Raw genomic sequence first — 40,841 nt, 5'->3', positions numbered from 1 at the left:
AAAAACAGCAGGGGTGGCAAGCTTTTTTTGTCGAAAACCGCATAAAATCAATAAAAACTTAGGGTATGTCTTTAAAACTTTTGACAATACCAATGAAAAAGGGGGGATGGGCGCATGTTTCCAATGCGTCAAGGCATTATCGTTTGGCTTTATTCGTTAAAACATAGCAAACAATTACGAAAATACGGAAACGTTCATTACGTATCGAAACGATTAAAATATGCTGTTTTATATTGCAATATGGACGAAGCGGAAGGCGTGATGAAAAAGCTCGCTTCTTTACCGTTTGTGAAACGAGTGGAGCCGTCTTACCGCCCGTATGTTAAAGTCGAATTCGAATCGAAAGCAGATAAAGAAAAAGAATATGAGTACGGAATATAAAAGGATGTCCACGCGTGACATCCTTTCGCTTTTCTTTATTGTAGAGGCGGAATGAACCGATTCATGCGCATAATGCCGATTAAATGTTGATAGTACAATTGTAAGTCAGCAAAAAAAGTTGACGGTTTGACATCTAAATGAATAATTTCTTGATTCAATTCTTTCGCTAAATCGAGGAACAACTCATATCGTTTTGTCACTTTCACAGACGGATGTGGAATGCCTTCGCGGCAAATGTATAACGGTTGAAAATCGCCCGGATCCGTCGGATGAAGTACAACGACGAACGATGTGAGCGCTTTCCCGTCTTTCATCGTATGAAAGGCAAACAAACCAGATAAGCGGTGCCGGTTTGATTTTGCGATTTCGATGAGCTCATAAATATCAGAGTATCCTTCTCCTAGTTCAATAAAACGTTGAATCATCTGTTCATTCCCTCACTTTATATGTATTCCATCATTACTTTATCACGTTCAACTTTTTTCGACAATTAGTGAAAACGGTGTATGACAACGGAATGAAATTTTGCTATTGTTATAATATAAACTGCTAATGAAGGAGCCATTGTATGTGGAGAATAGCTTTCATTTCAACGCTCCTTTTCCTTGGAGTTAGCGCAGGAGCTTTATATTACCAATGGGATGAATATCATACGGAAGCGACAAAGCAATCGGTGCTCCAGCATGACATTGAAGCAAAATTTACCGGAAACACGATTGAAGTCGTTCATCATATACGTGGGGCTGTCACGAACACATACGAAGTAACGGTCCCAAAAGAAGTGAAAGATGTTTCGTGTGTAAAACAAAAACAATGCGTGAAACAAAAAAACGGAAAGACGATTGTCCATGTGCCAAATACACATACGATTTCCCTCACTTATCGCGTGACGGTTGCGCAAAAAGAGCCGCTTTTCATAAAAGAATGGCTCATTCGTTTTCATACGACACAACCGCAACAAATGAATGTATCGCTCACCGATGTCGTTCATCCGAAAGGGATATGGGCGGCGGACGGAAAGCTCGTTGGCTACGTATATAAACCGTCTTTTTCGTTTTTTATGTGGGAGAAAAAAGGGGGACAAACCGTTCCCCTCTATTTTCAAACGAAGCCGTTGCGCACATCGTTTGATGAAGATTTTAGCATCTACACAACAAAGCCATTAAACGATGCTGAGCGATTATTTTGGAGGCAAAACGGCGTGCAGACGCTTGTCGTCACCCCATTTCGCCTTCAGTACATGACGCCGACGTTCGTCATTATACCGGATACGTCTTCGTTTTCTGACGTGCAGCGCGCTTACGTTCGCGTGCAGTTAGAACAACGCTTTCCAAATAGCGTTGTCCCCGATTGGATATGGGATTTCTTCGTTTCGTATATGACGAAAACCGAACCGGTCACAACAAAAGCAAAACGTGCGTTGCAACAATTGAAACAAACGTTAACGAAAGAAGAACAACAAACGTTTTGGACGCTCGTTCAAACAAATGACGGTCAATCGTTGACGATGAAAAAGCTAGATGAATGGTTAGGCAAGGCATATGGGGGAAATACGACATTTTTTCAATGCGAACAATCGTACATGACATTTACGGAACGAAAAATGCTCGTCGTCAATGACGTGAAATTGCCGACAGCTCATGTATTATTAAAAGATGGTCAGCAACTGTTTCCATTCGTTCCGATTATGCGCACGCTTGGCTATACGGTTCAACGTTCAGGAGAAGCTGTATTTATTGAAAAAGATGGGGCACGTTGGCGCTTTTTTATCAACGGCACGAAGACGGTCGTTCAACAGTGGGATGGAACGTTATACATGGAGCGAACCGAATTTCCAAAATGGTTTTCCGTCTACATTAGTGAAACGAGCGAAGAAATACACGTCGTTGGGCAATAATATAAAAAATACCCTGTGGCATATGCCGCAGGGACCCTTCCATTCTTTTTCGGACAAGCCGAAAAAGAGAAGGAAAAAAGGGAGAGGAGAAACCGGAGGAAGAACTTATGGGGAACGTAAGTCTTCTCCGTGGTTGGCAACAACATCATCAACGATGTTGTTACTATGAGTATAACCATTGTTTTGCATTGTATACATGATTATCATTTTTTTCTCACTTCTTTCTTTGTTTCGTCATGTTCTGACTATAAAAGCGAGGTGAAAGATGATGCGGGTTATATCAGGGAAATGCAAAGGCAAACCGCTTCAAGCTGTTCCGGGGATGACGACGCGTCCGACGACAGATAAAGTAAAAGAAGCGATCTTTAATATGATTGGTCCGTATTTTTCAGGAGGGCTTGGGCTCGATTTATTTGGTGGAAGCGGTGGACTCGGTATTGAAGCGCTCAGCCGCGGTTTAGATCGCGTCATTTTCGTTGACCATGACGCGAAAGCCGTTCAAACGATAAAAAAGAACGTCACCGCTTGTCGCCTAACAGATCAGGCGGAAATTTACCGCAACGATGCGGAACGAGCATTAAAAGCAATCATCAAACGCGGCTTGACGTTTCGCCTCATTTTTCTTGATCCCCCTTATAAAAATAAGCAGCTTGAAGCGCTTATTGGGATCATCGATAGTCATCAACTGTTACAAAAAGACGGCTTTGTTGTCGCTGAGCACGGAGCGGAAGGACAACTCGCCAAACAAATTGGCCGCTTAACGCAAGTAAAACATGAAACGTATGGCATCACCGCTGTATCGATTTACGCCTATGTCGATGAGGAAGGGGAATAAATATGGCAAGCATCGCAGTATGCCCTGGGAGTTTTGACCCTGTTACGTACGGGCATTTAGATATTATTCGCCGCGGGGCAAAAGTGTTTGACAAAGTATATGTTGTCGTATTAAACAATTCATCGAAAAAGCCATTATTTTCAACAGAAGAGCGAGTGCAATTGCTAGAAGAAGTGACGAAAGATTTACATAACGTCGTTGTCGACTCTTATCAAGGACTGCTTGTCGACTATGCGAAAAGTAAACAGGCGAGCGCGATTTTGCGCGGATTGCGCGCCGTCTCCGATTTTGAATACGAAATGCAAATTACATCGATGAACCGCATATTAAACGAACAAATTGAAACGTTTTTTATGATGACGAACAACCAATACTCTTTTTTAAGTTCAAGCATCGTAAAAGAAGTGGCGAAATATAACGGCAACATTTCCGAACTCGTGCCAAAAGTTGTGGAAGAAGCGCTTCGGAAAAAGTTTTCTGATGCCAAAAACCACCTTTAAGCAGGTGGTTTTTCACGTCGAAAAGCGATGGCGACATATAACAAACAGGCTGTTGCAGTGATCATAAAGCCGTATTGTTCGATCCAATGTATGTATAATACAGGCCAATCGATCGTCGCTTTCGGAAGCCATACCGGTAACGTTTCTACCGATTCAAGCGGCTGAACGTATAGCGGTTTCCAAAGAATTGAAGCAAAACAAGCGGCAAATAGTCCGTGAAATATGCGAGCGATGAAAAACGGTTGAAAGCGAATATTTGCTTCCGCTAAAATGCTCGCCACTTGTGCTTGTACCGAAAAACCGCCAAAAGCGAGAATAAAGCTTGTGACGATCACTTTTTGCAACAATGTCGCATTTGTTGCTTCGCTCGCCATTTGGCTGCCGAGCGTAATTTCAAACACCCCTGCGATGAGCGGAACACTTAATTCGCGCGGCAAATGAAAAATGGCTAGCACGTATTGTACAACATGTGCAAGCATGTCGGTTATATTTGTCACATAAAGCAATCGATTGAGAACAGAAAATAAAATAATAAACCCGCCGATCATAAAAAGCGTTTGAATGGAGGAGCGGACGGCATCTCCGAGAAGCTTTCCGATCGCTTGGTTATTTTTTAAGCGCGTTTTATGCATCGCGCGAAACGCTTGACGGAGAATGCCTTTTTTTTGTTTTTGAACAACATATTCTTCCTCTTTTCCGTGAAAGCGCATGATGAATCCGACACAAATGTTGCCAAGATAATGAGATAAGGCAAGAACGATACCGATGTTCGGATTATGAAAAAAACCGACTGAAATCGCGCCAAAAATAAAAAGTGGATTAGACGAGTTTGTAAACGAAACGAGCCGTTCTGCTTCAATGGCGGAAAGTTGTTGTTGCTGTCTTAAGCGCGCGGTCAGCTTCGCGCCAGCAGGGTAGCCGGAAGCCATCCCCATCGCCCAAACGAACCCGCCGATGCCTGGCACTTTAAAAAGCGGACGCATGAATGGCTCAAGCAATACACCGAGAAAATGAACGACACCAAATCCAATTAAAATTTCTGATACAATAAAAAAAGGGAGAAGGGAAGGAAAGACGACATCCCACCACATATGCAATCCGCGCACTGCTGCTTCAAACGACTGTTGTGGATAGCGGAGCAATGCGATACATAAACAAACAATTATAGATGATAGCATCAACGTTTTCCATTTTTCTTTCATCGTTCGTTGGCCTCCTCATTCGCCGATCGTGCTCGTTTTAATATACGAGTATATGTGGACATTTTAGACCATAGTATTGAACAGGGAAGGGGGAACATGAATGAAAATCGGGTTAGCCTTAGGCTCCGGCGGGGCGCGCGGCTTTGCGCATGCGGGTGTCATTAAAGTGTTAGAAGAAGAAAATATCCCGATTCATATGATCGCAGGAAGCAGCATGGGCGCCCTCGTTGGAGCGTTATATGCATCGGGGATGTCAACGGAACGATTATATCGGCTAGCGACAGCGTTTCGACGCAACGATTATATTGATTGGACAGTGCCGAAAATGGGGTTAATTTCGGGGGCACATATTAAGCAGTTCATCGCTGTCATGACAAAACAAATGCGAATCGAACATACTCGCATTCCGTTAGCGATTGTCGCAACCGATTTACAAAAAGGAGAAAAAGTTGTGTTCCGCGAAGGAAAAATAGCCGATGCGGTGCGGGCGAGCATTTCGATTCCCGGCATTTTTGTACCAGAGCGACGGAATGGACGGTTGCTTGTCGATGGCGGGGTGATCGATCGCGTGCCAGCTGCTGTCGTTCGGGAGATGGGCGCGGACGTTGTCATCGCTGTCGATGTCGCTTCCGTCAAAAAGAACGATACGATTTCATCTATTTTCGATGTCATTTTACAAAGTTTAGATATTATTCAAGCTGAGCTTGCTTCTCATCGCATCGCCCAAGCGGATGTCGTCATTCGTCCGCAGCTAGAACGTTATAGTTCGTATGCATTTACCCATGCGAAAGAAATGATTCAAATCGGTGAAGAAGCGGCGCAGCAACAGCTTCCAGCCATTCGCCAACTGCTTGCAGAGAAGGGGTTTGAACAATGAAGAAAAAACGTTATATTGCAACGACAATCATGATCGCACTACTATTCGTTTTTGCTACGTTTTTCCACTTGCCGTATTACGTCACGATGCCCGGAACGGCTGAACCGTTGCGTCCGCTCGTTGAAGTCGAAGGCGGCTATAAAGAAAAAGGAAAATTTATGTTAACGACCGTTCGAATGGGGCAGGCGAATCTTTTTTCATTTGCGCTTGCGCACATGAGTAAATATAACGAACTATATCGGATGGATGAAGTGCGTCAAGAAGGAGAAAACGATGAAGAATATACGCACCGTCAATTGAAAATGATGGAAAATTCAAAAGAAACGGCGATTGCTGTCGCGTATAAAAAAGCAAATCGGCCGTTTTCGTATCGAAATAAAGGGGTGTATGTGCTTTACGTCGTTGACGGCATGCCTGCGGCAAACGTCTTGAAAAGCGGCGATCAATTAGTTGCCATTGACGGACAAAGAATTGAAGAAGCAGATGCGTTTATTCAATACGTAAGTGGAAAGAAAAAAGGAGATCGCGTTCGTGTCACATATAAGCGAGCGGGAAAAGAAAAAACGGCGACATTTGCGCTGGCGCCGTTTCCGAAAGAAAAAAATCGCGTCGGTCTCGGTCTTTCCGTCATGACTGATCGCGATATTGTCACAGATCCACCTGTTCGCATTGAATCGGATCAAATTGGTGGACCGTCAGCTGGGCTTATGTTTGCACTCGAAGTGTACAACCAACTCATTCCAGAAGATTTGACAAAAGGATATCGCATTGCTGGGACCGGAACGATTAACATCGACGGAGAAGTCGGACCGATCGGCGGCATTTCTCAAAAGGTGATTGCAGCCCATAAAGCAGGTGCGGACATTTTTTTCGCTCCGAACGAACGCGGAGCGAAACGTTCAAACTATAAAGAAGCGGTGAAAACGGCAAAAGACATCGGAACAAAGATGAAAATTGTCCCTGTCGATACGTTCGATGATGCCGTTCAATTTTTGCGAAAGTTATCGTAACGGAGGTGTGGCGTATTCACGTTGCAACGCTTCCGTTCGAAGCGGCTCAGGCAATATACACATATATGCTTGCGCCGCTTTTTTTTCGATATGATATACAGGATCGTCATACATATGTTTCACGTTTGTCACGATCGGCAATGTTGTTTGTTTTTTCACTTTTCGCACATACGCTCTCCCGATTTCATTCATCGCTAGCAGGCGAATGTATGTCGCTTTTTTATTTTTATGCGCTTTCGCCATTTCTTTTTTCGTGACGTTCGTCAATATGTGCGTACATATGCGTTGCAATCGCGTCCACGTATATCGTTTCGTTTTGATCGCCGAAAGAAAACCGTGAAACGATGTGGCATGTGCAATGGCCTGTTGCAACCGATGTTCAATTCCTTCTTCGACTTCGGCGATGTGACGAATATCCTCTCGTTCCATCGTCAATAAACGATATTTTAAAAGCGGAAAATATGTTTCCCAATCGTGCCATGTCGTATATGTATGTCGATACGTTTGTAACGTTTCGTATGTCGTTTTAGGAACGTAGCGTACGACGACATCGTCATGACCGGACTGTAAAAAACGGCGAATGCTCGTGGCGCTCGCGATGCTTTCATTCGCAGGGAGCGTCTGATCGTGATAATGGGCAACCGTTCGTTGAATCGTCTCCGGTATCATTTTGCTTTGTTGCTCAATGATCGCTTTGACGTAATGCAGTCCTAAAATGTTGTTTGGTTGCGACATATCAAGTATATCGTGACCGATATCATTCAGCGCTAACGCGTATGCTTTCGCATAGCTCATCCCTTGTTTCATATAATGTTTCACTTTTTCGTCATGTTGCTCTTTTTCGTTTATCAGCAATTGAGAGATTTCGATAAACGCATCGATGTTTCCGTGTTCGCTTCCGAAACATAATTGTTCACAAAAAAGAGCATCAAGAATCGAAATGGCGCCATGGGCGAACCATTCGGCCGTTTGTACCGCAAACGGATAAGGAAGTTCGACGACGAGATCGACACCGCCGGCAAGCGCCATGCGAGCTCGTTCCCATTTTGGCACGATGGCCGGTTCCCCTCTTTGCGTAAATGAGCTGCTCATGACGGCGATGATGCAATCCGCGTTCGTTTTTTTTCGCGTTTGTTGCACATGATATAAATGCCCGTTATGAAACGGATTGTATTCGACCACGATGCCGACCGCTTTCATTTGTCGTCCACCTTTCTTTTTTGTTTAAAACGTGATACAGTGAGTATAAGTCGATTATAATGGAAGTAGTGTAAAGAAAAAATATTGACAAAACGGGTGTTCAAACGTATAATTTTCTTTGTTGTCTTGAGGTGATTATCATTGAGATGGTCTATTCATCAACTTCATCAGTTGCAGCATAAAGGGCTGACGATTGACGAAATGGCCGATGTGTCCGAGCTAAAAGAAGTGGACGCTTCCATTCGCGACATTTCTCCTGTTCATATTTCTGGACGGGCAGATATAAGCGCGAAAAAATTTACGTTCCACTTAACGATTGAGGGAACGATGAAGCTTCCTTGTTCTCGTACGCTTGTGGACGTATCGTATCCATTCGCGATCGAAAGCACAGAAACGTTTTTTCTAAACGATTATGACGCAACAGATGAAGAGTCGCACATTGTTCAAGGAGAAGCGATCGACTTAATGCCGATCGTCAAAGAACTTATTCTTCTTGAAATTCCAATGCAAGTGTTTAGCGAGCAGCCGGATCATCCCGATGCCGTTCCGCAATCAGGAAAAGATTGGACGGTCCTTTCAGAAGAAGAGTATGAAAATAAAATTGATCCGCGCCTTGCGAAGCTAGCAAAGTTTTTCGAAAACAAAAATGAATCTTAAGGGAAGATCCGGAACTACACCGGCCTCCATATTCGCCTAAATCTCTTTAAGGAGGTGGAAATGATGGCAGTACCTTTTAGAAGAACATCGAAAATGAAAAAGAGACTACGTCGTACGCACTTCAAATTGCGCGTACCTGGTATGGTAGAATGCCCAAACTGCGGTGAAATGAAACTTGCTCATCGCGTATGTAAAGTTTGTGGAACATACAAAGGAAAAGACGTTGTAAACAAATAAGAGAAGCGTAAGGGTCGTTCCCTTGCGCTTTTCTTATTTTTAAAAGGAAAACAGCATAAAAAAAGCGAATAAACATGACGTACATGCAATAAAGGGGAGAGAGATGATGATTGAAAAACAACATGGGATCGTTTGGTTTACGATTTGTCGTCCGACAAGACGAAATGCCATTGATTATGCGGTCATGGATGAACTTGAACAGGCACTTCAGCTCGTTGAATTAGATGATGAAGCGAAAGTGCTCGTCATTACTGGCGAAGGGGAAGAGGCATTTTGTGCTGGCGGCGACTTACAAGTATTTCATCAGCTGACGACAAAAGAGGAAGCGCATGCGATGCTATGGAAAATGGGAAACATTTTATATCGTTTATTGACGTTATCGAAGCCAACCGTTGCGCTCATAAACGGTACAGCGATCGGCGGAGGTTGTGAATTGGCGACAGCGTGTGATTTTCGCTTCGCCCGTGCTGGTGCCCGCCTTGGATTTGTCCAAGCGAATTTAGCCATTACAACAGGTTGGGGCGGCGCGGCGATGTTATTTGAAAAAATGGCGTATGACAAAGCGCTCGATTTATTGTTACACGCGCAAACGATCACAGCTGAGGAGGCGGAGCGCATCGGTTTCGTTCACCGCATTTTCCCTGACTCGTTGCGCGAACGATGCGAAAAACAATTAAGTTATTATACGAATAAACCGACTGCGGTATTGCGCGCCTATAAAGAAGCGGCGATCGGACGTTGGAAAACAGAGGAGTTTCGCCACCGCTTTTTCGCTGAAATTGAACGATGTGCGTATTTATGGGAAAGCGAAGAGCACGATCGAGCGGTGCAATCATTTTTAGCAAAACGAAACAAATAATCTTCTATCTTCTCTATTAGCTGCATACGCATATAGTAAATGGAGCGAGGAGGGATAGAAATGATGCGTCAAGATGCGTGGACAGAAGAAGAAGATATGTTGCTTGCTGAAACGGTGTTATCTTTTGTGAGAGAAGGTGGCACACAATTACGAGCGTTTGAAGAAGTAGGGAAAAAACTATCGCGAACGGCAGCGGCTTGCGGATTTCGTTGGAACGCGTACGTGCGCAAAAAATATGAACAGGAGCTAGAGGTTGCCAAACAGCAGCGGAAAAAGAAAAAAGAGCCGCAAACGCCTGAGCGCGATATGACGTTACAAGATGTTATTTCTTTTTTACAAACGTTGCAACAGCGCGGAGAAGGGCAACAAGAAATCGAACGATTGCGAGAGCAAGTATGGACGCTCCAAAAAGAAAAAGAAGCGCTTGAAAAACAACTGCAAGCGGTGCAGCAAGAATATCAAGCCGTCATGCACATTTTAGAGCGCGCCCGCCAATTGTCTGTGTAGTAGCTGATAGACGACAGCTACTTTTTTTTATACAATAAAACATAGTAAGAAAAGAGGAGGACGTGCGGTGCACATCGGAATTGTAGGAGGCGGAGCGATTGGATTGTTGACGGCGGCATATTTTTGTGGCGACCATGACGTCACGATTTATACACGCCGAAATGAGCAAGCGAAAAAGCTATGCACACATGGGCTGACGGTCATATGCGGAAACGAACGGACGACGCATCGCGTACATGCCGAACCGTTCGTTCGTGAAATTGAAGAAGAGATGTTGTTTATTGCAGTGAAACAATACGATTTGGCAAACATATTGCAGACGCACATACATATGCTTCAAGCCAATGCGATTATGTTTTTACAAAACGGCATGGGACATGTGTCGTATTTGCCGCATGTGCCGCATCATCATATTGCGCTCGCTGTCGTCGAACATGGCGCCTTAAAAATTGATGATACGACCGTTTCTCATACCGGGGTCGGTCAAACGAAATGGAGCGTATGGCGAGGGGAAAAAGAAGCGTTTTCGTTTTTATCATTGACAAACAATCGCTTTCCGTTTCAATATGTCGACGATTGGGAAGCGATGTTGCTTGAAAAATTAATGGTAAACGTAGCGATTAATCCGCTCACCGCTTTATTGCGCGTCCCAAACGGTATGTTAGTGACACATGAACCGTATCGACAAGCGATGAAACAGTTGTTTCAAGAAGTGGCGTCCGTTTTCCAACTCGAACAACGAGAACGCATCTGGAAACATATTGAAACGATCTGTCATCAAACGGCCGCCAATCGTTCGTCAATGTTGCGTGACATCGAGTCGGGGCGAAAGACGGAATTAGACGCGATTTTACGTTATGTGATCGAGCGAGCGAACGAGCGATGCGTCCCAGCGCCCATTAGCACGTTTTTATATGCGCTTGTGAAAGGGAAACAATTAGAGGGGGAGAAGGAGAGATGAAAGATATACTCGCCTCTTTCGTTGCGATCATGATTGTGATGCCGTTTTTTTCGTTTTTTTTTATGTTTACGCTCGCAAAAACCGTGTTTAAGCGGAAAGGAAAGCGTGCGTTTCATCTTGCGGTGAACGGCTCGACCATTTTTTTTATTTTCGCCGTTCACATTTTATTGCAAGCGATTTTTCAACGGTCGTATATCGTTGAACTACTCGTGTTTTTTATTGTTACATTTATGATTGGGATCGTTTTATATTGGAAAAAAACAGGCGATGTATCGCTGCCACGAACGTTTAAATTGTATTGGAAAATGCAATTTTTATTATTTACAACCGCTTATATTGGATTGTTCATATATGGGATCATTCATCGTGTCATGATCGCATTTTCATCATGAATCGGAAAGGAAGTTTACAATGGAAGTGATTGAGCTGTCATTGCCAGCAACAAACCGTTTAGCAACGGAATATATCGAGGGGAAGTTTCCAGTCAGCGAAGCGTTTCACTCTTATTCGTTTGAACAACGTTTGCGTGAATTGCAAAAACGAACGTATGCTCGTGAAGCGCTTGCGGATCATTTATTAACGTATCATCAAAAGTTTCAAGCAAGTCGTGAAACGATCGCAAACATTGAAAAACTACGTCAGCGAGAAAGTGTCGTTGTCATCGGCGGACAACAAGCAGGGCTTTTAACCGGACCGTTATATACGATATATAAAATCATTTCGATTATCGTATTAGCAAAGCAACAAGAGAAACAGCTTGGCGTTCCTGTCGTGCCAATATTTTGGGTGGCTTCTGAAGACCATGATATTTCAGAAATAAATTATGTACATATCGCTGAACATGGAAAAGTAAAAAAATATGTATATCCGCCATTAGCGAAAGAAAAGCGAATGGCTGCTCATATTGATATCGATGCGGATGCGTTGAAGCATTGGATTGACGATGTGTTAAAAACGTATGGCGAGACGGACGTGACAAACGAGTTGCGCGCATACATACATGAATGTATCACGCGATCCGATACGGTGACGGACTTTTTTGTGGCAATCATTTTAACGTTGTTTGCGAAAGAAGGCATCGTCGTCGTTGATGCCGCTCATCCGCAGCTTCGGGCGATCGAGCGCGAATGGTTTATGACGCTTGCTTATGAACATAAAGCGATTACAAACGCCCTTCAAACCCAACAACGACACCTTGCACAACTAGGCTATGCACGAGCCATTGATGTCTCGCCATTGTGCGCTCATTTGTTTTACGATGACGGTCAACGTCGGTTATTATATTACGACGATGACAAGCAACATTTTTACACGAAAGATGGGGCATATCGTTTTACGCCAGATGAATTAAGACAACGAATTGAAAGCGAACCGCAATCATTTAGCAACAACGTCGTCACACGACCGCTTATGCAAGAGTGGCTATTTCCGACGCTTGCTTTTATTGCTGGTCCGGGCGAAATCGCTTATTGGGCAGAGTTAAAACGCGTGTTTGAGCATTTTCATTGGCATATGCCGCCCATTGTACCGCGCCTTTCTTTCACGCTTGTTGAGCGCCATATTGCTACCGATTTAGCGGATGTGCGCATGACGGTAGAAGAGGCGTTAACAAAAGGGACGAAGGAGGCGCTAGACACATGGGTGCGCACAAATCAACCTGCCCCATTCGATGAAACGTTTGATGAAGCGAAAAAACAAATGGCGCACATTCATAAACAACTGCGTCAACTCGGCATGCAAATTGATCCTCACCTTGAGGGAGTGATGTTGAAAAATGCCGAACGGATCGAGACACAAATCGATTATCTTCAACAATTGATTACACGACGCATGTTGCAAAAACATAATGTGCACGTGCGCAAATATGAGCGCATTGAACTGTCGCTTCGCCCGAACAATATGCCACAAGAACGCGTCTGGAACATCACTTACTATATGAATCGCTATGGATTAGACTTTGTTTCCCGCCTTCTTCATGTCGATTATCGTTGGAACGGGATGCATAAAATTGTATATCTTTAACTATTTTCGTCGATAAAAAAATCCTGTCGCGCACAGGATTTTTTTTATGTACAATAGAATAGTTCGGAAGTAAGTAGTGAATTTAGTGAAATGATGGTACAATACAATTGTACTCATTTTCTTATAAAGCAAGTGAAATCGAGGTAGGTGACATCTTTGTTTCATCACGTAACGGTATTATTAAAAGAAACGGTTGACGGATTAAATATTAAAAAAGATGGTACATATGTAGATTGTACGCTCGGTGGAGCTGGACATAGCGAATATTTATTATCGCAATTATCGCCAGAAGGAAGATTGTTCGCCTTCGATCAAGACGATGTGGCGATTCGTCATGCACAACAGAAACTGGAACGATATAGCGGTCAGTTTACGATTATTAAAAGTAACTTTCGCTATATGAAACAACAGCTAGCCCTTTACGGTGTGCATGAAGTAGACGGCATTTTGTTTGATCTTGGCGTATCATCTCCGCAGTTAGATATGCCTGAGCGGGGGTTTAGTTATCAACATGAAGCGCCGCTCGATATGCGCATGGATCGCGAACAAACGTTAACGGCGTATGACGTCGTGAACACATGGCCGTATGAACAGCTTGTAAAAATTTTCTTTCAATATGGCGAAGAAAAATTTTCAAAAGCGATCGCCCGTAAAATTGAGCAAACGCGCAAGCAAAAGTCGATTGAAACGACAACGGAGCTCGCAGAAGTCATTAAAGAAGCCATTCCGGCACCGGCGCGCCGAACAGGAGGACATCCGGCCAAACGGGTGTTTCAAGCGATTCGCATTGCGGTCAACGATGAGTTGCGCGCGTTTGAAGAAGCGATTGAACAAGCGATTGACTTATTAAAACCGGGCGGACGAATTAGCGTCATTACGTTCCATTCGCTTGAAGACCGCATTTGTAAGCTCGCGTTTAAACAAGCAAGTGAAACGCCGCACTTGCCGCCGGGATTGCCGATCATTCCTGATGAATACAAGCCGAAATTAAAAATCATTACAAAAAAACCGATCGTTCCGTCAGAAGAAGAATTGCAACATAATCATCGCGCACGATCTGCGAAGTTACGCATCGCTGAAAAACTGTAAAAAGGAGGAGAAAAAAGGATGGCTGCTGTTCGTATACAACAAAAAGTACAACAACGCGAACAACACGTCCAACGCGAGCCGAAGAAGAAGAAAAAGGCACAGCGGGGCATACGTTGGACGTTCGGGGAAAAAATGGTGTTTGTTTCGTTTCTCGCATTTGCGCTATATAGTAGCGTCACGATTATCTCTAACCAGTTCACGATTTATCATGTCAATAAAGAAGTGCAACAGTTGCAAGCGGACATTCAAGAGCAACAAAAACAAAACCGCGATTTATACGCACAAGTGCAAGAGTTAAGCACGTATGAGCGCATTTTAGCGAAAGCGAAAGAACTTGGTTTGACATTAAACGAAAACAACGTAAAAGTTGTGCAGGACTGATGCCAAATGAGAAAGCATAAACATACACATAGAGGAGCAGCTATATGTTTCATTTTTTTTAGCTTGCTCTTTTTTACATTGTTTGGGCGTTTCGTTTATTTACAAGCAACAGGGGAAGCGGATGGAAGAGCGTTAGCTGTTGAGGCGCAAAAGCGTTATTTAAAAAAACAAGTGCTTGAAGCGAAGCGAGGGACGATTTTTGATCGGCACGGTGAAGTCATCGCAGAAGACATTCCTTCTTACACGGTCGCTGCCATTCTCGATCCGAACATGCCGCAACACGTGACTGATCCGGAAGAAACAGCTCGTAAACTCGCACCGCTATTAAAGATGGATGTAGCGGATGTAGAGCGTATTTTGAAAAAAAAGGCGCATCAAGTCGAGTTCGGTCCGAACGGTCGCGGCATTAGCCAAACGCTTAAGCAAAAAATTGAGGCGTTACAGCTTCCAGGCATTACGTTTGTACGCGATTCAAAACGATTTTATCCGAACGGTACGTTCGCATCATACGTCGTCGGTTATGCCCAAAAAGATGAGGAAAAGGAAGAAGTTGTCGGAAAAATGGGCATTGAAAAACAGTTCAATGAACAGTTAAAAGAAAAAGATGGCGAGGTCTATTATAAAGGTGACCAACAAGGGTTTAAGCTGCCTCATTCGGATGAAACCATCGTTCCACCGCAAAACGGAAAAGACGTATATTTGACGATTGATAAAAAAATCCAAACGTTTTTAGAAGATGCGATGAATGCGGTGGAAAAACAATATGCTCCGAAAAAAATAATCGCCATCGTGGCAGATGCGAAAACAGGGGCGATTTTAGCGATGAGCACTCGCCCGAGCTTTAATCCGAACAAACGAAATATTGAAAACTACTTGAACGATGCGATTGCATATCCGTACGAACCGGGATCGACAATGAAAATTTTTACGCTTGCCGCTGCCGTGAATGAAGGGGTGTTTCACGCAAACGAGACGTATCAATCCGGCTCTTATCAAGTTGGAAACCATCGCATTCGCGACCATAATAAAGTCGGTTGGGGGAAAATTACGTTTCTTGAAGGGGTGCAACGTTCGTCAAACGTGGCATTCGCAAAAATCGTGCGCGAAAAACTAGGGGAAGATCGCTTTTTACAATATTTGCATCGCTTCCATTTTAACGAGCCGACAGGTATTGAATTGCCGGGCGAAAAGGCGGGAAACATTTTATATCGTTATCCGATCGAAAAAGTGACGACAGGTTTCGGGCAAGGAACATCCGTTACACCAATTCAACAAATTCAGGCGGCTACGGCGATCGCAAACGGCGGAAAAATGATGAAACCGTACGTTGTCGATCGCATCGTTGATCCAGACAGCGGGAAAACGGTCGTAAAACATGAACCGACCGTTGTCGATACACCGATTTCAAAAGAAACAGCAGAAAAAGTGTTAGACATTTTAGAAACGGTCGTTACATCTGAAAAAGGAACAGGGCGTCCGTACCAAATTGAAGGTTATCGCGTCGCAGGGAAAACAGGAACGGCGCAAATTCCAAATCCGAAAGGCGGATATTTAACAGGGCACCAAAACTATATTTTCTCGTTTTTAGGTATGGCACCGCGCGAAAATCCGCGCTTAATTATGTATGTCGCTGTGCAACAACCAAACATTTCATATACGGAAACGGGGGCGGCGCCCGTATCGATGATTTTTAATCCCGTCATGAAAAATAGTTTACAATATTTAAACATTCAACCGACTGTTGAGAAAAAGCGGGAGAAAAAAGACAAAAGCATCCCTCTTCCTTCGTATGTCGGTCAATCGGTTGAACAGGCGGCACAGTCGTTGAAAAAACAAGGGTTCAATGTCACGATCGTCGGCAAAGGAAAAGAAGTGCGTGCGCAGTTTCCGAAAGAAGGGGAACACGTCGTTGCACCCGATCGCATTTTGTTGCAAACGGACGGACAAGCGATCATGCCAGATGTGACCGGCTGGTCGTTGCGCGATGTTATGAAGCTAGCTGATTTGTTGCAGTTAAAACCGAGCTTTATCGGAAGTGGATATGTGTTCAGGCAAAATATCTCTCCGGGAGCGGTTGTAAAACAACACGACTATATTATTGTCGAGCTTGCAAAACCGTCACATATCGATGAAAAACAACAAGCAGACACCGAACAACAAGTAGACGGTCCAGTCGATTAGTTCTATATAGAGCGGTACAAGCATATAGTGGAACGAGCTGAAACATATAAGGAGGTTCTACTATATGCGCGCAGTGACCGTTCGCAAACGATTAACGGCCGTTTTGTTGATCGGATTTCTCATTTTTGCGATTATTAATATACGTCTCGGTTATGTGCAATTCGTTTTAGGAGATATGTTAACGGAGCGAGCGAAAGATTTATGGAGCCGAAATATTCCGTTTGAGCCAGAGCGCGGAGAAATCGTCGATCGCAACGGGGTGCCTTTAGCGACAAACGTGAGCGCCCCTTCTGTGCTCGTCGTTCCAAGACAAATTGAAAACCCATCCGAAGTCGCGAATGAACTGGCACGCATATTAAATATGCCCGTCGAAAAAGCATATAAACATGTGACGAAAAAAACGTCTATTGAACGCATTCATCCAGAAGGGCGAAAAATTTCAAATGAGCAAGCAAAACAAATTCGCGATTTAGGGATGAAAGGGGTATATATCGCGGAAGACTCGAAACGTTACTATCCGTTTGGAAGCTATTTATCGCACGTGCTCGGATTTGCAGGTATTGACAACCAAGGATTAATGGGTTTAGAACTTTATTACGATAAACAGTTAAGCGGCAAACCGGGGTCGGTTCAATTTTATTCCGATGCGAAAGGAAAGCGCATGCCGGGAATGGCAGATGCATACACACCGCCTGTGGACGGTCTTGACTTAAAATTGACGATTGACACGCGCGTCCAAACGATTTTAGAACGGGAACTAACGATCGCCGAAGCGACATATCGCCCAGATGGCATTATTGCGATTGCGATGAACCCGAACAACGGAGAAATTTTAGGGATGGCAAGCCGTCCGACGTTTGACCCTGCCGATTTTCAACACGTTCCTCCTGAAATTTTTAACCGCAATTTACCGATTTGGAGCACGTATGAACCGGGATCGACGTTTAAAATTATTACGCTTGCGGCGGCATTAGAAGAAAAAAAAGTCGATTTATTGAAAGAACATTTTTACGATCCGGGATATGTGAAAGTAGCTGGGGCGACGCTCCATTGTTGGAAGCGTGGCGGTCATGGCGACCAAACGTTTCTTGAAGTTGTGCAAAACTCGTGCAACCCCGGATTCGTTGAACTCGGTGAACGGCTTGGCAAAGAAAAACTATTTCAATATATTCGCGCGTTCGGTTTTGGTGAAAAAACAGGCATCGATTTGCAAGGAGAAGGAAAAGGTATTTTATTTCCGCTCCATCGCGTCGGACCGGTCGAACAAGCGACGACTGCTTTCGGTCAAGGGGTAGCTGTTACACCGATTCAACAAGTCGCAGCGGTCGCAGCGGCGGTAAACGGTGGCATTTTATATCAACCGTACATCGCAAAAGAATGGCTCGATCCGGTCACAGGGGAAGTCGTACGCCGACAAACGCCGAAAGCAAAACGGAGAGTTATTTCCGAGGAAACGTCCAAGCAAATTCGCTATGCGCTTGAAAGCGTTGTGGCGCAAGGAACAGGTAAGGGAGCGTTTGTTGATGGTTACCGCGTTGGCGGTAAAACAGGTACGGCACAAAAAGCGAAAGACGGTCAATATTTAAAAGATAACCATATCGTTTCCTTTATCGGATTTGCTCCGGCGGACGATCCGCAAATTGTTGTATATGTCGCTGTCGATAATCCGAAAGGAACGGTGCAATTTGGGGGCGTCGTCGCTGCTCCGATTGTTGGAAATATTATGGAAGATAGTTTGCGTGCGCTTGGTGTAAAACCGCGTAAACAACAAATTGAAAAAGAAACGACGTGGCTCGATGTGCGCTATGTAGAAGTACCGAATTTAATCGGTTTAACAAAAAAAGATTTGCAACAACAGCTTTTTCACTTAAAATTAGATGGTAGTGGCGAAGGTGATACGGTCATTGAACAGGCGCCGAAGCCTGGAGTCAAAGTGAAAGAAGGAGCGACGATCCGGGTTTATTTTGGAACGAAACGGTAAAGCCTAGAGGAAGTATCCTCATGGCTTCTTTTTCTGTTTATATAAGAAAAAAAAGAAAGGAACGATCGGCATGAAGTTACAAACGTTGCTTCAACATTTACATAACTTTACCCCACGTGTAACAGAAAATCCAACGATTACATCGATTGAAATGGACTCAAGAGAAGTGAAACAAGGCTCGTTGTTTGTATGTATCAAAGGATTTACTGTAGACGGGCACGATTTTGCTGAACAAGCCGTAGCGCGCGGAGCGGTAGCGATCATTGCGGAACGACCGCTCACATTGCCTGTGCCGGTCATTTATGTGAACGATAGCCGCCGAGCATTAGCGGTGTTAGCGGATGCGTTTTACGGTCAGCCGACGCATCAGCTTCATTTAATCGGCGTGACGGGAACGAACGGAAAAACGTCGACGACGCATTTCATTGAACGCATATGCCGTCATGCCGGAAAAAAAACCGGTCTCATTGGCACGATTAACATGAAAATAGGCGATGAAACGTATGATGTAAACAATACAACACCTGAATCGCTCGTCTTGCAAAAAATGTTTCGTAAAATGGTCGATGCCGATGTGGACGTCGCTGCGATGGAAGTCTCTTCACATGCGCTACATATGGGAAGGGTGCATGGTTGCGATTTTGATGTCGCTGTGTTTACGAATTTAACGCAAGATCATTTAGATTACCATCAAACGATGGACCATTATCGTTGGTCGAAAGGGTTATTGTTTGCACAACTCGGCAACCGTTTTGACCATCAACGTCCAAAATTTGCGATATTGAATGCAGACGATGCGGCTTCCGAAGAATACAAAAAAAGTACAGCAGCTCACGTTGTTACGTACGGCATTCATCAAAAAAGCGACATCATGGCGAAAAATATTGAAATGACAACGAGCGGCACGACGTTTCAACTCGTCACACCGACCGAAACGGTACAAATAAAAACGAAACTGATCGGCATGTTTAACGTGTATAACACGTTAGCCGCTGTCGGTGCTTGTCTTGTCTCAAACATTCCGCTCGCGACGATTGTTGAAGCGATCGCTCATATGGAAGGCGTTCCGGGCCGCTTTGAAGTCGTTGATGCCGGTCAGCCGTTTACAGTTATCGTTGATTACGCCCATACACCAGATAGTTTAGAAAATGTGTTGCAAACGATTCGGCAGTTTGCGAAAAAGCGCGTATTTGTCGTCGTCGGTTGCGGTGGAGATCGCGATCGGACGAAGCGGCCATTGATGGCACAAATCGCTGTCCAATATAGCGATGTGCCGATTTTTACATCCGATAATCCGCGCTCAGAAGACCCGATGGCCATTTTAAATGATATGAAGCAAGGGGTAACAGAAGACGTCGTATGTATCGTCGATCGAAAAGAGGCGATTACATATGCGATTGAGCAAGCTGAAGAAGGCGATGTCGTTTTAATCGCAGGAAAAGGGCATGAAACGTATCAAATTATTGGCAAAGATGTGTTATATTTCGATGATCGTGTCGTCGCACGCGAAGCTATTCAACGAAGAAAAGATAAATAGGAGATGAGGAAGGGGCAACGATCATGAACGAGAAAGTCATTTTGTTTACGGCAGGGCTTGCTTTTATTATTACGGTTGTATTATCGCCCATTTTCATTCCATTTTTAAGGCGATTAAAATTTGGGCAAAGCATTCGTGAAGAAGGACCAAAATCACATCAAAAAAAATCAGGGACGCCAACGATGGGCGGATTAATGATTTTACTATCGCTTTCGATCACGACATTTGTCATGAGCGATCTATTTTTTGAACGGACAGCACAAACGTACTTATTGTTGTTTGTGACGATTAGCTACGGATTGCTCGGCTTTGTTGACGATTTCATTAAAGTCGTTATGAAGCGCAACCTTGGCTTAACGAGCAAACAAAAACTAGCAGGGCAATTACTCATTGCGCTCATCTTTTACTTTTTCTTTCAACACTATAGCATTTCAACGGTCGTTTCGATCCCAGGGACGAACGCTTCCATTGATTTAGGCGCTGCGTATATTTTGCTCATTATTTTTATGCTCGTTGGCGGCTCGAATGCCGTCAATTTAACAGACGGCTTAGACGGCTTGCTTGCGGGAACAGCAGCCATCGCGTTTGGTGCATATGCTGTATTGGCGTGGAATCAAGGGCAGTACGATATCGCCATTTTTAGCGTTGCTGTCGTCGGTGCAGTGCTTGGATTTCTCGTATTTAACGCGCACCCTGCAAAAGTGTTTATGGGGGATACCGGCTCACTTGCGCTTGGTGGGGCGATCGTCACCGTTGCGATTTTAACGAAGCTTGAAATATTATTAGTTATTATCGGCGGCGTATTTGTTATCGAAACGTTATCTGTTATCATTCAAGTCATTTCGTTTAAAACGACAGGCAAACGCGTATTTCGCATGAGCCCGCTTCATCATCATTACGAATTAATCGGCTGGTCTGAATGGCGCGTTGTTGTGACGTTTTGGACGGTAGGCTTACTATTTGCCATCTTAGGAATTTATATTGAGGTGTGGGTATGATGTATAACGGAAAAAAAGTGTTTGTATTAGGTTTAGCGAAAAGCGGATGGGCAGCGGCGAAACGGCTTCGTGAGCTCGGCGCCGATGTCGTCGTCAATGATCGAAATGAACCGAGTGAACAACAAAGACGGGAGCTAGAAGCGCTTGGCATTCGTCTCGTATGCGGCGGGCATCCGCTTGAATTGCTTGATGAGCCGTTTGATTTCGTTGTAAAAAATCCAGGCATTCCGTACACGAACGAGCTTGTACAAAAAGCGCTTGACAAACATATCCCGGTCATTACCGAAGTGGAAATTGCTTATGAAACGTCAGAAGCACCGATTATCGGCATTACAGGTTCAAACGGAAAAACGACGACGACAACGCTCATTTTTCACATATTGCAAGAAGCGAAACGGCGTCCGTTAATCGCCGGAAATATCGGAACGGTCGCGTGCGAAGTCGCAAAACAAGCGACAAAAGATGATGTTATCGTCATGGAATTATCTTCGTTTCAACTGCTTGGGACGATTCGCTTTCGCCCGCACATCGCGGTGTTGTTAAACATTTTTGATGCGCATTTAGACTACCATGGGACGAAAGAAGCGTATGCGGAAGCGAAAGGAAACATTTTTAAAAACCAAACAGAAACCGACTACGCCGTCGTCAATGCCGACGATCCGATTGTGATGCAATTGGCGGAGAAAAGCCGTGCGCAAAAAGTGCCGTTTTCCGCTAAAACGCCATTATCATACGGGGCGACAGTAAAAGAAGGAGCCATTTATTTTCACGACGAGCGAATTATCGATATTCAAGATGTGGTGTTACGAGGGGCGCATAACATCGAAAATATATTAGCAGCTGTTGCGGCAACAAAACTAGCAGGTGCAGACAACGATTCGATTTGCCGCGTATTAAAGACGTTTACAGGTGTACCACATCGATTGCAATTCGTTGCTGAAATCAACGGCCGAAAATTTTATAACGATTCGAAAGCGACAAACATATTAGCGACACAAAAAGCGTTAAGCGCTTTTCATGAGCCGGTCATTTTACTTGCGGGCGGCTTAGATCGCGGCAATGAATTTGATGAGCTATTGCCGTATTTAAACCATGTAAAAGCGGTCATTACGTTCGGACAGACAGCACCGAAAATTGAACGTGTTGCGCGCGAAGCAGGAATACAACAAGTGAAACGTGTCGATAATGTGGAACAAGCAGCTTTTGCCGCATATGAATGGTCGTCACCGGGCGATGTGATTTTACTCTCCCCAGCTTGTGCAAGTTGGGATCAATATAAAACTTTCGAACAGCGTGGGGACATGTTTGTACATGCGGTGCATAAGCTTAAATAAGACGAATTTTAAGTAAATTGAGGTGTTCCGCATTGCATGGAAAAAAGTCTGCACCTGATTTTTTGTTAATGATCATCACGTTTTCGCTGTTGGCGATCGGGCTCATTATGGTGTATAGCGCAAGCGCCATTTGGGCGGACTACAAGTTTCATGATTCGTTTTTCTTTGCCAAGCGCCAGCTGTTGTTTGCAGGGGTTGGCATTGTAGCGATGTTTTTTTTCATGAACATCGACTATTGGACGTGGCGCACGTGGGCGAAAGTGTTGCTTATCGTCTGTTTCATTCTTCTCGTCCTCGTCTTAATTCCAGGCATCGGCATGGTGCGCAACGGTTCGCGAAGCTGGATTGGCGTTGGCGCGTTTTCCATTCAGCCATCTGAATTTATGAAAATGGCGATGATCGCATTTTTAGCGAAATATTTATCTGAAAATCAAAAAAAAATCGCGTCGTTTAAACAAGGGTTACTCCCATCATTGACGCTCGTCTTTCTCGCGTTTGGCATGATTATGTTGCAGCCCGATTTAGGAACAGGAACGGTGATGGTCGGCACGTGCGTCGTCATGATTTTTGTCGCCGGCGCGCGCATGAGTCATTTTGTCGTTCTCGGTTTGCTCGGATTGGCAGGGTTTGCTGGGCTCGTGTTATCTGCTCCGTATCGCATGAAGCGCATTACGTCGTTTTTAAACCCGTGGGAAGATCCGTTAGGAAGCGGTTTTCAAATCATTCAATCGCTTTATGCGATCGGACCGGGCGGGCTATTTGGGCTCGGATTAGGGCAAAGCCGACAAAAGTTTTTTTACTTACCTGAGCCGCAAACGGACTTTATTTTTGCCATTTTAGCGGAAGAACTCGGATTTATCGGCGGTTCGCTCGTTTTGCTTTTGTTTAGTTTATTGCTTTGGCGCGGCATTCGCATCGCTTTAGGAGCACCGGACTTGTACGGCAGTTTTTTAGCTGTCGGCATTATTGCGATGGTTGCCATTCAAGTAATGATTAATATCGGAGTAGTGACCGGATTAATGCCGGTGACAGGCATTACGTTGCCGTTTTTAAGCTATGGTGGATCGTCTTTGACGCTTATGCTCATGGCGATTGGCGTCTTGTTAAACATTAGCCGTTACGCGCGATATTAAAGGCTGACTTCATGGAAGTCAGCTTCTTCTGTTACTTTCGATGAGGGGGAAAAACAATGAAAATTGTAGTTAGTGGTGGCGGAACAGGCGGACATATTTATCCTGCTCTTTCATTCATTCATGAAGTGAAAAAACAACACCCAAACGTTGATGTATTATATATCGGGACGAAAAAAGGATTAGAAAGTACGATCGTTCCAAGAGAAAACATTCCTTTTTATCCGATTGACATTAGCGGATTCAAGCGTAGTTTATCTTTTGAAAACGTCAAAACAATCGCTCGCTTTATTAAAAGTGTGCGCACGTGTAAAAAACTGTTAAAACAATATAAGCCAGACGTTGTGCTCGGAACGGGCGGATACGTGTGCGGACCTGTCGTGTATGCGGCAGCTAAACTAGGTATCCCAACGATCATCCATGAACAAAATAGCATTCCGGGATTGACGAACAAATTTTTAAGCCGTTATGTTCATAAAGTGGCTATTTGCTTTGAAGAAACAAAACAATATTTTCCATATGAAAAAGTCGTGTTAACTGGAAACCCGCGCGCTTCAGAAGTCGTAGGAAAAGATGGGCGAGAGGCGAAACGATCGCTCGGGTTAGATGAGAAAAAAAAGACGGTGCTCATTGTTGGCGGAAGCCGTGGGGCGCGCCCGATAAACGAGGCGTTTTTACAAGTGCTACAACAAGTCGAACAAAAACCGTACCAATTTTTATATGTTACAGGTGACGTTCATTATGATAAAGTAATAAAGGCGGTGAACGATGTCGGCAATCCTTCAAACGTCATCATTCGTCCGTTTATTCATAATATGCCAGAAGTATTGGCCGGAGTCGATGTCATCGTCGCGCGTGCGGGCGCAACGACGCTAGCAGAAATTACAGCGCTCGGCATCCCGAGCATTTTAATCCCAAGCCCATATGTGACGAATAATCATCAAGAAAAAAATGCTCGAGCGCTTGAAAAGAAAGGGGCAGCGATCGTCCGTTTAGAAGGCGAATTGACGGGCGTGCGCTTGCTTGAAGATATCGATCGCATATTGCTAGACGAACAAACGTTGACAAAAATGAAAGAAGCGGCATTTCAATTAGGCATTCGCGATGCGGCACAACGTTTATATCGCGTCATGGTGGAGATGATTTCATAAGTTGCATACGATATAGGAAAGAGGTAGAGGAGGTAGGCCATTGGAAAAGCTACGTGAAGAGCTGCTTGAAGCAAACGTTGGAACGGTGAAAGAGAACGAACGAATGGCAAATCATACAACGATGAAAATCGGCGGACCAGCTGACTTGTTTGTTGAGCCGAAAAATATAGATCGTTTAAAAAAGACGATGGAAATCGTGAAAAAATATAACGTCCGTTGGCGTGCGATCGGCCGCGGTTCGAACTTGCTCGTGCTAGACGAAGGCATTGAAGGCGTCGTCATTAAACTTGGCGAAGGATTAGACGACTTACAAATAAACGGGACAGAAGTGACGGTTGGCGGTGGCTATTCGCTTATTAAACTGGCGACAGTCATTAGTAAACAAGGATTGTCTGGACTTGAGTTTGCTGGCGGTATTCCGGGCTCGGTTGGCGGAGCGGTATATATGAATGCGGGCGCCCACGGTTCCGATATGTCGCGCATCGTCAAAAAAGCACAAATTTTATTTGAAGACGGGACGATCGAATGGTTGACGAATGAAGAAATGGAATTTTCGTATCGCACATCCGTTTTACAAACAAAGCGTAAAGGCATTTGTGTCGCAGCAACACTTGAAATGAAAAAAGGAAACCGCGACGAAATTGTCGCAGCGATGCAAAAAAATAAAGATTACCGCCGCGAAACACAACCGTGGAACTATCCGTGCGCCGGAAGCATTTTCCGCAATCCGCTCCCTCACTACGCCGGACAGTTAATTGAAAAAGCAGGATTAAAAGGCTATACGATCGGTGGAGCGAAAATTTCAGAACAACATGCGAATTTTATTGTAAATGCAGGCGGAGCGACGGCAAAAGATGTGCTCGAGCTCATCGATTACGTGAAAAAAACCATTTACGATTTATACGGTGTTTCGTTGCAAACAGAAGTTGAAATTGTTGGGCGGAAGTAATACATTTTCCCCATCCTAATTTTTTCTATATTATGCTATAATAAGTTTTGAAACAATGAACTAACGGTTGCTGACGTGCACCGTTAGTTTTCTTGTTATTTTGATTTGGTCCATCGACCGAGGTGGAGTGAATGGAAAAAGGAAAAGTTGTTGTTCTTGAAGAACGTGTACCGAAGTTGAAAGAGCAGCGAAGACAGCGCGCGAATCGCTTACTCATTGTATATATCGCTCTATTTTTTATGCTTTTGTTAGCTGTCATTTATGCCCAGTCGCCGCTTAGCAATGTCGCGGTCATCCACGTGGAAGGGAATCGGCATATCGCTTCTCAAGATGTCATTCAATTAAGCGGTGTGACGAAAAAAACAAGCTTTTGGAAAGTAAAAAAAGACGAAGTCGAACAGCGCATTCAACAACATCCGGAAGTGAAAGAAGTAAGCGTGAAAAAACGCATTCCGAATCGCATTGACATCGTGATCGTCGAACGAAAGCGCATCGCTTACATTTTGGACAAGCATTCGTTTCTGCCGATTTTAGAGAATGGAAAAGTGTTAACAGATGCGAAGCGAGCGATTCCGAGCGATGCCCCCATCTTAATTGGATGGAAAGAAGGAGAGGCTATTCAAGATATGGCTACCCAATTGGCACATACGCCAAGCTCGATTTTAAACCTCATTTCAGAAATTCATTACACCCCGAGCCCATCTGATCGAAGACATATTACCGTCTATATGAATGATGGCATAGAAGTGAGTGCGACGATCGATCGTTTTGCGGAAAAAATTGTCCATTATCCTTCGATCGTCAGCCAGTTGCAACCGGGGACGAAAGGTGTTCTTCATTTAGAGATGAGCACATATTTCAAGCCATACGAAACGGATGAAGGGGATGAAAAAGATGAAAATGAACGGTAGCCACGTCGTTTTATCGTTCGTTTGTTTAGTTTTAGGCTTTATGCTCGTCCTCTCCTACCAAATGACAAAAAAAGAAGCGGTCAATCGCCAATTAGAGCGCCAATGGAATAAAGAGTACGAATATCGCCAGCAGTTAATCGAGCAACAAGAACAAAACCGTAAACTGCAAGCAGAACTATTTGACAAACAACAACGCGTGCGCGAAATTGAAAAAGAGCTAGCAAACGAAGAACAAGTGTATTTTAACCTCGTCGAAGATGCGGAACGGTTGCGCATGTATCTCGGAAAAGTAAAGGTAAAAGGAAAAGGAGTAGAAGTGACGTTATCCGACGCTTCGTACATCCCTTCTGAAGCGAATGCGACAAACTATATTGTTCATGAGCAACACGTATTTCAGGTTGTAAACGAACTATGGATTGCTGGGGCATCGGCGGTGGCAATTAACGGTCAGCGACTATCGCATCGTTCGTACATTGTTTGTAACGGTCCGGTCATTGAAATTGATGGGACACAGCATCCAGCTCCGTTTGTCATTCAAGCGATCGGCGATCCGAACGTGCTCATTCCAGCGTTAACGATTGCCGGTGGCGTCAAAGACCAATTGACGAGCGATCATATTGTTGTAGATATTGTCGAAAAGTCAGAAGTGACGATGGAACCGATTATGCAAAAATAAAAGGAGGAGCGATGTTGGCGCAAAAAACGATATGGCATTTTACGTTTGTTTCGCTTATTATCGGCTTTATGTTAGCTGTCCAATTTCAAACGAGCCAAGAGCCCGATGTGCGCGATACGCGTGACATATGGGAAATACGACGAGATTTACAAAAAGAACAAGAGTTACATAAGCAACTGTTAAATGAAATTCGAAAATATGAAGAGACGTTAGAAAAATACGAACAGCAACGTTCAGAAAATAAAGGGGCTATTCTTCGCCAAACGGTAGAGGAGTTGAAAAAAGAAGCGGGACTGACAGAAGTTGTCGGCGAAGGGGTCGTGCTTTATATTGAGCAAATGTATGATGAATCATATGTTGGTCCCGTTCGCGATACGATATCCGCAGATTTACTCCGCCGGCTCATAAACCAGTTAAATATGTACGGGGCTCAACATATATCGATTGCCGATCAACGCATCGTTAACACAACGGTTATTCGCGACATTAATGGTGTGACGAAAGTTGATTCGTATCCGCTTCGTTCCTTTCCAATTGAAATAAAAGTGATTGCCCCCGATGCTGAAAAAATGTACAACCGACTGAAAGCATCAACCATTGCTGATGATTTTGCGCTTGAAAATTTGCTCCTTACCGTTTCAGAGCCACAACAACGGGTCGTCATCTCTCCATACGATGGTGCGGTGCGTGTGAAACAAATGGAAGCGGTCGAAGACGCTAGGAGGTGAAAAGAATGTGGCTTCCATTGCTCGGTTTACTGCTAGGCATACTGCTCGGATTTTTGACGGATTGGCGCATTCCGAGCGAATATTCGAGCTATTTATCGATCGCTGTGCTGGCGGCGTTTGATACGCTCATTGGCGGCATTCGTGCCCATTTACAAAATATTTACGATGAGCACGTATTTGTATCTGGATTTTTTTTTAATATTATTTTAGCAACAAGTTTAGCTTTTCTCGGTGTGCATCTTGGTGTAGACTTGTATTTAGCAGCTGTATTTGCGTTCGGTGTGCGCCTGTTTCAAAACATCGCTGTCATCCGCCGAATTTTGCTGACGAAATGGTTAGAAAACCGCCAAAAAAATCGTTTATAAAAAAGGGAATGCTGTTCGAATGTGGAATATAGTGTTGATATACATAGCAACGTTCATTTTGTAAAGGAGGTGCCACCAGAATGAACAGCAACGATTTTTATGTTAGTCTTGACATCGGTACATCTAGTGTAAAAGTGATCATTGGCGAAATGATGAATGATCAGCTAAACATTATCGGTGTCGGCAATGTGAAATCGCAAGGGCTAAAAAAAGGCTCTATTATTGATATAGATGAAACAGTACAATCAATTAAACGAGCGGTTGAACAAGCGGAACGGATGGTCGGCGTAACGATCAAAGGCGCGATTGTCGGAGTGAATGGCAATCATATTCAACTTCAGCCGTGTAACGGGATTGTTGCTGTATCAAGCGAAAATAAAGAAATTACAAATGAAGATGTGACGCGCGTCATTGAAGCGGCACAAGTCGTTTCCATTCCCCCGGAGCGCGAAATTATCGATGTCATTCCGAAACAATTTATCGTCGATGGGCTTGACGGAATTAACGATCCGCGCGGCATGCTAGGTGTCCGTTTAGAAATGGAAGGCACGATGATTACCGCATCAAAAACCGCTTTACATAACGTGCTTCGTTGCGTAGAACGGGCGGGATTACAAGTGCTTGACGTATGTCTTCAACCGCTAGCGGCAGCTTCGATTGCGCTATCGAAAGATGAGAAAAATTTAGGTGTTGCGCTCGTTGACATCGGTGGCGGTTCGACGACGGTTGCTGTCTTTGAACAAGGATTTTTACAAGCAACGACCGTGCTTCCGGTCGGTGGCGAACATATTACAAAAGATTTATCGATCGGCATGCGCACGTCCACAGAAGATGCAGAACGCATTAAACTAAAACATGGACATGCGTTTTACGATCTCGCTTCTGATGAAGAAGTATTCAGCGTTCCGATCATTGGCACCGATCAACATCAACAATTTACCCAGCTAGAAATTGCCGATATGATTGAGGCACGGGTAGAAGAAATTTTACAAATGGTACAAGCAGAAATTCGAAGACGCGGATTTCGCGACTTGCCTGGCGGATATGTGCTGACTGGCGGCACAGCAAATATGCCCGGCGTATTAGAACTGGCGGAGGCGATATTTAACCATACCGTTCGTGTGGCGATGCCAGATTACATTGGCGTGCGCGATCCGCAATATACAAACGGTGTCGGTTTAATTCAATTCTCTTATAAAAATGCGAAGTTGCAAGGAAGAGACGTTCCTGTTCTTTCTTCCGGAGCGGCAAACGATTTCCAAGTAGAAAAAAAGGTGCATAAAGCACCAGCGAAACCGAAACAAAAAGAAGAACATTTAGGACATAAAGTAAAGAAATTTTTCGGGTACTTTTTTGAATGACAATTTGAATGGCTAGGAGGATTATGTCATGTTGGAGTTTGACACGACTGTTGATCAGTTAGCGACAATTAAAGTAATCGGTGTCGGCGGCGGCGGAAACAACGCTGTCAACCGCATGATTGAACATGGGGTACAAGGTGTTGAATTTATCGCGGTCAATACAGATGCCCAAGCATTAAACTTATCAAAAGCGCCAATTAAGCTACAAATTGGAGCGAAATTGACGCGCGGATTAGGTGCGGGGGCAAATCCAGAGGTAGGAAAAAAAGCGGCAGAAGAAAGCAAAGAACAAATTGAAGAAGCGCTCAAAGGTGCGGATATGGTATTCGTCACAGCCGGCATGGGCGGAGGAACAGGAACAGGGGCGGCTCCAGTCATCGCTCAAATTGCGCGCGATTTAGGTGCGCTGACTGTTGGCGTCGTGACGCGGCCGTTTACGTTTGAAGGAAGAAAGCGTGCGATGCAAGCGGCAAGCGGTATAGCAGCGATGAAAGAAGCGGTTGATACGCTCATCGTCATTCCGAACGATCGTTTATTAGAAATTGTTGATAAAAATACGCCGATGTTAGAAGCGTTCCGTGAAGCAGACAACGTGCTTCGTCAAGGCGTACAAGGCATCTCCGACTTAATTGCTGTGCCGGGATTAATTAACTTAGACTTCGCTGATGTGAAAACGATTATGTCAAATAAAGGTTCCGCTCTGATGGGAATCGGTGTGGCGACAGGGGAAAATCGTGCGGCAGAAGCTGCGAAAAAGGCGATTTCAAGCCCGCTATTAGAAACGTCGATCGACGGTGCGCAAGGGGTGTTAATGAACATTACAGGCGGCACGAATTTAAGCTTGTACGAAGTGCAAGAAGCAGCCGACATCGTCGCATCCGCTGCGGACCAAGATGTCAATATGATTTTCGGTTCCGTCATTAACGAAAACTTAAAAGACGAAATTATCGTTACTGTCATCGCGACAGGATTTAACGAAGAAGTTAACCAAGCAAAAGCAACGCGACAAGCCGTTGTCAAACCAACGGTTGGCGTCAAGCGCGAGAAAAAAGAAGAACCAGTCGACTACCCGCCAACACGCGGTCAACAAGTAGAAGATCCGCTTGACATTCCAGCCTTTTTGCGCAACCGCAATCGTCGCCGTTAAAAAAACGCTCACGACTCGTGGGCGTTTTTTTTGTGCGCTTTTCTTATTCATCATTTGACAAAATCTCTAAAGAAATGACGTCATCGTTTGACACACTTTTCTATTGGAAGTGCTATATACTAGTTTCAAGATGTTTCAAGATAAGGAGGGGGTGCTGCTGATTTATGCCGATGTCGTATGGTTATTAAATTTTTGTTTCGATGCGATGTTGCTATGGCTTGCAGCGATCATGCTAAAGCGTCGCGTGCGCTTATGGCGCCTTATGCTTTCTGCGTTATTCGGTTCGTTGCTCGTCTTGCTCGTATTCACTCCTTTTGCTTATATGACATCTCATTTCGTAACGAAACTCGTCATCTCTTTTGTCATCGTTTGGATTTGTTTCGGTTTCCATCGCTTTCGTTTTTTTATCGAAAATGTGCTCGCTTTTTATTTTGCAACGTTTATGCTTGGCGGAGGGATGGTCGCCTTTCACTTTTTGCTAGAAAGTGAAATGACGCCTTATTCATCCGGATGGCTCACACATTCGACTTCTATTAGTTGGTTGTTTGTTATCATCATGTTTCCGATTTTATGGATATTATCAAAAGTGCAAATGGGAACGATTCGCGAAAAAAAGTTGCGGTTTGAACATGTTATTCCTGTCCGTGTGACATGTTTTGGACAAACGATATCGTTACAAGGATTAGTTGATAGCGGAAATCAATTGCGTGACCCGTTAACAAATACACCGGTCATGATCGTTGAATTGCAATCGTTCGCACACATCTTCCCTCCAGCTGTTTTACAAATGATTCAAAAACGGACGTACACAGATGACATCCCGAGCGAATGGGTGAGTCGGATACGTTTCGTCCCGTATCGTGCCGTTGGCGTGGAGCAACAGCTACTAGTAGCGATCAAGCCAGACGAAGTGCAATGGTCGGACGGAAAACAATGGACATCTGTCAAAAAAGTGCTCATTGGCTTTTATCCGTCATCGCTGTCAGCGGATGGTGAGTACAACTGCATCGTTCATCCGCATATTGTGATGTCGCAAGCTTCGTAATTATTATGATTATACGGCCGATCGTGCTGAAATAGAAGGAGGTTTTTTATGAAGTTATTCAAATTACGTCTCACATATGTATGGTACAAACTATTAAAAAAATTAGGGCTTAAAGCGGACGAAATTTATTACATCGGTGGAAGTGAAGCGTTGCCGCCGCCGCTTACAAAAGAGGAAGAAGAAATGTTGCTTCAAAAACTTCCTTCTGGAGATGAAACTGCGCGCTCGCTACTTATTGAACGAAACCTTCGTCTCGTCGTTTACATTGCACGAAAGTTTGAAAATACCGGCATTAACATTGAAGATTTAATTAGCATCGGTACGATCGGATTAATTAAAGCGGTGAATACGTTTAATCCGGAGAAAAAAATTAAACTCGCTACATATGCGTCGCGCTGCATTGAAAATGAAATTTTAATGTATTTACGGCGCAACAATAAAGTGCGCTCCGAAGTGTCATTTGACGAACCGTTAAACATTGACTGGGACGGCAACGAATTGTTGTTGTCGGACGTATTGGGGACAGAAGATGACGTCATTACGAAAGATTTAGAAGCAAATATTGATCGTAACTTGTTATTTCGCGCACTCGATCAATTAAGCGACAGAGAGAAACAAATTATGGAACTTCGCTTCGGTTTAACCGGAGGAGAAGAGAAAACGCAAAAAGATGTCGCAGACTTACTAGGCATTTCCCAATCATACATTTCCCGTTTAGAAAAGCGAATTATTAAACGATTGCGAAAAGAGTTTAACAAAATGATGTAATGCATATTTTTCCCTTCGAAGGAGATACTGAAAGCTGACAGCATCTCCTGCAAGGAGGGAAAGACATGACAAGAAACAAAGTTGAAATTTGCGGCGTTGATACATCGAAACTTCCCGTGCTGAAAAACGAAGAAATGCGTGAATTATTTCGGCAAATGCAAGCTGGTGACATATCGGCACGCGAAAAGCTTATTAATGGGAATTTACGGCTCGTATTAAGCGTCATTCAACGATTTAACAATCGTGGTGAATATGTCGACGATTTGTTTCAAGTAGGCTGTATCGGACTTATGAAATCAATTGATAACTTTGATTTAAGCCAAAACGTGAAATTTTCCACGTATGCCGTGCCGATGATTATCGGTGAAATACGCCGATATTTACGTGACAATAATCCGATTCGCGTATCCCGCTCGCTGCGCGACATTGCGTATAAAGCGCTTCAAGTGCGAGAAAAAATCATGAGCGAAACAGCAAAAGAACCGACGGCAGAAGAAATTGCGAAAATATTAGACGTGCCGCATGAGGACATTGTATTTGCGTTAGATGCGATTCAAGATCCTGTTTCGCTTTTTGAACCGATTTATAACGACGGTGGCGATCCGATTTATGTGATGGATCAGCTAAGCGATGAGAAAAATCGCGATACAAATTGGATTGAAGAAATTGCGTTGAAAGAAGGGCTTCGCCGTTTAAACGAGCGCGAAAAAATGATTATTCGTAAACGATTTTTCCAAGGAAAAACGCAAATGGAAGTGGCTGAAGAAATCGGCATTTCCCAAGCGCAAGTATCCCGTTTAGAAAAAGCCGCCATTAAACAAATGAATAAAAACATTCAATGGTAAACGACGCCTCCACCAAAAACGGTGGGGGCTTTTTATGTCGTGACTACAACAACTTGCTCATGCATACATATAAGTACATAAAATGAAAAAGGAGCGGAGAAACATGGTGAAAATTTCTGAATTACAACAAAAAGATGTCGTCAATGTCGCAAACGGCAAGCGGCTCGGAAATATTGGAGACATCGATATTAACTTAACGACCGGTCAAATTGAAGCCATCATTATTATCGGTACGGGAAAAGTGCTCGGTTTATTTGGACGGGCGGATGAAATCATCATTCCGTGGCGCGATATTGTGAAAGTGGGCGCTGACGTGATTCTCGTTCGATTAGATGGCGAGGAATAATTCACGTTTTCGGCAAGCTGTGATAAAATAGGAAAAAAAGTGATAAAATTGTACAAAGGATGTCGAATGATGAATGATATATTTCGCCAAGCGAGCGAATCATTGCTTTTATTTGATCAATGGGAACATGTCGTCGTCGCCTTCACAACAAAACGAGGGGGAGTGAGCACCGGACCGTTTGCGACGTTAAACGTCGGCATGCACGTGCAAGATGATCAAACCGTCGTGTATCACAATCGAAAAAAAGTAGCGGACGAACTGAACGTTTCGCTTGATCGCTGGGTATGTGCCGACCAAGTGCATGGCGTGCATATACAAAAAGTGACGAACGAGCATGCGGGAAAAGGTGTGCGCACGTACGACACCGCTTTGCCGCATACAGACGGGCTGTATACGAGCGAGCAAGGAATCATGTTGGCGCTTTGTTTTGCGGATTGTGTTCCGCTTTACTTTTTTGCGCCAAATAAAAAATGGATTGGGGTAGCGCACGCCGGTTGGAAAGGAACCGTTCACAATATCGCAGGCGAAATGGTTAAGCGATGGAATGAAGAAGGGGTAGATGCGCGCGATATTCACGTTGTCATCGGTCCATCGATCGGCCGTTGTTGTTACGTCGTCGATGATCGCGTCATTGAATTCGTCCAAAAGGCGCTAGTCAACTCGCCTCAATCTCTTTATAATGAAACAAGTAAGGGACAATATGCGCTCGATTTAAAAGAAATGAATAAACAACTACTGCAACAAGCAGGTGTTCCGAGCGAGCATATCGCTGTTTCATCGTATTGCACGAGCTGTGAGCAGTCATTATTTTTCTCTCACCGTCGCGATGGCGGAAAAACAGGAAGAATGATGGCGCTTATTGGCTGGAGGTGATGATATGACTGTTACACAACGTTTACAAACGATTCAACAACATATTGCTGAGGCGTGTGAAAAAACAGGGCGAAACGCATCAGATGTTCAAATTGTGGCAGTAACCAAATACGTAAGCATCGCACGGGCAAAAGAGGCGCTCGAAGCGGGCATCGTTCATTTAGGCGAAAGCCGGGCCGACGGTTTTTTACACAAATACGAAGCGATCGGAAAAGAAGCAACATGGCATTTCATCGGCACATTGCAATCGAGAAAAGTGAAACAAATCATTGATGACGTCGATTACATTCATTCGCTTGACCGTCTGTCGTTAGCGGAAGAAATCGACAAGCGAGCCAATCGGACGATCAAATGTTTCGTGCAAGTGAATGTGTCAGGCGAGCAATCGAAACACGGGTTAGCGCCGGAAGATGTATTGCCGTTTATTGAAACATTATCTGCTTTTTCACGTATTCAAGTTGTCGGGTTGATGACGATGGCGCCGTATACGGATGATGAAGCGACGATTCGTCGTTGTTTTCGGACGCTACGTGAGCTAAAAGAACGCGTGCAAGAAAAACAACTACCGCACGCCCCTTGTACACAGTTGTCAATGGGAATGTCAAACGATTATGTGATTGCGGTAGAAGAAGGAGCAACGTTTCTTCGGCTCGGTACATGTCTTGTTGGTGAAGAGGAGGTGGAGTAAAATGGGATTTGTGAAAAAAATTCGCGATTTTTTTGATTTAGATGAAGAAAAATGGGAAGAAGATGAGTATGAGCAAGAAGAAGTGGCCCAACAACCGAAAGTAGAACAAAAGCAAAACGTCGTCAGTTTGCAAAGTGTGCAAAAATCGTCCAAGCTCGTTTTATTTGAACCGCGCGCTTATGCCGAAGTACAAGAAATTGCTGACCATTTAAAAAATCGACGTGCCGTTGTTGTCAACGTTCATCGTGTCGATCGTGACCAAGCGCGGCGCATCGTTGACTTTTTAAGTGGAACGGTGTATGCGATTGGCGGAGACATTCAACAAGTCGGATCTACGATTTTTTTATGCACGCCAGATAATGTCGATGTCAGTGGATCCATTTCTATTGTTTCTGACGATGAACCGACGATAAAGAGGTGGTAAATTTGTATACAATTGCAAACTTTTTAGCAACAGTCATTGAAGTATATTCGTATGCGATTATTATTTACATTTTAATGTCTTGGTTTCCGAATGCGCGGGAAACGAAAGTGGGACAGTTTTTCGCCAACATTTGTGAGCCGTATTTAGAGCCGTTTCGCCGCTTTATTCCGCCGATTGGCATGATCGACATTTCTCCGATCGTCGCCTTGCTCGTTTTACGCTTTGCGACGGCAGGAGTTTATGGACTAGTAGATATGATCAGTCGAGGGTTGTAATGGACATTTATCAACATTTTCGAAAGGAAGAGCATCATTTTATTGATCTCGTTTGCGAATGGAAGCGGCTCGTGACGGAACAATATGCTCCGAAACTCACAGATTTTTTAACTCCGCGTGAACAACAAATTGTCCGCTCGATTGTCGGCAATCACGATGAGGTGCACGTTGCTTTTTTTGGCGGTTCATCGTCTGTAGAGCGAAAGCGTGCACTACTATACCCGCCGTACTTGCAACCGAATGAAGATGATTTTCAATTATCGTTGTTTTCCGTTCGCTATCCGAAAAAGTTTGTGACGCTTGGGCATCGCGATGTGCTTGGTGCCTTGTTGTCGCTCGGTGTAAAGCGTGAGAAGTTTGGCGACATCGTCATCGTTGAAGATGTCATTCAGTTTGTCGTCGCCAAAGAAATTGCGCCGTTTGTAAAAATGAACGTGACTTCGATTGGAAAAGCAAAAGTGTTACTAGAAGAACAACCGCTCTCCAAACTTCTTGATGTGAAAGAAGAATGGGAGGAAGAGACGTTAACCGTTTCTTCTTTGCGGCTTGACGCCATTTTAGCGCAATGTTTCCGCCTATCGCGCCAAAAAGCGCAAGCACTTATTGAACAAAGCTTCGCGAAAGTCAATTGGAAAACGGTTGACCAAGCGCATATGGAGTGCCGAGAAGGCGATTTATTGTCGCTGCGCGGGTACGGCCGTTGCCGACTACAAGCGATTGCTGGGCAAACAAAAAAAGAAAAATGGCGCATCGTTGTCGAAAAAGCAAAATAAAAGCAGGATTTTCGCGAGATATGTCGAATGAACACATACGTACATAAGATGGAGGTGGGCCACATGCCGTTAACGCCGTTAGATATTCATAATAAAGAATTTAGCCGAGGCTTTCGCGGATATGATGAAGATGAAGTAAACGAGTTTTTAGATCAAGTCATTAAAGACTATGAAATGATTTTGCGTGAAAAAAAACAGCTTGAAGAAAAGGTGCAAGAGCTGACAGAAAGGCTCAACTATTTTACAAATATTGAAGAAACGTTAAATAAATCGATTTTAATCGCGCAAGAAACAGCGGAAGAAGTGAAGCGAAACGCTCAAAAAGAAGCGAAGCTCATCATTAAAGAAGCGGAGAAAAACGCGGATCGCATCATTAGCGAAGCGCTTGCAAAAACGCGAAAAATTGCGATGGAAGTGGAAGAATTAAAGCGTCAAGCGAAAGTGTTCCGCAATCGGTTTAAAATGTTAATTGAAGCACAGCTTGATATGTTAAACAACGGTGACTGGGACCATTTATTAGATTACAAGCTTGATGATGAAGAGATACAAGAAATAGCAGAGTCTTGACGAGCGGCGTTGTTATTGCCTATAATATCGATTACAGTTATATAAGAAAAACGATGAAGGGGACAGTAGTTCTTTCAACAGCTTATTTCAGCGAGTCGAGGGCGGTGGAAGCTCGGCATAAGCGAAGGAATGAAAATCACCCCAGAGTTCCGTGCTGAACGAATAGTAGGCCACGGCGCGTCATTCCCGTTACGAATGTCGAGTGGACTATGGGAACATAGTCAATAAGGGTGGTACCGCGAGACCTTCTCGTCCCTTTTGGGCATGAGAAGGTTTTTTTATTTTCATACATAAAGGAGGTTAAACTCATGGATTACAAAGATACGTTACTGATGCCAAAAACTGATTTCCCGATGCGTGGCAATCTTCCGCAGCGCGAGCCGGAAATACAAGCGAAATGGGAAGAGATGGACATTTACCGCAAAGTGCAAGAGCGCACGAAAGATCGTCCGCTGTTTGTGCTACATGACGGACCGCCGTATGCGAACGGTGACATTCATATGGGCCATGCGCTCAATAAAATTTTAAAAGATTTCATCGTTCGTTATAAATCGATGAGCGGCTACTGTGCGCCGTACGTGCCAGGGTGGGATACGCACGGGCTGCCAATCGAAACGGCGCTCACGAAAAATAAAGGCGTCAATCGCAAAGAAATGAGCGTTGCTGAATTTCGAAAATTATGTGAGCAATATGCATATGAGCAAATTGACCGCCAGCGCGAGCAATTTAAACGACTTGGCGTGCGCGGCGACTGGGACAACCCTTACATTACATTAACGCCAGAATACGAGGCACAACAAATTAAAGTGTTTGGTGAAATGGCGAAAAAAGGGTTAATTTACAAAGGATTAAAACCGGTATATTGGTCTCCATCAAGCGAATCCGCGCTTGCTGAAGCAGAAATTGAGTATAAAGATAAACGTTCGCCGTCTATTTACGTTGCTTTTCCTGTCAAAGACGGAAAAGGGGTGCTAAATGGTGATGAACATATCGTCATTTGGACGACGACGCCATGGACGATTCCTGCAAACTTAGGCATTGCTGTTCATCCAGAGCTACAATATAGCGTCGTTGAAGCAGACGGTCGTAAATATGTTGTCGCATCCGAGTTGCTTTCATCGGTGCAAAAAGAAATTGGTTGGGAACATGTGACGGTATTAAAAACAGTCAAAGGAAGCGAGCTTGAGTACGTCGTGGCGAAACATCCGTTTTACGACCGCGATTCGCTCGTCATTTGTGGTGAGCACGTCACAACGGACGCTGGAACAGGTTGCGTCCATACGGCCCCAGGACACGGGGAAGACGACTTTATTGTCGGCCAAAAATACGGCTTAGGTGTGCTTTGTCCAGTTGACGAGCGCGGCTATATGACAGAAGAAGCGCCAGGGTTTGCCGGCATGTTTTACGATGAGGCAAACAAAGCGATTACGGAAAAACTACAAGAAGTCGGCGCCTTGTTAAAACTATCGTTTATTACCCACTCATATCCGCACGATTGGCGGACGAAGCAACCAACGATTTTCCGAGCGACGGCGCAATGGTTTGCATCCATCGATAAAATTCGCGAGCAACTGTTGCAAGCGGTTGAAGAAACGAAATGGGTGCCAGCATGGGGTGAAATTCGCATCCACAACATGATTCGCGATCGCGGTGACTGGTGCATTTCCCGCCAACGCGCATGGGGTGTGCCGATCCCTGTCTTTTATGCGGAAAATGGCGAACCAATTATTACAGACGAAACGATTGAACATGTATCGAACTTATTCCGCCAATACGGTTCTAACGTTTGGTTTGAACGTGAAGCAAAAGATTTACTTCCAGAAGGGTTTACGCATCCAGGTAGCCCGAACGGACGCTTTACGAAAGAAACGGACATTATGGACGTATGGTTTGACTCCGGTTCTTCTCATCAAGCGGTGTTGGAAGAACGCGCGGATTTACAACGTCCAGCCGACCTTTACTTAGAAGGTTCCGACCAATATCGCGGTTGGTTTAACTCATCGCTTTCTACAGCGGTTGCCGTGACGGGAAAAGCGCCGTATAAAGGCGTTTTAAGCCACGGATTCGTATTAGATGGCGAAGGACGGAAAATGAGCAAATCGCTCGGCAACGTCGTCGTGCCGGCAAAAGTGATGGAACAGCTCGGTGCGGACATTTTGCGCCTTTGGGTCGCTTCTGTCGATTATCAAGCAGACGTGCGCATTTCTGACAACATTTTAAAACAAGTCGCCGAAGTGTATCGAAAAATTCGCAATACGTTCCGCTTTATGCTCGGTAACTTATTCGATTTCAACCCGGCAGAACGCGTGGCGATAAATGAATTGCGCGAAGTCGATCGCTATATGCTCATTAAACTGAATCGTTTAATTGAAAAAGTAAAACAAGCGTACGAAACGTATGAGTTTGCGACTATTTACCATGAAGTGAACAACTTCTGTACCGTTGATTTAAGCGCGTTTTACTTCGACTTCTCGAAAGACGTATTGTACATTGAAGCGGCAAATAGCCATGAGCGTCGCTCGATTCAAACGGTGCTATACGATACGCTTGTGGCGTTAACGAAACTTGTTGCGCCAATTTTACCGCATACGGCAGATGAAGTATGGTCATACATTCCGCACGTAAAAGAAGAAAGCGTGCAACTTGTCGATATGCCAGAAGCGGTGCGTATGGATGATGAAGATCGCATCGTTAAAAAATGGGATGCATTTATGGAGTTGCGCGACGAAGTGTTAAAAGCGTTAGAAGTGGCGCGCAATGAAAAACTCATCGGTAAGTCGCTCACTGCGCACGTCATTTTATATCCGACAGACGAAACGAAAGCGCTCATCGATTCGATTGAAGAAGATATGAAACAGCTATTAATCGTTTCCGCGTTTTCGATCGGTGGAACGTTTGCGGACGCACCGAGCGAGGCGCAAACATTTACAAAAACAGCGATCGTCGTCAAACAAGCGGAAGGAAAAACGTGTGCGCGCTGCTGGGTCGTGACACCAACGGTCGGCGAAGATGCCAACCACCCAGAGCTATGTCCACGTTGTGCGGCAATTGTCAAGCAATAACCGACATCCCCCCTCTCTTTGGTAGCGTCAAAAAATCTATGAAAAGTCATCATGGTCTACCTGTTGAAGGAAAATAAAGAGGATAGTGGAATTGGATTCGCCCTTGACCAA

43 protein-coding genes and 1 other annotated feature are annotated in these 40,841 nt (G+C 44.3%); of the genes, 40 read left to right on the top strand and 3 right to left on the bottom strand.

Annotated elements, in window-relative coordinates; genetic code table 11:
- Positions 1–114 precede the first annotated feature (114 nt).
- A complete protein-coding gene (locus EKC99_RS09700) occupies positions 115–381 on the top strand; it encodes a YlbG family protein (protein WP_009373496.1) in 267 nt (88 codons plus the stop codon).
- Positions 382–416: 35 nt separating this feature from the next.
- Here EKC99_RS09700 and EKC99_RS09695 read toward each other — a convergent pair whose 3' ends face one another.
- Complete coding sequence (locus EKC99_RS09695; RefSeq protein ID WP_009373497.1) at positions 417–806, bottom strand: DUF7147 family protein; 390 nt, start codon at positions 804–806, stop codon at positions 417–419.
- A 143-nt stretch (positions 807–949) separates the two neighbouring features.
- Here EKC99_RS09695 and EKC99_RS09690 point away from each other — a divergent pair, with 143 nt between their 5' ends.
- The 3 genes from EKC99_RS09690 to coaD all read left to right on the top strand — a co-directional run bounded on the left by EKC99_RS09690 (position 950) and on the right by coaD (position 3,613).
- Complete coding sequence (locus EKC99_RS09690) at positions 950–2,278, top strand: hypothetical protein (protein WP_163151661.1); 1,329 nt, start codon at positions 950–952, stop codon at positions 2,276–2,278.
- A gap of 268 nt (positions 2,279–2,546) precedes the next feature.
- Positions 2,547–3,113, top strand: a complete 567-nt coding sequence (gene rsmD / locus EKC99_RS09685; protein ID WP_039938185.1) for a 16S rRNA (guanine(966)-N(2))-methyltransferase RsmD — start codon at positions 2,547–2,549, stop codon at positions 3,111–3,113.
- Between the two features lie 2 nt (positions 3,114–3,115).
- On the top strand, positions 3,116–3,613 hold the full coding sequence (gene coaD / locus EKC99_RS09680; RefSeq protein ID WP_009373500.1) for a pantetheine-phosphate adenylyltransferase: 498 nt from the start codon (positions 3,116–3,118) through the stop codon (positions 3,611–3,613).
- On the opposite strand, the gene ylbJ is transcribed toward coaD, so the two are convergent.
- On the bottom strand, positions 3,610–4,815 hold the full coding sequence (ylbJ, locus tag EKC99_RS09675; protein WP_163151659.1) for a sporulation integral membrane protein YlbJ: 1,206 nt from the start codon (positions 4,813–4,815) through the stop codon (positions 3,610–3,612). The two genes, coaD and ylbJ, sit on opposite strands and share 4 nt — an antisense overlap.
- 100 nt (positions 4,816–4,915) lie before the next feature.
- Between ylbJ and EKC99_RS09670 the strand changes: the two genes are divergently transcribed.
- Together EKC99_RS09670 and EKC99_RS09665 are read left to right on the top strand one after the other, a co-directional pair.
- Complete coding sequence (locus EKC99_RS09670) at positions 4,916–5,692, top strand: patatin-like phospholipase family protein (protein WP_163151657.1); 777 nt, start codon at positions 4,916–4,918, stop codon at positions 5,690–5,692.
- On the top strand, positions 5,689–6,702 hold the full coding sequence (locus EKC99_RS09665) for a SepM family pheromone-processing serine protease (protein ID WP_163151655.1): 1,014 nt from the start codon (positions 5,689–5,691) through the stop codon (positions 6,700–6,702). Before EKC99_RS09670 ends, EKC99_RS09665 begins: the two co-directional genes overlap by 4 nt.
- On the opposite strand, the gene EKC99_RS09660 is transcribed toward EKC99_RS09665, so the two are convergent.
- Positions 6,694–7,902, bottom strand: coding sequence for a nucleotidyltransferase (locus EKC99_RS09660; protein WP_163151653.1), 1,209 nt, complete (start codon positions 7,900–7,902; stop codon positions 6,694–6,696). The two genes, EKC99_RS09665 and EKC99_RS09660, sit on opposite strands and share 9 nt — an antisense overlap.
- A gap of 141 nt (positions 7,903–8,043) precedes the next feature.
- Between EKC99_RS09660 and EKC99_RS09655 the strand changes: the two genes are divergently transcribed.
- The 34 genes from EKC99_RS09655 to ileS all read left to right on the top strand — a co-directional run bounded on the left by EKC99_RS09655 (position 8,044) and on the right by ileS (position 40,730).
- Complete coding sequence (locus EKC99_RS09655) at positions 8,044–8,559, top strand: YceD family protein (RefSeq protein WP_009373506.1); 516 nt, start codon at positions 8,044–8,046, stop codon at positions 8,557–8,559.
- Between the two features lie 63 nt (positions 8,560–8,622).
- Complete coding sequence (gene rpmF / locus EKC99_RS09650) at positions 8,623–8,796, top strand: 50S ribosomal protein L32 (protein ID WP_003395111.1); 174 nt, start codon at positions 8,623–8,625, stop codon at positions 8,794–8,796.
- Positions 8,797–8,902: 106 nt separating this feature from the next.
- Positions 8,903–9,655 (top strand): enoyl-CoA hydratase/isomerase family protein, encoded by a 753-nt coding sequence (locus tag EKC99_RS09645; protein ID WP_163151663.1) that lies wholly within the window; start codon positions 8,903–8,905, stop codon positions 9,653–9,655.
- A 60-nt stretch (positions 9,656–9,715) separates the two neighbouring features.
- Entirely contained in the window at positions 9,716–10,162 is a 447-nt protein-coding gene (locus tag EKC99_RS09640) for an RsfA family transcriptional regulator (RefSeq protein WP_163151651.1), read from the top strand.
- Positions 10,163–10,229: 67 nt separating this feature from the next.
- A complete protein-coding gene (locus EKC99_RS09635; protein ID WP_163151649.1) occupies positions 10,230–11,123 on the top strand; it encodes a 2-dehydropantoate 2-reductase in 894 nt (297 codons plus the stop codon).
- Complete coding sequence (locus tag EKC99_RS09630; protein ID WP_009373513.1) at positions 11,120–11,515, top strand: DUF3397 domain-containing protein; 396 nt, start codon at positions 11,120–11,122, stop codon at positions 11,513–11,515. The genes EKC99_RS09635 and EKC99_RS09630 overlap by 4 nt, the downstream gene beginning before the upstream one ends.
- 19 nt (positions 11,516–11,534) lie before the next feature.
- Positions 11,535–13,145, top strand: coding sequence for a bacillithiol biosynthesis cysteine-adding enzyme BshC (gene bshC, locus EKC99_RS09625; protein WP_021094866.1), 1,611 nt, complete (start codon positions 11,535–11,537; stop codon positions 13,143–13,145).
- A 156-nt stretch (positions 13,146–13,301) separates the two neighbouring features.
- Positions 13,302–14,234, top strand: a complete 933-nt coding sequence (rsmH, locus tag EKC99_RS09620) for a 16S rRNA (cytosine(1402)-N(4))-methyltransferase RsmH (RefSeq protein ID WP_021094867.1) — start codon at positions 13,302–13,304, stop codon at positions 14,232–14,234.
- A gap of 18 nt (positions 14,235–14,252) precedes the next feature.
- Positions 14,253–14,615: a cell division protein FtsL gene (gene ftsL / locus EKC99_RS09615; protein WP_021094868.1), complete on the top strand. Its 363-nt coding sequence runs from the start codon at positions 14,253–14,255 to the stop codon at positions 14,613–14,615.
- A 6-nt stretch (positions 14,616–14,621) separates the two neighbouring features.
- Entirely contained in the window at positions 14,622–16,796 is a 2,175-nt protein-coding gene (locus EKC99_RS09610; RefSeq protein WP_042533796.1) for a penicillin-binding protein, read from the top strand.
- Between the two features lie 64 nt (positions 16,797–16,860).
- Positions 16,861–18,777 (top strand): stage V sporulation protein D, encoded by a 1,917-nt coding sequence (locus tag EKC99_RS09605; protein ID WP_021094870.1) that lies wholly within the window; start codon positions 16,861–16,863, stop codon positions 18,775–18,777.
- Between the two features lie 70 nt (positions 18,778–18,847).
- Positions 18,848–20,314: a UDP-N-acetylmuramoyl-L-alanyl-D-glutamate--2,6-diaminopimelate ligase gene (locus tag EKC99_RS09600; RefSeq protein WP_021094871.1), complete on the top strand. Its 1,467-nt coding sequence runs from the start codon at positions 18,848–18,850 to the stop codon at positions 20,312–20,314.
- A gap of 23 nt (positions 20,315–20,337) precedes the next feature.
- Complete coding sequence (gene mraY / locus EKC99_RS09595) at positions 20,338–21,312, top strand: phospho-N-acetylmuramoyl-pentapeptide-transferase (RefSeq protein ID WP_021094872.1); 975 nt, start codon at positions 20,338–20,340, stop codon at positions 21,310–21,312.
- Positions 21,309–22,646, top strand: a complete 1,338-nt coding sequence (gene murD / locus EKC99_RS09590) for a UDP-N-acetylmuramoyl-L-alanine--D-glutamate ligase (RefSeq protein WP_021094873.1) — start codon at positions 21,309–21,311, stop codon at positions 22,644–22,646. The genes mraY and murD overlap by 4 nt, the downstream gene beginning before the upstream one ends.
- Before the next feature lie 32 nt (positions 22,647–22,678).
- Complete coding sequence (spoVE, locus tag EKC99_RS09585; protein WP_143249209.1) at positions 22,679–23,779, top strand: stage V sporulation protein E; 1,101 nt, start codon at positions 22,679–22,681, stop codon at positions 23,777–23,779.
- A gap of 56 nt (positions 23,780–23,835) precedes the next feature.
- The gene (gene murG, locus EKC99_RS09580) at positions 23,836–24,927 is read left to right on the top strand and encodes an undecaprenyldiphospho-muramoylpentapeptide beta-N-acetylglucosaminyltransferase (RefSeq protein WP_042533798.1); all 1,092 of its coding nucleotides are present in this window, start codon (positions 23,836–23,838) and stop codon (positions 24,925–24,927) included.
- Positions 24,928–24,967: 40 nt separating this feature from the next.
- Entirely contained in the window at positions 24,968–25,876 is a 909-nt protein-coding gene (gene murB / locus EKC99_RS09575) for a UDP-N-acetylmuramate dehydrogenase (protein WP_042533800.1), read from the top strand.
- 131 nt (positions 25,877–26,007) lie between these two features.
- The gene (locus tag EKC99_RS09570; protein WP_163151647.1) at positions 26,008–26,787 is read left to right on the top strand and encodes a cell division protein FtsQ/DivIB; all 780 of its coding nucleotides are present in this window, start codon (positions 26,008–26,010) and stop codon (positions 26,785–26,787) included.
- Positions 26,771–27,463, top strand: a complete 693-nt coding sequence (locus EKC99_RS09565; RefSeq protein WP_163151645.1) for a DUF881 domain-containing protein — start codon at positions 26,771–26,773, stop codon at positions 27,461–27,463. Before EKC99_RS09570 ends, EKC99_RS09565 begins: the two co-directional genes overlap by 17 nt.
- A gap of 11 nt (positions 27,464–27,474) precedes the next feature.
- A complete protein-coding gene (locus EKC99_RS09560) occupies positions 27,475–28,191 on the top strand; it encodes a DUF881 domain-containing protein (RefSeq protein WP_163151643.1) in 717 nt (238 codons plus the stop codon).
- Between the two features lie 5 nt (positions 28,192–28,196).
- Complete coding sequence (locus EKC99_RS09555; protein ID WP_019418349.1) at positions 28,197–28,556, top strand: small basic family protein; 360 nt, start codon at positions 28,197–28,199, stop codon at positions 28,554–28,556.
- 80 nt (positions 28,557–28,636) lie between these two features.
- A complete protein-coding gene (gene ftsA / locus EKC99_RS09550) occupies positions 28,637–29,917 on the top strand; it encodes a cell division protein FtsA (RefSeq protein ID WP_163151641.1) in 1,281 nt (426 codons plus the stop codon).
- A 28-nt stretch (positions 29,918–29,945) separates the two neighbouring features.
- Positions 29,946–31,064, top strand: coding sequence for a cell division protein FtsZ (gene ftsZ, locus EKC99_RS09545; protein ID WP_009373543.1), 1,119 nt, complete (start codon positions 29,946–29,948; stop codon positions 31,062–31,064).
- Positions 31,065–31,215: 151 nt separating this feature from the next.
- Positions 31,216–32,109 (top strand): sigma-E processing peptidase SpoIIGA, encoded by an 894-nt coding sequence (spoIIGA, locus tag EKC99_RS09540; protein ID WP_163151640.1) that lies wholly within the window; start codon positions 31,216–31,218, stop codon positions 32,107–32,109.
- 48 nt (positions 32,110–32,157) lie between these two features.
- Positions 32,158–32,877 (top strand): RNA polymerase sporulation sigma factor SigE, encoded by a 720-nt coding sequence (gene sigE, locus EKC99_RS09535; protein WP_009373545.1) that lies wholly within the window; start codon positions 32,158–32,160, stop codon positions 32,875–32,877.
- 65 nt (positions 32,878–32,942) lie between these two features.
- A complete protein-coding gene (sigG, locus tag EKC99_RS09530) occupies positions 32,943–33,722 on the top strand; it encodes an RNA polymerase sporulation sigma factor SigG (RefSeq protein WP_009373546.1) in 780 nt (259 codons plus the stop codon).
- A gap of 103 nt (positions 33,723–33,825) precedes the next feature.
- Positions 33,826–34,068, top strand: a complete 243-nt coding sequence (locus EKC99_RS09525; RefSeq protein WP_009373547.1) for a YlmC/YmxH family sporulation protein — start codon at positions 33,826–33,828, stop codon at positions 34,066–34,068.
- A gap of 69 nt (positions 34,069–34,137) precedes the next feature.
- Complete coding sequence (gene pgeF / locus EKC99_RS09520) at positions 34,138–34,941, top strand: peptidoglycan editing factor PgeF (RefSeq protein WP_205597805.1); 804 nt, start codon at positions 34,138–34,140, stop codon at positions 34,939–34,941.
- A 4-nt stretch (positions 34,942–34,945) separates the two neighbouring features.
- On the top strand, positions 34,946–35,629 hold the full coding sequence (locus tag EKC99_RS09515; protein ID WP_009373549.1) for a YggS family pyridoxal phosphate-dependent enzyme: 684 nt from the start codon (positions 34,946–34,948) through the stop codon (positions 35,627–35,629).
- Position 35,630: 1 nt separating this feature from the next.
- A complete protein-coding gene (locus EKC99_RS09510; RefSeq protein ID WP_009373550.1) occupies positions 35,631–36,053 on the top strand; it encodes a cell division protein SepF in 423 nt (140 codons plus the stop codon).
- A 2-nt stretch (positions 36,054–36,055) separates the two neighbouring features.
- Positions 36,056–36,328: a YggT family protein gene (locus EKC99_RS09505; protein WP_163151638.1), complete on the top strand. Its 273-nt coding sequence runs from the start codon at positions 36,056–36,058 to the stop codon at positions 36,326–36,328.
- Entirely contained in the window at positions 36,328–37,101 is a 774-nt protein-coding gene (locus tag EKC99_RS09500; protein ID WP_163151637.1) for a YlmH family RNA-binding protein, read from the top strand. The genes EKC99_RS09505 and EKC99_RS09500 overlap by 1 nt, the downstream gene beginning before the upstream one ends.
- 63 nt (positions 37,102–37,164) lie before the next feature.
- A complete protein-coding gene (locus EKC99_RS09495) occupies positions 37,165–37,668 on the top strand; it encodes a DivIVA domain-containing protein (RefSeq protein WP_026011806.1) in 504 nt (167 codons plus the stop codon).
- 44 nt (positions 37,669–37,712) lie between these two features.
- Positions 37,713–37,928: a binding site (T-box leader), on the top strand.
- Positions 37,929–37,976: 48 nt separating this feature from the next.
- The gene (gene ileS, locus EKC99_RS09490; protein WP_163151636.1) at positions 37,977–40,730 is read left to right on the top strand and encodes an isoleucine--tRNA ligase; all 2,754 of its coding nucleotides are present in this window, start codon (positions 37,977–37,979) and stop codon (positions 40,728–40,730) included.
- The last annotated feature ends 111 nt before the right edge of the window (positions 40,731–40,841 follow it).

Origin of the sequence: Anoxybacillus sp. MB8, assembly GCF_011006755.1 — a bacterium.
In the GTDB taxonomy this organism is placed as follows: Bacteria; Bacillota; Bacilli; order Bacillales; family Anoxybacillaceae; genus Anoxybacillus; species Anoxybacillus gonensis.
The sequence above is the reverse complement of the archived record's forward strand: the minus strand, read 5'-3'. Positions and strand labels throughout refer to the sequence as shown.

Coding starts and splice junctions, on each gene's coding strand:
- murG (WP_042533798.1), top strand. CDS start 23,836: ATGAAAATTGTAGTTAGTGGTGGCGGAACAGGCGGACATATTTATCCT.
- sigE (WP_009373545.1), top strand. CDS start 32,158: ATGAAGTTATTCAAATTACGTCTCACATATGTATGGTACAAACTATTA.
- pgeF (WP_205597805.1), top strand. CDS start 34,138: ATGAATGATATATTTCGCCAAGCGAGCGAATCATTGCTTTTATTTGAT.
- EKC99_RS09670 (WP_163151657.1), top strand. CDS start 4,916: ATGAAAATCGGGTTAGCCTTAGGCTCCGGCGGGGCGCGCGGCTTTGCG.
- sigG (WP_009373546.1), top strand. CDS start 32,943: ATGACAAGAAACAAAGTTGAAATTTGCGGCGTTGATACATCGAAACTT.
- ftsA (WP_163151641.1), top strand. CDS start 28,637: ATGAACAGCAACGATTTTTATGTTAGTCTTGACATCGGTACATCTAGT.
- EKC99_RS09525 (WP_009373547.1), top strand. CDS start 33,826: ATGGTGAAAATTTCTGAATTACAACAAAAAGATGTCGTCAATGTCGCA.
- EKC99_RS09695 (WP_009373497.1), bottom strand. CDS start 806: ATGATTCAACGTTTTATTGAACTAGGAGAAGGATACTCTGATATTTAT.
- EKC99_RS09515 (WP_009373549.1), top strand. CDS start 34,946: ATGACTGTTACACAACGTTTACAAACGATTCAACAACATATTGCTGAG.
- mraY (WP_021094872.1), top strand. CDS start 20,338: ATGAACGAGAAAGTCATTTTGTTTACGGCAGGGCTTGCTTTTATTATT.
- EKC99_RS09565 (WP_163151645.1), top strand. CDS start 26,771: ATGAAAATGAACGGTAGCCACGTCGTTTTATCGTTCGTTTGTTTAGTT.
- EKC99_RS09555 (WP_019418349.1), top strand. CDS start 28,197: ATGTGGCTTCCATTGCTCGGTTTACTGCTAGGCATACTGCTCGGATTT.
- EKC99_RS09510 (WP_009373550.1), top strand. CDS start 35,631: ATGGGATTTGTGAAAAAAATTCGCGATTTTTTTGATTTAGATGAAGAA.
- EKC99_RS09665 (WP_163151655.1), top strand. CDS start 5,689: ATGAAGAAAAAACGTTATATTGCAACGACAATCATGATCGCACTACTA.
- EKC99_RS09570 (WP_163151647.1), top strand. CDS start 26,008: ATGGAAAAAGGAAAAGTTGTTGTTCTTGAAGAACGTGTACCGAAGTTG.
- EKC99_RS09660 (WP_163151653.1), bottom strand. CDS start 7,902: ATGAAAGCGGTCGGCATCGTGGTCGAATACAATCCGTTTCATAACGGG.
- EKC99_RS09630 (WP_009373513.1), top strand. CDS start 11,120: ATGAAAGATATACTCGCCTCTTTCGTTGCGATCATGATTGTGATGCCG.
- ftsL (WP_021094868.1), top strand. CDS start 14,253: ATGGCTGCTGTTCGTATACAACAAAAAGTACAACAACGCGAACAACAC.
- rpmF (WP_003395111.1), top strand. CDS start 8,623: ATGGCAGTACCTTTTAGAAGAACATCGAAAATGAAAAAGAGACTACGT.
- EKC99_RS09560 (WP_163151643.1), top strand. CDS start 27,475: ATGTTGGCGCAAAAAACGATATGGCATTTTACGTTTGTTTCGCTTATT.
- coaD (WP_009373500.1), top strand. CDS start 3,116: ATGGCAAGCATCGCAGTATGCCCTGGGAGTTTTGACCCTGTTACGTAC.
- rsmD (WP_039938185.1), top strand. CDS start 2,547: ATGCGGGTTATATCAGGGAAATGCAAAGGCAAACCGCTTCAAGCTGTT.
- EKC99_RS09600 (WP_021094871.1), top strand. CDS start 18,848: ATGAAGTTACAAACGTTGCTTCAACATTTACATAACTTTACCCCACGT.
- EKC99_RS09645 (WP_163151663.1), top strand. CDS start 8,903: ATGATTGAAAAACAACATGGGATCGTTTGGTTTACGATTTGTCGTCCG.
- ftsZ (WP_009373543.1), top strand. CDS start 29,946: ATGTTGGAGTTTGACACGACTGTTGATCAGTTAGCGACAATTAAAGTA.
- EKC99_RS09500 (WP_163151637.1), top strand. CDS start 36,328: ATGGACATTTATCAACATTTTCGAAAGGAAGAGCATCATTTTATTGAT.
- ileS (WP_163151636.1), top strand. CDS start 37,977: ATGGATTACAAAGATACGTTACTGATGCCAAAAACTGATTTCCCGATG.
- EKC99_RS09700 (WP_009373496.1), top strand. CDS start 115: ATGTTTCCAATGCGTCAAGGCATTATCGTTTGGCTTTATTCGTTAAAA.
- murD (WP_021094873.1), top strand. CDS start 21,309: ATGATGTATAACGGAAAAAAAGTGTTTGTATTAGGTTTAGCGAAAAGC.
- EKC99_RS09640 (WP_163151651.1), top strand. CDS start 9,716: ATGATGCGTCAAGATGCGTGGACAGAAGAAGAAGATATGTTGCTTGCT.
- EKC99_RS09610 (WP_042533796.1), top strand. CDS start 14,622: ATGAGAAAGCATAAACATACACATAGAGGAGCAGCTATATGTTTCATT.
- bshC (WP_021094866.1), top strand. CDS start 11,535: ATGGAAGTGATTGAGCTGTCATTGCCAGCAACAAACCGTTTAGCAACG.
- EKC99_RS09495 (WP_026011806.1), top strand. CDS start 37,165: ATGCCGTTAACGCCGTTAGATATTCATAATAAAGAATTTAGCCGAGGC.
- EKC99_RS09605 (WP_021094870.1), top strand. CDS start 16,861: ATGCGCGCAGTGACCGTTCGCAAACGATTAACGGCCGTTTTGTTGATC.
- EKC99_RS09690 (WP_163151661.1), top strand. CDS start 950: ATGTGGAGAATAGCTTTCATTTCAACGCTCCTTTTCCTTGGAGTTAGC.
- ylbJ (WP_163151659.1), bottom strand. CDS start 4,815: ATGAAAGAAAAATGGAAAACGTTGATGCTATCATCTATAATTGTTTGT.